This window comes from Streptomyces sp. NPDC058145, from assembly GCF_042884245.1.
GTDB lineage: Bacteria > Actinomycetota > Actinomycetes > Streptomycetales > Streptomycetaceae > Streptomyces.
The window spans coordinates 339,144-391,407 of record NZ_JBHVUH010000010.1; the positions used below are offsets into that span (position 1 = coordinate 339,144).

Annotated in this window: 49 protein-coding genes and 7 pseudogenes (1 of these 56 running past the window's edge); 17 read left to right on the plus strand and 39 right to left on the minus strand. The window is 69.6% G+C overall.

Annotated features, from left to right (window positions below):
• From ACFVVO_RS24335 to gap, 15 genes and pseudogenes are all read right to left on the minus strand, one after another.
• Positions 1-1,594: the 5' portion of an SCO7613 C-terminal domain-containing membrane protein gene (locus ACFVVO_RS24335; protein WP_390057691.1), read on the minus strand. 788 nt of this gene lie to the left of the window's left edge; 1,594 of the gene's 2,382 nt are visible here — the first part of the coding sequence; the start codon lies at positions 1,592-1,594; its stop codon lies beyond the left edge, outside the window.
• A 229-nt stretch (positions 1,595-1,823) separates the two neighbouring features.
• The gene (gene ispG, locus ACFVVO_RS24340; protein WP_390057692.1) at positions 1,824-2,981 is read right to left on the minus strand and encodes a flavodoxin-dependent (E)-4-hydroxy-3-methylbut-2-enyl-diphosphate synthase; all 1,158 of its coding nucleotides are present in this window, start codon (positions 2,979-2,981) and stop codon (positions 1,824-1,826) included.
• Positions 2,982-3,180: 199 nt separating this feature from the next.
• Positions 3,181-4,335 (minus strand): annotated as a pseudogene (locus ACFVVO_RS24345) (transketolase C-terminal domain-containing protein); the annotation flags it as partial.
• A pseudogene (locus ACFVVO_RS24350) lies at positions 4,336-4,506 on the minus strand (1-deoxy-D-xylulose-5-phosphate synthase N-terminal domain-containing protein); the annotation flags it as partial.
• On the minus strand, positions 4,503-5,501 hold the full coding sequence (gene ispH, locus ACFVVO_RS24355) for a 4-hydroxy-3-methylbut-2-enyl diphosphate reductase (protein ID WP_390057693.1): 999 nt from the start codon (positions 5,499-5,501) through the stop codon (positions 4,503-4,505). The pseudogene ACFVVO_RS24350 and the gene ispH, both read right to left, overlap by 4 nt.
• A complete protein-coding gene (gene ptlI, locus ACFVVO_RS24360) occupies positions 5,498-6,892 on the minus strand; it encodes a pentalenene oxygenase (protein WP_390057694.1) in 1,395 nt (464 codons plus the stop codon). Before ptlI ends, ispH begins: the two co-directional genes overlap by 4 nt.
• Before the next feature lie 112 nt (positions 6,893-7,004).
• Complete coding sequence (gene ptlA / locus ACFVVO_RS24365; protein WP_390057695.1) at positions 7,005-8,018, minus strand: pentalenene synthase; 1,014 nt, start codon at positions 8,016-8,018, stop codon at positions 7,005-7,007.
• 109 nt (positions 8,019-8,127) lie between these two features.
• A complete protein-coding gene (locus ACFVVO_RS24370) occupies positions 8,128-9,141 on the minus strand; it encodes a polyprenyl synthetase family protein (protein WP_390057696.1) in 1,014 nt (337 codons plus the stop codon).
• Positions 9,138-10,037 carry a neopentalenolactone/pentalenolactone F synthase gene (gene ptlD / locus ACFVVO_RS24375; protein ID WP_390057697.1) on the minus strand — a complete coding sequence of 300 codons (900 nt, stop codon included), beginning with the start codon at positions 10,035-10,037 and terminating at the stop codon, positions 9,138-9,140. The genes ACFVVO_RS24370 and ptlD overlap by 4 nt, the downstream gene beginning before the upstream one ends.
• Positions 10,038-10,072: 35 nt before the next feature.
• Positions 10,073-11,827 carry a neopentalenolactone/pentalenolactone D synthase gene (ptlE, locus tag ACFVVO_RS24380; protein ID WP_390057753.1) on the minus strand — a complete coding sequence of 585 codons (1,755 nt, stop codon included), beginning with the start codon at positions 11,825-11,827 and terminating at the stop codon, positions 10,073-10,075.
• A gap of 17 nt (positions 11,828-11,844) precedes the next feature.
• Positions 11,845-12,645: a 1-deoxy-11-beta-hydroxypentalenate dehydrogenase gene (gene ptlF / locus ACFVVO_RS24385; protein ID WP_390057698.1), complete on the minus strand. Its 801-nt coding sequence runs from the start codon at positions 12,643-12,645 to the stop codon at positions 11,845-11,847.
• Between the two features lie 131 nt (positions 12,646-12,776).
• Positions 12,777-14,231, minus strand: coding sequence for an MFS transporter (locus ACFVVO_RS24390; protein WP_390057699.1), 1,455 nt, complete (start codon positions 14,229-14,231; stop codon positions 12,777-12,779).
• Positions 14,232-14,290: 59 nt separating this feature from the next.
• Complete coding sequence (gene ptlH / locus ACFVVO_RS24395) at positions 14,291-15,142, minus strand: 1-deoxypentalenic acid 11-beta-hydroxylase (protein WP_390057700.1); 852 nt, start codon at positions 15,140-15,142, stop codon at positions 14,291-14,293.
• A 139-nt stretch (positions 15,143-15,281) separates the two neighbouring features.
• Positions 15,282-16,478, minus strand: a complete 1,197-nt coding sequence (gene penM / locus ACFVVO_RS24400; protein ID WP_390057701.1) for a pentalenolactone synthase — start codon at positions 16,476-16,478, stop codon at positions 15,282-15,284.
• 178 nt (positions 16,479-16,656) lie between these two features.
• A complete protein-coding gene (gap, locus tag ACFVVO_RS24405) occupies positions 16,657-17,661 on the minus strand; it encodes a type I glyceraldehyde-3-phosphate dehydrogenase (RefSeq protein ID WP_390057702.1) in 1,005 nt (334 codons plus the stop codon).
• A 138-nt stretch (positions 17,662-17,799) separates the two neighbouring features.
• On the opposite strand from gap, the gene ACFVVO_RS24410 reads away from it, so the two are divergent.
• Complete coding sequence (locus ACFVVO_RS24410) at positions 17,800-18,261, plus strand: MarR family transcriptional regulator (protein ID WP_390057703.1); 462 nt, start codon at positions 17,800-17,802, stop codon at positions 18,259-18,261.
• Positions 18,262-18,422: 161 nt separating this feature from the next.
• Here ACFVVO_RS24410 and ACFVVO_RS24415 read toward each other — a convergent pair.
• Positions 18,423-18,733: pseudogene (locus ACFVVO_RS24415) on the minus strand (hypothetical protein); the annotation flags it as partial.
• Between the two features lie 113 nt (positions 18,734-18,846).
• Positions 18,847-19,542: a type 1 glutamine amidotransferase domain-containing protein gene (locus tag ACFVVO_RS24420; protein ID WP_390057704.1), complete on the minus strand. Its 696-nt coding sequence runs from the start codon at positions 19,540-19,542 to the stop codon at positions 18,847-18,849.
• A 140-nt stretch (positions 19,543-19,682) separates the two neighbouring features.
• On the opposite strand from ACFVVO_RS24420, the gene ACFVVO_RS24425 reads away from it, so the two are divergent.
• A complete protein-coding gene (locus ACFVVO_RS24425; RefSeq protein WP_390057705.1) occupies positions 19,683-20,588 on the plus strand; it encodes a LysR family transcriptional regulator in 906 nt (301 codons plus the stop codon).
• Between the two features lie 229 nt (positions 20,589-20,817).
• Here ACFVVO_RS24425 and ACFVVO_RS24430 read toward each other — a convergent pair whose 3' ends face one another.
• Both ACFVVO_RS24430 and ACFVVO_RS24435 read right to left on the minus strand, forming a co-directional pair.
• A complete protein-coding gene (locus ACFVVO_RS24430; RefSeq protein ID WP_390057706.1) occupies positions 20,818-21,081 on the minus strand; it encodes a hypothetical protein in 264 nt (87 codons plus the stop codon).
• Positions 21,082-21,345: 264 nt separating this feature from the next.
• On the minus strand, positions 21,346-22,128 hold the full coding sequence (locus tag ACFVVO_RS24435) for a hypothetical protein (protein ID WP_390057707.1): 783 nt from the start codon (positions 22,126-22,128) through the stop codon (positions 21,346-21,348).
• A 201-nt stretch (positions 22,129-22,329) separates the two neighbouring features.
• Here ACFVVO_RS24435 and ACFVVO_RS24440 point away from each other — a divergent pair.
• Positions 22,330-22,497, plus strand: a pseudogene (locus tag ACFVVO_RS24440) (transposase); the annotation flags it as partial.
• A gap of 15 nt (positions 22,498-22,512) precedes the next feature.
• Here ACFVVO_RS24440 and ACFVVO_RS24445 read toward each other — a convergent pair.
• Positions 22,513-24,141 (minus strand): alkaline phosphatase D family protein, encoded by a 1,629-nt coding sequence (locus tag ACFVVO_RS24445; protein WP_390057708.1) that lies wholly within the window; start codon positions 24,139-24,141, stop codon positions 22,513-22,515.
• A gap of 130 nt (positions 24,142-24,271) precedes the next feature.
• Between ACFVVO_RS24445 and ACFVVO_RS24450 the strand changes: the two are divergent.
• Together ACFVVO_RS24450 and ACFVVO_RS24455 are read left to right on the plus strand one after the other, a co-directional pair.
• Positions 24,272-24,493: pseudogene (locus ACFVVO_RS24450) on the plus strand (IS5/IS1182 family transposase); the annotation flags it as partial.
• Between the two features lie 144 nt (positions 24,494-24,637).
• Positions 24,638-25,090, plus strand: a complete 453-nt coding sequence (locus ACFVVO_RS24455; protein ID WP_390057709.1) for a hypothetical protein — start codon at positions 24,638-24,640, stop codon at positions 25,088-25,090.
• Between the two features lie 208 nt (positions 25,091-25,298).
• Here ACFVVO_RS24455 and ACFVVO_RS24460 read toward each other — a convergent pair whose 3' ends face one another.
• Positions 25,299-25,562, minus strand: a complete 264-nt coding sequence (locus tag ACFVVO_RS24460) for a hypothetical protein (protein WP_390057710.1) — start codon at positions 25,560-25,562, stop codon at positions 25,299-25,301.
• A gap of 506 nt (positions 25,563-26,068) precedes the next feature.
• Here ACFVVO_RS24460 and ACFVVO_RS24465 point away from each other — a divergent pair.
• From ACFVVO_RS24465 to ACFVVO_RS24485, 5 genes are all read left to right on the plus strand, one after another.
• Complete coding sequence (locus tag ACFVVO_RS24465; protein WP_390057711.1) at positions 26,069-26,803, plus strand: alpha/beta hydrolase; 735 nt, start codon at positions 26,069-26,071, stop codon at positions 26,801-26,803.
• 148 nt (positions 26,804-26,951) lie between these two features.
• Positions 26,952-27,116: a 50S ribosomal protein L33 gene (rpmG, locus tag ACFVVO_RS24470; protein WP_390057712.1), complete on the plus strand. Its 165-nt coding sequence runs from the start codon at positions 26,952-26,954 to the stop codon at positions 27,114-27,116.
• Positions 27,117-27,165: 49 nt separating this feature from the next.
• Positions 27,166-27,426, plus strand: a complete 261-nt coding sequence (locus ACFVVO_RS24475) for a type B 50S ribosomal protein L31 (protein ID WP_390057713.1) — start codon at positions 27,166-27,168, stop codon at positions 27,424-27,426.
• 37 nt (positions 27,427-27,463) lie between these two features.
• On the plus strand, positions 27,464-27,586 hold the full coding sequence (gene ykgO, locus ACFVVO_RS24480; protein ID WP_390057714.1) for a type B 50S ribosomal protein L36: 123 nt from the start codon (positions 27,464-27,466) through the stop codon (positions 27,584-27,586).
• 296 nt (positions 27,587-27,882) lie between these two features.
• Positions 27,883-28,059 (plus strand): hypothetical protein, encoded by a 177-nt coding sequence (locus ACFVVO_RS24485; protein ID WP_390057715.1) that lies wholly within the window; start codon positions 27,883-27,885, stop codon positions 28,057-28,059.
• Between the two features lie 52 nt (positions 28,060-28,111).
• Here the strand turns inward: ACFVVO_RS24485 and ACFVVO_RS24490 are convergent, their stop codons facing one another.
• Positions 28,112-29,548, minus strand: a complete 1,437-nt coding sequence (locus ACFVVO_RS24490) for a serine hydrolase (RefSeq protein ID WP_390057716.1) — start codon at positions 29,546-29,548, stop codon at positions 28,112-28,114.
• A 524-nt stretch (positions 29,549-30,072) separates the two neighbouring features.
• Here ACFVVO_RS24490 and ACFVVO_RS24495 point away from each other — a divergent pair.
• The 4 genes and pseudogenes from ACFVVO_RS24495 (at position 30,073) to ACFVVO_RS24510 (ending at position 33,018) form a co-directional block, all read left to right on the plus strand.
• Positions 30,073-30,348 carry a hypothetical protein gene (locus ACFVVO_RS24495; protein WP_390057717.1) on the plus strand — a complete coding sequence of 92 codons (276 nt, stop codon included), beginning with the start codon at positions 30,073-30,075 and terminating at the stop codon, positions 30,346-30,348.
• A 513-nt stretch (positions 30,349-30,861) separates the two neighbouring features.
• A pseudogene (locus ACFVVO_RS24500) lies at positions 30,862-31,334 on the plus strand (ATP-binding protein).
• A 149-nt stretch (positions 31,335-31,483) separates the two neighbouring features.
• Complete coding sequence (locus ACFVVO_RS24505; protein WP_390057718.1) at positions 31,484-31,861, plus strand: SpoIIE family protein phosphatase; 378 nt, start codon at positions 31,484-31,486, stop codon at positions 31,859-31,861.
• A gap of 617 nt (positions 31,862-32,478) precedes the next feature.
• Positions 32,479-33,018: a manganese efflux pump MntP family protein gene (locus tag ACFVVO_RS24510; RefSeq protein ID WP_390057719.1), complete on the plus strand. Its 540-nt coding sequence runs from the start codon at positions 32,479-32,481 to the stop codon at positions 33,016-33,018.
• Positions 33,019-33,084: 66 nt separating this feature from the next.
• Here ACFVVO_RS24510 and pqqE read toward each other — a convergent pair whose 3' ends face one another.
• The 15 genes and pseudogenes from pqqE to ACFVVO_RS24585 all read right to left on the minus strand — a co-directional run bounded on the left by pqqE (position 33,085) and on the right by ACFVVO_RS24585 (position 47,057).
• On the minus strand, positions 33,085-34,227 hold the full coding sequence (gene pqqE, locus ACFVVO_RS24515; protein WP_390057720.1) for a pyrroloquinoline quinone biosynthesis protein PqqE: 1,143 nt from the start codon (positions 34,225-34,227) through the stop codon (positions 33,085-33,087).
• Complete coding sequence (gene pqqD / locus ACFVVO_RS24520; RefSeq protein ID WP_390057721.1) at positions 34,220-34,549, minus strand: pyrroloquinoline quinone biosynthesis peptide chaperone PqqD; 330 nt, start codon at positions 34,547-34,549, stop codon at positions 34,220-34,222. Before pqqD ends, pqqE begins: the two co-directional genes overlap by 8 nt.
• 5 nt (positions 34,550-34,554) lie before the next feature.
• On the minus strand, positions 34,555-35,253 hold the full coding sequence (gene pqqC / locus ACFVVO_RS24525; RefSeq protein ID WP_390057722.1) for a pyrroloquinoline-quinone synthase PqqC: 699 nt from the start codon (positions 35,251-35,253) through the stop codon (positions 34,555-34,557).
• Positions 35,254-35,257: 4 nt separating this feature from the next.
• Positions 35,258-36,145: a pyrroloquinoline quinone biosynthesis protein PqqB gene (pqqB, locus tag ACFVVO_RS24530; protein ID WP_390057723.1), complete on the minus strand. Its 888-nt coding sequence runs from the start codon at positions 36,143-36,145 to the stop codon at positions 35,258-35,260.
• A 109-nt stretch (positions 36,146-36,254) separates the two neighbouring features.
• Positions 36,255-36,350, minus strand: coding sequence for a pyrroloquinoline quinone precursor peptide PqqA (gene pqqA, locus ACFVVO_RS24535; protein ID WP_390057724.1), 96 nt, complete (start codon positions 36,348-36,350; stop codon positions 36,255-36,257).
• A 40-nt stretch (positions 36,351-36,390) separates the two neighbouring features.
• Positions 36,391-38,100 (minus strand): PQQ-dependent dehydrogenase, methanol/ethanol family, encoded by a 1,710-nt coding sequence (locus tag ACFVVO_RS24540; protein WP_390057725.1) that lies wholly within the window; start codon positions 38,098-38,100, stop codon positions 36,391-36,393.
• A 22-nt stretch (positions 38,101-38,122) separates the two neighbouring features.
• Positions 38,123-38,584, minus strand: a complete 462-nt coding sequence (locus ACFVVO_RS24545; RefSeq protein WP_390057726.1) for an MSMEG_3727 family PQQ-associated protein — start codon at positions 38,582-38,584, stop codon at positions 38,123-38,125.
• 277 nt (positions 38,585-38,861) lie between these two features.
• Positions 38,862-41,006, minus strand: a complete 2,145-nt coding sequence (gene katG, locus ACFVVO_RS24550; protein WP_390057754.1) for a catalase/peroxidase HPI — start codon at positions 41,004-41,006, stop codon at positions 38,862-38,864.
• 133 nt (positions 41,007-41,139) lie between these two features.
• Complete coding sequence (locus ACFVVO_RS24555; RefSeq protein WP_390057727.1) at positions 41,140-42,534, minus strand: LytTR family transcriptional regulator DNA-binding domain-containing protein; 1,395 nt, start codon at positions 42,532-42,534, stop codon at positions 41,140-41,142.
• A 732-nt stretch (positions 42,535-43,266) separates the two neighbouring features.
• Positions 43,267-43,542 carry a SpoIIE family protein phosphatase gene (locus ACFVVO_RS24560; protein WP_390057755.1) on the minus strand — a complete coding sequence of 92 codons (276 nt, stop codon included), beginning with the start codon at positions 43,540-43,542 and terminating at the stop codon, positions 43,267-43,269.
• Positions 43,434-44,096, minus strand: coding sequence for a hypothetical protein (locus ACFVVO_RS24565; protein ID WP_390057728.1), 663 nt, complete (start codon positions 44,094-44,096; stop codon positions 43,434-43,436). The genes ACFVVO_RS24560 and ACFVVO_RS24565 overlap by 109 nt, the downstream gene beginning before the upstream one ends.
• Positions 44,097-44,562: 466 nt before the next feature.
• Positions 44,563-44,897 (minus strand): annotated as a pseudogene (locus tag ACFVVO_RS24570) (IS5/IS1182 family transposase); the annotation flags it as partial.
• Between the two features lie 104 nt (positions 44,898-45,001).
• Positions 45,002-45,460 carry an SRPBCC family protein gene (locus ACFVVO_RS24575; RefSeq protein ID WP_390057729.1) on the minus strand — a complete coding sequence of 153 codons (459 nt, stop codon included), beginning with the start codon at positions 45,458-45,460 and terminating at the stop codon, positions 45,002-45,004.
• Between the two features lie 49 nt (positions 45,461-45,509).
• Entirely contained in the window at positions 45,510-46,571 is a 1,062-nt protein-coding gene (locus ACFVVO_RS24580; protein WP_390057730.1) for a hypothetical protein, read from the minus strand.
• A 216-nt stretch (positions 46,572-46,787) separates the two neighbouring features.
• Positions 46,788-47,057 carry a hypothetical protein gene (locus ACFVVO_RS24585; RefSeq protein WP_390057731.1) on the minus strand — a complete coding sequence of 90 codons (270 nt, stop codon included), beginning with the start codon at positions 47,055-47,057 and terminating at the stop codon, positions 46,788-46,790.
• Between the two features lie 66 nt (positions 47,058-47,123).
• On the opposite strand from ACFVVO_RS24585, the gene ACFVVO_RS24590 reads away from it, so the two are divergent.
• The gene (locus ACFVVO_RS24590; protein ID WP_390057732.1) at positions 47,124-47,624 is read left to right on the plus strand and encodes a hypothetical protein; all 501 of its coding nucleotides are present in this window, start codon (positions 47,124-47,126) and stop codon (positions 47,622-47,624) included.
• 1,212 nt (positions 47,625-48,836) lie between these two features.
• Here ACFVVO_RS24590 and ACFVVO_RS24595 read toward each other — a convergent pair.
• On the minus strand, positions 48,837-49,688 hold the full coding sequence (locus ACFVVO_RS24595) for a hypothetical protein (protein WP_390057733.1): 852 nt from the start codon (positions 49,686-49,688) through the stop codon (positions 48,837-48,839).
• Between the two features lie 67 nt (positions 49,689-49,755).
• Here ACFVVO_RS24595 and ACFVVO_RS24600 point away from each other — a divergent pair, with 67 nt between their 5' ends.
• Positions 49,756-49,929 carry a hypothetical protein gene (locus ACFVVO_RS24600; RefSeq protein WP_390057734.1) on the plus strand — a complete coding sequence of 58 codons (174 nt, stop codon included), beginning with the start codon at positions 49,756-49,758 and terminating at the stop codon, positions 49,927-49,929.
• Between the two features lie 411 nt (positions 49,930-50,340).
• Here the strand turns inward: ACFVVO_RS24600 and ACFVVO_RS24605 are convergent, their stop codons facing one another.
• On the minus strand, positions 50,341-51,435 hold the full coding sequence (locus ACFVVO_RS24605) for a M48 family metallopeptidase (protein WP_390057735.1): 1,095 nt from the start codon (positions 51,433-51,435) through the stop codon (positions 50,341-50,343).
• Positions 51,436-51,855: 420 nt separating this feature from the next.
• Here ACFVVO_RS24605 and ACFVVO_RS24610 point away from each other — a divergent pair, with 420 nt between their 5' ends.
• A complete protein-coding gene (locus ACFVVO_RS24610; RefSeq protein ID WP_390057736.1) occupies positions 51,856-52,170 on the plus strand; it encodes a hypothetical protein in 315 nt (104 codons plus the stop codon).
• The last annotated feature ends 94 nt before the right edge of the window (positions 52,171-52,264 follow it).

A 52,264-nucleotide genomic window follows, 5' to 3' on the forward strand; every position in this document is an offset into this window, starting at 1 on the left:
CCGGGGCCGTGACCGTGGTGAGGCGCTGCTTGAGGGACACGGCCGCGAAGAGCACCGTCAGAGCGGTGAGCACTCCCACGGTCGCGGACCGCGTCGGCAGTGAGAGAAACGCGAGCGAGACGGACGTGACGAGGGCGAGGACCAACGGCGGTAGCAGGCCGGTGCTCTCCGTCACCCCGGACCGTGTCGCCACCGCGAGCAGGGCCGCCGTCGCCAGCGCCTCCACCACGAGCGCCGCCGGGTACGGCACGTCCGTCACCACCGGGAGGACCATGAGCGCGGACCACCCGAGTACCAGCACGCCCGTCAGGGCCCTGGGCCGCCACGTCGCAGTGCGGACCGCGAGTGCGAGGACGGCGGCGACGGTGGCGAGGACCAGCGGCGCCGTCTGCAGCTGCGGCAGCCACGTCGCGCCCACCGACACGGCCTGACGGGCGCCGTCCGGTGCTCCCGACCACACCCGTGCTGCCCAGCCGGCCGGCCCCAGCACCGTCAGCGCGAGCAGGGGCAGCACCCACAGCACCGCCAGACCCTGCACGGCGGCGGAGGCGATGGCGAGGCCCCGCCGGACCGGCTCGGGGAGCCGCTTGGCCCGTACCGCCGCCAGCAGCGAGATCCCGAAGGCGAGATGAGCGGGAACAGCCCAGGTGGCCGGCACCGCCGGGCGGACGATACCGCCGAGCGCGGTGACGGCGAGCAGGCCGGCCGCGAGGGACAGCCCGACGGCGTGCCCCGCGGCACGATCCCGCCATGCCGCCACCAGCGCGACACCGGCCGCGAACAGCAGCAGCGCGGCCGCCTCGGCTCCGGCGCCCGGACCGCCGGCCGTCCACGAAAGCCAGGCCGCACCCAGCACGCCCCACACCCCCATGCCGTACGCGCCGACCGTGGCGGCGATCCTTACCAGCCCGGCCGGAGCGCGCAGCGCCACAAGCGTGTCGCACGCGGCCGTCACGAGCAGCGCGCCGGTGATCCCGTACCGCCCCGCGTCGGCCGCCACCGCCCCCAGGAGCAGCGGCAGCTGCGCCGCGGTCAGCGCGGCCGGAAGCGGCAGCCGCAGCGCCCCCGTGCGCGGCAGCAGCCCGTACCCCGTCCACACGGCCGCCAGCACCGCCGACGCCCCAGCCGCGTACGCCGTGGCGTCCACACCGGTGAGGGCGACCGCGTGCAGCGCGTAGGCGTCGAGCACCATGAGCGCCAACGCGAGCCCTGCCACCGCCTCGGCCGTCGAGCGCAGGCCACGACCCAGCAGTGGCAGCGGAGCGACCAGGGCGGCCACCGTGACCGCGCCCAGCACCAGCGAGCGTCCGGCGATCCCCAGGTGTCCCCAGCTGACCAGCGTGAACGCGATGGCCGCGATGGTCAGCAGCAGGCCGCCCAGGAGCAGCAGCACATTCTGCACGCGCGGCGCGGTGGCCTCGGGCCGGTGCAGCGCGGGCGTGGCAGCGGTCGGCACCCGACTGGGCGGCAGCGAAGGCAGATGGCTGACCAACCAGGCGCGGCGCGTCAGCAACTGGACGCGGCGAGCGTCCAGTTGCCACAGCTCGGCGTCGATGAGCCGCAGTTCCTCGGCCGGTGGTGGAACGTGTGTCATGGTACGGAGTGTGAGCCGCGCCACCTCGTACTGCATGAGCGCGCCTACTCAGAAAGTACTCAGGTCCCGTGAGTGAGCCCGCGGGGTGAGCAGACTCGGCGCATGGACGGGACGCATCGCACTACCGCTGCCTCGGTCAGACTCGAATCGTGTTGGGCAGCTCGATGCCGCCGCTGCGCGGCGATCACCGGTACCGGCTCCTCGGTGTTCCCGCCGGATACTTGGCGCTCTACTGCCCGGCGGAGGGGGCGGCCTCGGAGGAGTCGTCGTCTTCGTCCTGCCGCATCAGCTCGGCGAGCTTGAACGCCTCCTCGATGAGCGTCTCGACGATCTTGGACTCGGGTACGGTCCTGACGACCTCGCCCTGGACGAAGATCTGCCCCTTACCGTTGCCGGAGGCGACACCGAGGTCCGCTTCCCGGGCCTCGCCGGGGCCGTTCACGACGCAGCCCATGACGGCGACGCGGAGCGGGATGTCCATGCCCTTCAGTCCGGCGGTGACCTCTTCGGCGAGCTTGTAGACGTCGACCTGGGCGCGGCCGCAGGACGGGCAGGAGACGATCTCCAGGCCGCGCTGCTTGAGGTTCAGGGACTCCAGGATCTGGTTGCCGACCTTGACCTCCTCCACGGGAGGCGCGGACAGGGAGACGCGGATGGTGTCGCCGATGCCCTGGGACAGCAGCGCGCCGAACGCGACAGCCGACTTGATGGTGCCCTGGAAGGCGGGGCCGGCCTCGGTGACGCCGAGGTGCAGCGGGTAGTCGCACTGCTCCGCGAGCTGCTTGTACGCCTCGACCATGACGACGGGGTCGTTGTGCTTGACGGAGATCTTGATGTCCCGGAAGTCGTGCTCCTCGAACAGCGACGCCTCCCACAGCGCGCTCTCGACCAGCGCCTCCGGGGTGGCCCTGCCGTACTTCTTCAGCAGACGGCGGTCGAGCGAGCCCGCGTTGACCCCGATACGGACCGGAGTGCGGTGATCGTTGGCGGCCCGCGCGATCTCGCGGACCTTGTCGTCGAACTGCTTGATGTTGCCGGGGTTGACGCGGACGGCGGCGCAGCCGGCCTCGATGGCGGCGAAGACGTACTTGGGCTGGAAGTGGATGTCCGCGATCACCGGGATCTGCGACTTGCGCGCGATGGTCGCGAGGGCGTCGGCGTCGTCCTGGGTGGGGCAGGCGACGCGGACGATCTGGCAGCCGGACGCGGTGAGTTCGGCGATCTGCTGGAGGGTCGCGCCGATGTCGGATGTGCGGGTCGTGGTCATGGACTGGACCGAGACCGGGGCGTCGCCGCCCACGGGTACGGTCCCTACGTGGATCTGACGGCTGGTACGTCGTCGGGCCGGCCTCGGCGGCACCGTCGGCACTCCAAGAGCGACAGGCATGACAGTTCCTCAAGATGGTCGGCCGGTCCGGGCGGACCGGTTTGTGGCTGATGACTGTGTGCCGTTGAGGGCTGTGGAAGTGCTGGAGACAAGGCGCGGTGGCGAAGGCGGGCGCGCCTCGCGGGCGGCTGGGTCACGGGCGGTCCTCGGGGTCGTCACCGTGCGGGTGGGCGCCGACCGCCGGTCGGGGTGCCCGGAGTCAGCCGACGGTGAGGGAGGTGGTGACTCCCTTCCGGGCCTGCCATCCTGAGGGCAGGGCCTCCAGCAGCGCGTGGGTGAGATGGTGGGGGGTGAGGCCGCCGGCCTCCAGGACGTCGGCCCGTGAGCCGTGGTCGAGGAAGCGCTGCGGGAGACCGAAGACGTGCACCGGCAGGCCCGACTTGGTGTCGCTCAGCTCCTGGGCGACGCGCGCCCCGACGCCGCCGACCCGGCCGCTGTCCTCGACCGTGGCGACCAGCAGGTGATCGAGGGCGAGCCCGGTCAGCCCGGGCGGCACCGGCTTGATCCAGCGGGGGTCCACGACGGTGACGCCGACGCCCCGCTCGGCCAGCCGTTCGGCGACGTCGAGGCAGGTGGCGGCCATGGCGCCGACCGAGACCAGGAGAATGTCGGGACGCTCGCCGCGGTGCAGGACGTCCAGCTCGGCGTGGACGTCCACGGCCGGGATGTCCGCGCCGCTGGAGCCCTTGGGGAAGCGCAGGGCGGTGGGGCCGTCGTCGCAGGCCACGGCCTCCCGCAGGGCGCGGCGCAGGGTGGCGGCGTCGCGTGGGGCGGCCAGCCGCAGGCCGGGTACCAGGTTCAGCAGCGACAGGTCCCACATGCCGTTGTGCGAGGGGCCGTCATCGCCGGTCACGCCGGCCCGGTCCAGGACGAAGGTGACCGGGGCGCGGTGCAGGGCCACGTCCATCAGGAGCTGGTCGAAGGCCCGGTTGAGGAAGGTGGCGTACAGCGCGACGACCGGGTGCATCCCGCCGAGGGCCAGCCCCGCGGCGGCGGTCACGGCGTGCTGTTCGGCGATGCCGACGTCGATGACGCGCTCGGGGTGGCGGCGGGCGAACTCGCTGAGCCCGGTCGGGTCGAGCATGGCCGCGGTGATGGCGACCACGTCCGGCCGCTCGGCGGCGAGGTCGGCCAGCTCGCTGCCGAACACGGACGTCCAGCTGGGCGCGCCCCCCGGCTTTCGGGCGGAGGCGGCGCGCACGGCGTGGAAGCGGTCCGTGTCGTCCTGCTCGGCGGGGAGGTGGCCGCGGCCCTTCTCGGTGACGCAGTGCACCACCACGGGTCCCCGCAGGGCGACGGCCTCGCGCAGCGCCTTCTCCACGGCCTCGATGTCATGGCCGTCCACCGGGCCGAGGTTGGGGCCGAGGTGGCCGCCGTTGGCGGTGCAGGTGTCCACCAGCAGCCGCCGGATCCGCGGCGCCAGTTCCCGGGCTGCCTCCGGGGACAGGGCGCGCAGGTCCTCCGGCCTCCGGATCCCCTCCAGGCGTGGCACAGCGCAACCCTCTTTCTCCAGTGGCGGATTCATCGCACCCCACCGGGTGCGGGCGAGGCCTCGCCGGCCAGCGGTGTACGCGGGACGCGGCCGGTGACCGGGTCGGCCAGCCGGCCGGGCATGGAGAACACGACGTCCTCGGCGATGCCCCGCTGGAGCTCGACCTGGTCGAAGCCGAGTGCGGCGAGCCGGGTGACGAGCCCGTCGACGAGGATCTCCGGGGCACTGGCCCCGGCGCTGATGCCGACCGACGACACGTCCTTCAGCCAGGCCGCTTCGAGATGCTGTTCGTCGGGCACCAGATGGGCGGCGGCGCCGTGGTCGCGGGCCACCTCGACCATGCGCAGCGAGTTGCTCGAGTTGTGCGAGCCGACGATCAGGACCAGGTCGTTGTCGCGTGCGAGATCCTTGACGGCGTTCTGCCGGTTCTGGCTGGCGTAGCAGATGTCGTCGCCGGGGGTGATCAGGTCGGTGAAGCGGGCGCGCAGGGCCTCGACGACGCGCTCGGTCTCGTCGAACGAGAGGGTGGTCTGGGTGAGGACGGCGACCGGGGTGTCGTCGGGCAGGCCGAGGCGCCGTACGTCGTCCTCGGTCTCGATGACGACGATCCGGTCGGGGGCCTCGCCGAGGACGCCCTCGACCTCCTCATGGCCCTCGTGCCCGACGAGGAGGATGGTGCGGCCGTCGCGTGCGAAGCGCACCGCTTCGCTGTGGACCTTGGAGACCAGCGGGCAGGTGGCGTCGATGACTTCGAGCTGCCGGCCGCCGGCGGCGGAGCGCACCGCGGGGGAGACGCCGTGCGCGGAGAACACGCAGACCGCGCCCCGCGGGACCTCCTCCTCGCTGTCGACGAAGACCGCGCCGCGCCTTTGCAGCTCCGAGACGATGTAGTGGTTGTGCACGATCTCCTTGCGCACGTACACCGGCGCCCCGTGCAGGTCCAGCGCCCGCTCGACGATGCCGATGGCGCGCCGTACGCCCGCGCAGAAGCCGCGCGGCTGGGCCAGGACGACGTTCCCTTCGCTCACGCCGCGTCACCCCCGGCCGGTGCGGGGACGGCGGAGGTCATCCGGCGCGGGGTGCGTGCGTCCAGCCTCAGGCGCAGCCGGCGCGGGTGGTAGACGGTGGCCAGCGGGACCGGGCGGATGTCCATGCCGGGCTCGCAGGTGACCCGCCAGCGGCCGAGGATGGTGGCGAGTCCCAGGGTGGCCTCGGTGCGTGCGTAGAGGTCGCCGATGCACTTGCGGGCGCCGGTGCCGAACGGCACGTAGGCGTGGCGGGAGGCCGGCGCGACTCGGTCGGGGAGCCAGCGGTCGGGATCGAACTTCTTGGGGTTGTCGAAGGCGTCCTCGTACTGGGCGACCGCGGCGGGGCTGAAGACGACGGTGGAGCCGGCGGGCAGCTGACGGCCCGCGAGTTCGGTCGGGGAGGTGGTGAGGCGGGTGAACAGCCAGGCCGGCGGGTGCAGTCGCAGCGTCTCGGAGATGATGCGGTCGGTCAGCGACAGGTTCGGCAGGTCGTCCCACTGCGGGGCGCGGCCGTCGAGGACGGCGTCGATCTCGTCGTAGAGCGCGGCCTCGATCTCCGGGTGCTGGGAGAGGAGGTAGAAGACCCAGGTGAGGGTGCCGGCGACGGTCTCGGTGCCGGCCGCCATGACGGTGATGACCTGGTCGTGGATCTCCTTGTCGCCGAGCCGGCCGCCGTCGTCGTCGCGGGAGGCGATCAGGGCGGCGAGCAGGTCGTCACGTTCGGTGTCGGAGCTGCGGTAGTCGTCGATGAGTCGCTGGGTGGTCTCGTGCAGGAAGCCCAGGTTGCTCTTGTAGCGGCGCTGGGAGGGCAGGGGCAGCCGGCGGATCGAGGCCGGCAGGAACATCTGCCGGAACAGGCCGTTGAGCACGACGTCGAAGGAACGTTCCACCTTGGCCGCCAGCTCGGGGCTGACGGGTGTGGAGTACAGCGTGCGGCCGACCGTGCGCAGGGCCATGCCGTACATCTCCGGGAAGGCGTCGACGACCATGCCGTCCTGCCAGCGCGACGCCGTGTCCTCGATCTCGGCCTGCATGGCCTCGGCGTACCGCTTGAGCTGGCCGCGGGTGAACGCCGACTGCATCAGCCGGCGCTGGCGGCGGTGGTCGGCGAACGGGCAGGTGACCAGGCCGTTGCCGGCGATGTCACGGGCGCGGTCGTAGAAGATGCCGCCCTTGTCGAAGACGCGGTCGTTGGTCAGGACGTGCCGCAGCACTTCGGGGTGGGTCGGGACGTAGGCCGTGGTGGGGCCGATCCTGATCTCGACCAGGTCGCCGTGGGCCGACAGCGAGGTCATGAAGTTCACGGGGTGACGCATCATCTGGAGGGCGTGTCCCACGACGGGGAGCGCCCCGGGCGCCGCTCCCGCCGAGAAGGTGGTCTGCTCGCTCATTCGATTCTCAACTTCCCGTCTGTACTGAGCTGTTGACAGCCGTTCCGGTCTGTCGACAGCTGTGCCGCCGTGACGGCCGGGCGCGGGTGGATGGCGCTGGTGAGCGGTGCTGCTAGCGGGCGGTGCTGCCGAGCTCCTCCAGGTAGCCCTGGGCACCGGCGGCGAGCGCGAACTCGGCGTCGTAGCGGCCCGAGGAGCGGTGCCAGTCGTAGGAACCGCGGATCACGGTGCGCACTGCGTCGTTGCGGTAGCGCTCCAGGGCCTCGCGCTCGGCCTCGTCGAGCCGGTAGATGCCGCCGACCTGCGGCAGGCAGGACTCCAGCAGGAGGTACTGCTCCAGGCGGACGCGCACCTCGCTCTGGATGTGGGCGACGCTGCGGTCCTTGGACCAGCCGTGCTCCCGGCGCAGGATCATGACCATGTTGTTCTGCTCGCCGCGGGCCTCTTCCTTCTCCAGCGAGGCGATGTCGTTGAGCAGCAGATTGACGTCGACGGCGACCTGGAGCATCGCGGAGAGCACGGTGCTGTCGAAGACCCGGTGCGGCACCTCGAAGCGGCCCGCGCGCTCGGCGAGGTCGACCGTCGGCTGCACCCCGATGGTCTGCCGGCGCACGGCCAGGTACTGGGCGGCGGAGTTGTACGGCGTGTCCCAGAAGCGGCTCTCCGCCTCGTCGACGTAGCCGTCGAAGTAGCTGCGCCAGTGCCGGGCGCTGCGCGCGCACCAGGCGGGTGTCATGCCCTCGCTGGTGCGCCGCCAGATGTCGGCGAAGCCGTGGGCGATGGGGGGCGCGGTGTCGGGGAGGGGGCCGTCCAGCGCCGCCACGACCGCGTCGGTGAGCTGTTTGGTCTCCTCCGGGTTCTCGCCGCGCGGCCCGTCGAAGAGGTCGTCGAAGAGGAAGAACCACGACATCAGGTCGACGCCGAGGTCCAGGTCGGCACCGGTGGCGTGGGGGTAGAAGCGGGAGGCCAGGTCGGCGTAGCCGCCGCGCAGATGACGCTCGGCCGCCGCCTCGGACTTGATCAGCCCGAGCGAGCGCGGCCATATGAGCTGCTCGGCGTCGGCGCGGGCGTGATCCGGGCTCTGCCGGCCCGGCAGGGGTATGTGGAAGTCGACGTCCTGGGGCATGGGGGGAATCCTTAGGAGTGGGTTGCGGAGAAGCAGCGGAAACGGTGGTGCCCTGGCGGGAGTGCCGCAGGATCAGAAGGGGGGACAGGGGTACGGGGCCGGCCCGGTCTCAGACCTCGCGGTCGACGACGAACCGCCCGAGCGCGAGGAGTTCGTCCCGCGCGCCGGCGTCCAGCTCGACACCGCGCAGCGCGTCCTCGGCCAGCGCCATCCGGCGTGCGGCCTCGGCCTGCGCCCAGTCCCGGCCGCCGGCGCCCTCGATCAGGCCGGCCACGCGCCGCAGTTCCTCGTCGTCGGGTTCGCCGGGGGTGGTGAGCCAGGCGGCCAGCTCGTCGCTGAGCGGGCCGTCCTGGTTCAGTGCGTGGCTCACCGGCAGGGACTTCTTGCGGGAGCGCAGGTCGGAGTGGACCGACTTGCCGGTGACGGCCGGGTCGCCCCAGATGCCGAGAACGTCGTCGACGAGCTGGAAGGCGATGCCGACCTGGTCGCCGTAGAGCGCCAGCGCGTCCACCGCCGCCTCCGGCGCCCCGGCGAGGACGGCGCCGATCGCGGTGCTCGCCGACAGCAGCGCGCCGGTCTTGCCGGCGGCCATGTCGAGGCACTCCTCGACCGTGACGTGCGAGCGCTGTTCGAAGGCCAGGTCCTGGACCTGGCCGCGGATCAGATGACGGGTGGTGCGTGCCAGCAGCCGGGCGGCGGCCGCCGCCGTCGGCAGCCCGCTGTCCAGCAGCACCTCCTGGGCGAGCGCCAGCATCGCGTCACCGGTCAGGATGGCGCTGGAGGGACCCCACAGCTTCCACACCGTGCGCCGGTGGCGGCGCTCCTCGTCGCCGTCCATCAGATCGTCGTGCACCAGGGAGAAGTTGTGCACGAGCTCCACGGCGACGGCGCCGGACAGGGCGACCTCCGGCGGTGCGCCGACCGCCTCGGCCGACAGCAGCGCGAGCGCCGGCCGTACGGCCTTGCCGGCGTCGGCGCTGGTGGGCGCGCCGCCGGCGGTGGTCCAGCCGAAGTGGTAGGCCGCCTGGTGACGTGAGCGGTGGTCGAGCCGGTCGACGGCGGCGCGCAGCGCCGGGGTGATCGTGACCCGGCAGTGGCTGAGGCAGGCGGGAGCGGTGCTCATACGGCGACCTCCGCGCGCCAGGGGCCGGTCGGGTCGTCGAAGATGCTGACGACCTGGCGCATGATGCGCCGTTCGGCCGGGTCGAAGGCCTGCTTGGCGTGGACGGTGCCGAGCTGGTCCCACATGACGATGTCCCCGTGCTGCCAGCTGTGCGCGTAGGTGTACTGGGGCTTGCCCGCGTGCGCCAGCAGCTCGTCGAGCAGCTTGCGGCTGTCGTCGGGGGCGAGGTCCACGATCCGCTTGGTGTTCAGGGTGCTGATGTAGACCGACTGGCGGCCGGTGCGCGGATTGCGGGCGATGAGGGGGTGGATGGTGGAGGTGCCGTCCTCGGGCTGGATGTATTCGGGGCTCTCCCCTAGGGACACCTCGCCCTGGAGCTCCTCCTCGATGGTCTCCTCGTACCCGGTGCGCAGGGCGTGGCGGACCCGGTAGGAGTGCAGGCGCCGGCGTTCCTCAGGCGATAACGACTCGTACAGGGCGTACATGTCGGTGAAGAGGGTCTCCCCGCCGCCGGAGGGCGGCACTTCCACGGCCTCCAGGAAGCCGACCTGGGCGACGCGGGGGCGGAAGGAGTAGTCGGTGTGCCAGCCCATCCAGTCGGCGTCGCCGACGCCGATCTTGCGACCGTCCTCCACGAGGTTGGAGACGATCAGGATCTCGTTGTGGTCGGGGTGGGCGCCGCTGGTCAGACCGGTCTTGGGGATGTACCCGAAGCGGCGGCCGAAGGCCAGGAACTCCTCGTAGGAGGGGGTCTCGTGGCCGCGGAAGACGAGGACGAGATGCGCGTCGAGCGCCGCCCAGATCTCGTCCGACTGGGTCTTGTCCATGTCGCCGGTGACCTGGGCGCCGTGCACGACGGCGCCAAGGGCGGCGCCGGGTATCGGGGTTACGTCCATGGGCGTTGCCTCCTTTCGCAGAAGGGTGGGGGTGGTCAGCGCAGTTCGAGACCGGCGAGGTCGCCCGCCTCGCGCCAGCGCCTGAGGATGTTCACGAACTCCACCGAGCCGCCGCCGTAGCTGGAGTTGAGCAGGGGCAGTCCGCCCGGGTCGCCCTCGTTGTTGTAGAGGCCGGGCGTGCAGTTCTCCAGGAAGTCGATGTCGTTGGTGGCGAGTCGGAGGATCTCCTGGACCCATTCCTTCTCGCCGGCCTCGGAGGCCTCCACGACCTGGTGGCCGCGCTCCTCGACGCACTTGACGATGTGCGCGAGGTGCCGGGTCTGCTCGCCCAGCATGTAGGCGATGTTGACGTGCCGGCCGGCCTGGACCTTGGACAGGATGAAGCAGTTGGGGAAACCATTCACCTGGAGTCCGTGCAGGGTGTGCGCCCCGTCCGCCCACTTCTCCGACAGCCTCACGCCGTCCCGGCCGACGATGTCGTAGCCGGCGCGGTCGATGTACGGGACGGCGAACTCGTGCTCGTAGCCGGTGGCGAAGACCAGGCAGTCGACCGGGTACTCCCTGCCGTTCGCGACCACCCCGGCCGGGGTGAGCCGCTCCACGCCCTGCCCCTGGGTGTCGACCAGGGTCACGTTGGGCCGGTTGAAGGTCTGGAGGTACCCGTCGTGGAAGCAGGGCCGCTTGCAGTACACGCGGTAGTACGGCTTGAGGGCGGCCGCGGTCGCGGGGTCGATGACGACGTTGTCGATGCGGGCGCGCAGCTCCTCCATCTTGAGGAAGTCCGCCCGCTCGGCCGCCAGCGCCCGCTCCTTCGGGTCGCCCCCGGTGTCGCCGGTGGGCAGGATCGCGGCGGCCAGCTTGGCCGTGGTCTGGGTCCAGCGGTCCTGGACCAGGTCCTCGTCCTGCGGGACGCCGGAGGTCAGCGCGTGGAAGTTCTCCATCCGGCGCTGCTGCCAGCCCGCCTCGAGGCTGTCCGCCCAGTCGGACGGGGTGGGCCGGTTGCCGCGGACATCGACCGCGGCCGGGGTGCGCTGGAAGATGACGAGCTGCTCGGCCCACTCGGCGAGGTGCGGGGCGAGCTGGATGGTCGTCGAGCCGGTGCCGATGACGCCGACCTTCTTGTCCTTCAGCTTGGTCAGGCCGCCGGTGCTGTCGCCGCCGGTGTAGTCGAAGTCCCAGCGGCTGGTGTGGAAGGAGTGCCCGGCGAACGTCTCCAGGCCCGGCAGCCCGGGGAGTTTGGGGCGGTGCATCAGACCGATCGACATGGCCACGTACCGGGCCCGGATCAGATCGCCGCGGTCGGTGCTCACCAGCCACTTCCCGGTCCCCTCGTCCCAGCGCAGCTCGGTGACGGTGGTCTGGAAGAGGGCGTCGCGGTAGAGGTCGTACTTGCGGGCGATCTGTTGGAGGTGGGCGAAGATCTCGGGCCCGGTGGAGTACTTCTCGGTGGGTATCGTGCCGATCTCTTCGAGCAGCGGCATGTAGATGTAGCTCTCGACGTCGCACCGGACGCCGGGGAAGCGGTTCCAGTACCAGGTGCCGCCGACGTCGCCGGCCTCGTCGATCAGCCGGATGCGCTCCAGGCCGGTCTCCTTGCGCAGATGGGCGCCGGTCAGCAGGCCGCCGATGCCGGCGCCGACGACGGCTATGTCCACCTCGTCGGTGAGCGGCTCGCGCTCCTGCCGCTCGGTGTAGGGGTCCCGCGCATAGCGGCTGAAGTCACCGCGCGCGAACTGGTAGGTGCGACCGACGCTGCGCTTGTCGCGTTCCTGCCGGTATTTCTCCCTCACCGCTTCCAGGTCGATGCTCAGTGTTCCATCGCTACGGTCGTCGCTTTCGGCGCGGGCCACAGCTCCTCCTCGGGGGAAGGGGGCGGAAGGGAAACATGACGCCATACGTCGTCGAACTGATCGCGCAGCCGCAGCGGGGCGTCGGAGTTGCTGAAGAGATAGAAGCGGTCGGAGCCGAGGGCCTCCCACACGAGTGCGGCGACGTCCTCGGCGCTCACCGAGGTGTCACCGCCCGCGCCGCGCGGGGCCGTCAGGCCTTGGACCATGGGGGTGTCGACCCTGCCGGGGCACAGCACCGACACCCGGATTCCGGTGTCCCGCAGATCGGCGCGCAGACTGCGGGCGATGGCGAGGTCGGCGTGCTTGGAGGCGGCGTAGGCGGCGCTGCCCGCGCCGACGACGAAGGCGGACATCGAGGCGGTGTGGACCAGATGGGCGGGCCGGCCGCGCTCCAGCAGCCGGGGGACGAAGGCGCGGGCCACCAGGACGTGCGCCCAGTGGTTCACCTCGAAGACCTGCCGCATCCGCTCCAGCGGCACCTCCCACAGGGGCTGTCCCACGGGGCCGAGGACCCCGGCGTTGTTGCACACCACGTCGATGTCGCCGAGCACGTCGAACGCCGTGTCCGCGAGCCGTTCGACGGCGTCCGGGTCGGTCAGGTCCGCGGTCACGGCGGTGACCCGAGCGCCCTGTGCGGTGAGTTCGGCGGCCCGGCGGTGCAGTGCGTCACCTTCGACGTCCGCCATGACCACGCCGGCGCCGGCCCGTGCGAAGCGGGCGCTGAGAGCGAGGCCGATGCCGCTGGCCGCGCCGGTCACCACGGCTGTCCTTGTCTGTAGCTGCACTTGGCTGTCTCCGCTTCTGCGCGCGGGAACGCCGAACGACGGCGCGCGCGCCCTTGCCGACGAGAAGGTCTGGATCAGATCGCGCCGTTCGAGGGGCGCGGGTGTCACCTGGGGTCGGGGAGCTTCAGGCTGATCACGAGAACGGTCACCGAGAAACACACCAACAGGGCGACAACGAGCACGGCCGCCGACACCGTCGACAGCCAACCGGACAGGGAGACATAGAGAGTTCCGCCGACGGTCGCGCCCAGCGCCGTCGCCATCTGCTGGCTCGTCACCAGCACACCGCTGCCCATGCCGGCCTGCGCGGGGGGTACGTCGGCGAGGATCATCCGGAACAGCGTCGGGCCGGTCAGCGCCGCGCCCACCCCGAAGAGGCCGATCCCGACGAGCACGAGCGCCAGGGAGGGATGCGGCCAGCCCAGCCGGATCACCAGCGCCAGCAGCAGCAGGCCCGCGCACTGGACGACGGCGCCCAGGGTGACGATCCGGCCGCCCAGGGCCGCCGCGATCCTCGGGGTGAACAGCGTCACCACGAAGAACGCCGCGGCGAACGGCACCAGCACCCCGCCGGAGGCGAGCCCGTCCAGGCCGAAGTGACCCTGCGCGATCAGCGCGTAGACGAACAGGAAGGCGCCGAAGCCGGCCGAGAACGGGACCATCGCCGCCAGCCCTCTGCGCATCCCCGGACGGGACAGCACCGACGGAGACAGCAGCGGTGAGCCGCCCCGCGCCTCCAGCCCGCGTTCGACCCGCACCAGCGCGAGCGCCCCCACCGCGGCGACCACGAGCAGCGACCACAGCCACAGCGGCCAGCCGAGGTCGGGGCCCGCCACGACCACGACCAGGACACAGACCATGGTGACACCGAACAGCACGGTGCCCACCGGGTCGAAGCCCGGCTTCGCGTCGGCCCTGGTCGCGGGGACGCGCCGGACGGCCAGCAGCGCGGCCACTCCGATCGGCACATTGATCGCGAAGACCGACCGCCAGCCGATCCCTGCGACGTCCAGCGAAACCAGCAGCCCGCCAAGGATCTGCCCGACGACCATGCCGAGGGCCGCGGTCGCGCCGTACATGCCGATCGCACGGGCACGAGCCTGGCCCCCGGTGACCGCCTGGATCGTCGCCAGCACCTGCGGTACGAGCATGGCGGCTGCGGCGCCCTGCAGCAGCCGGGCCGTGACGAGGAACTCGATGGTCGGGGCGAGTCCGCACAGTGCGGAGGTGACGGTGAACGCGGCGAGTCCGTAGGCGTACAGGCGCCGTCTGCCGAAGGCGTCGCCCAGCCGTCCGCCCAGCACCAGGCCGACGGCGTAGGTGAGGCCGTAGCCGGACACCACCAGCTCCAGTGCGGCGGGGCCGCCGTGGAGGTCGTCACTGATCGAGGACAGCGCCACATTGACGATGGAGGCGTCCACGATGGACAGGGCGTATCCGGTGAGCACCACCACGAGGGCGATGCCACTGAGCCCCGCTGCGGCCGGTGCCGTGCCGGCCCGGGGCTCCTGTGTCGCGTTGGGTCCCGTCAGAGGGGGGAGACCCTCGCTTTTCGTCATGCGCTGCCTACCCGGGCGTTCGTGGGGGGACGGTTGAGGCGGGGGCGGGGGTGGCGACGTCACTCGGTGGTGGTGGGCGTGCCGGTGATCTTCGACATGATTCCCTTGGAGGCGTCCTTCGCGGACTCCGGCCACGGGGTCAGGGCGTTGAACCCGCGGTGCGAGGAAGCGGGCTGGATACGGGTGTCCATCGACATGCGCATGCCGGCCGGGTTCACCGAGACGTTCGGGATGGACTTGTGACACATGAAGGCGTGGAAGAGGATCACGTCGCCCGGTTCCATGGGCGAGAACAGCAACTGCTCGTCCGCGCCGAACTCCTCCGCCGGGATACCGCGCACGGCGTGGCCGAAGCGTCGGAAGTTCTCGGTGAGGACGTGCTCGCGCGGGCCCTTCCTGTGGCTGCCGTCGGCGACGGCGACGCCGCCTATGCCGCGGGTCGTCGGGAGCAGCGGTATCCAGGCGGTACGGAAGTCCTTGTTAGGGCCGATGTAGAAGCCGTCCTGGTGCAGCGGCGTCAGGAAGCTCGGCTCCGCGGAGTCCGGGGCGGAGGGGTAGTAGCGGATCGTCGTCGACTTGAAGACGAAGACGGGCTCGCCGAAGACCTTCTCCCAGACCTTGAGGGTCGAGGGGTGGTTCCACAGGTCGTCGTACTTGACGTAGTCGTGCATCGCCACCTCGTCGACCGCCTCGTAGGACTCGATGGTGAGGGTGTCGAGCGTGGTGCCGGGGGCGGCGTGGCCGAGTGCGATCAGGCCCTGGAGCATCTGCTCGGCGGCGGTCGCCACGACTTCACGGTCCAGAACTCCGCGCAGATAGAGGTAGCCGTGCTCGTCGTCGAACCGGTCGAGGGCCTCACGGTCGTCGAGAAGAGGCGTGCAGTCGACGTAGTCGCTGAAAGTGTCCGGCATGGTTCCTTGTCCTCGTGACGTCTGTGCGTGGGGGAGGGAGCGTCAAAGATCCGGGCGGGCCGACGGCTTCGAACTTGAGGTATGTGCCACCTGTGACCATGAACGGTGGACGGCTGTGTTGTCGCTCGCGCGACGCCACTCAGAAGGTGACGGGAATTTCGTCGAACCCGCCGGTGATCCGATGCTCCTGCCAGCGCACTGACTCCTCGGGCACTGCGAGCCGCAGGTTGGGCAGTCTGCGGAACAGCCGCTCGAACACCGCGGTCAGCTCGATCCGGGCCAGCGTACGGCCGATGCAGTGCCGGGCGCCGTGCCCGAATGCCAGGTGCGACTTGGGCTTGACCCGGGCCAGGTCGAACAGGTCACCGTCGGGGAACGCCCGGCCGTCGTAGTTGGCCGCGCCGATGGCCAGCATCACCGCGTCTCCGGTCCGGATCACTGTGTCGCCGACGGTGATGTCGCCGTGCGCGTAGCGGGGTATCAGCGCGTTGGATCCCTTGCCGCCGACGCCCAGGCGCAGGATCTCCTCGACCGCGGCCGGTGCGAGTTCGGGATTCTCGACCAGCAGGGCACGCTGGGCCGGATTGCGCAGCAGCAGCAGGGTGCCCAGGTCGATGCGCACGATGGTCGTCTCGTAGCCGAACAGCAGCACGGCGTTGCCCAATTGGGCGATGTCCGCGTCGGACAGTGCGCCGTCCTCCTCGGCGATCAGCTCGGACAGGATGTCGTCGCCCGGCTCGATTCGCTTGCGCGCCACCAGTTCCGTCATGTAGTCGACAACCTGTTGAAAGGTGTTCGCCGAGTGCTGGTTGTCGCTCTGGTCGAATGTGCCTCTCGCCCACTGTCCGAACCGCTCCCGGTCGGCCAACGGCACGCCGAGCAGATCGCAGACCACCATGGTCGGCAGCGGAAACGACAGCGCGCGGTGCAGGTCGACCGGTGGAGTACTGGCGGCCAACTGGTCGAGCAGGTCCTCCACGTGGTGCTCGATCCGGGTCTTCATCAGGCGCATCCGGCGCGTGGTGAACCGGGGCACGAGCAGCGCGCGCATCTGCGCATGCCTGGCGGGCTCGGTTTCGTGGTCGTCCCCGGCCATCAGCGCCACCATGAAGGCCCTGGCCGCGCTCTTGGCCGACTGCTCCGGGTTGGGATCGCTGAGACGGAGTCGGCGGTCGGCGAGTAGTGTCCTCACCTCGTCGTAGCGGGTGACCAGCCAGGCGTCTTCACCGGGGGTCCCCACCCTGGTGATCGGCCCCTCCTGCTGCAGTGCGAGCATCTGGGGCGCGATGCCGATTATGTCCGGGTTGTCGAACGGTAACCTCGGAAGTTCCTTCATTCAGTCCGTCCTTGTGGCGTCGTGCATGGGATTCGTCGGGCATCCGGGCACGCCGACAGCATCGGTGACGTCGGGTGCGCTGCACGCCGGTTCACGGGCGCGCCGAAGCGGCGGCCGCCGCTTCGGCGGACGACCGTTACTGACGTGCGGGTGGGGCAGACGCCGGGTCGGTGAGAAACTACAGAGACGACCCGATGAGCATTGCGAGGTCGATAAGGCGGTTCGAGTAGCCCCACTCGTTGTCGTACCAGCCGACGACCTTGACCTGCGGGCCGGACACCCGGGTGAGCCCCGCGTCGAAGACACAGGAGGCCGGGTCGCCCACGATGTCGGTGCTGACCAACGGGGCGTCCACGTAGGACAGCAGGCCCTTGTACGGTCCCGAGGCCGCCGCTGCGTACGCCTCCTTCACCTCCTCCACAGTGGTGCCGCGGCCGGTGGTGACCGTGAGGTCGGTGACCGAGCCGGTGGGAACGGGTACCCGCAGGGCGAAGGCGTCCAGCCGGCCGGCGAGTTCCGGCAGGACGAGGCCGATGGCCTTGGCGGCGCCGCTGGAGGTGGGCACGATGTTCATGGCCGCGGCCCGGGCCCGGCGCAGGTCCTTGTGCGGGGCGTCCTGGAGGTTCTGGTCCTGCGTGTAGGCGTGGACGGTGGTCATCATGCCGCTGTCGATGCCGACGGCGTCGTGCAGCACCTTGGCCAGTACGCCGAGACAGTTGGTGGTGCAGGAGGCGTTGGAAATGATGGTGTGGCGCTCGGGATCGTAGTCACCGTCGTTGACGCCCAGCACCACCGTGAAGTCCTCGCCGCTGGCCGGAGCGGCGATGATGACCTTCTTCGCTCCGCCTTCGACGTGTGAGCGCGCCTTCGCGGCGTCGGTGAAGATGCCGGTGGACTCGATCACGATGTCCACTCCCAGGTCGCCCCAGGGCAGGGCGCCGGGGTCGCGCTCGGCGAGGACCTTGATCGTCCGGTCACCCACGCGGATCGCGCCCGGCTCGGCGGTGATCTCCTCGGGGAAGCGCCCCAGAATCGAGTCATAAGCGAGCAGGTGGGCCATCGTGGGCACGTCGCCCAGGTCGTTGACGGCGACGATCTCCAGCTCCGAACTCCGCGCGGCCGCCGCCCGGAAGACGTTGCGACCGATGCGCCCGAAGCCGTTGATGCCGATTCGCACAGTCATTGGTGTGTTCCTCACCTAGCGCTCTACAGGTCCATTGACGCGCCGTTGCGCCGAGGTGCCATGCAAACCGTGCGCCTGGCCGAGGCGCCGGCACGCAATCGATCAGGAGCTTATATAAGTCTGCGATACATTTCCAGGGTGACTCCTACTCAGCGTGCCGACAGCAACACCGACTTGGATGTCGGTGACCTCACCAGGGCGATCGAGAACTTCAATCGCTACTACATCCGGCTGCCCGCGGTGCAGAAGCTGTCGTTCACGACGCTGTCCGTGCTGGACACACTGGCCGTCAGCGGTCCGAAGCGGCTGACCGAACTCGCGAAAACCGAGCAGATCAGCCAGCCGGGGCTCACTCAGCTGGTCACCCGGCTCGAGCGCGACGGTCTCGTGGAACGCCGCCCCGACCCGACGGATGGACGCGCCGTCCTCGTCCACATGACCGACAGCGGCCGAAAGATCGGCCAGTCCCGGCAGGAGGACCGGGGCCGTCACCTGACCCCGCTGATCGCCCGGCTCACGTCCGCGGAACGACAGGCGATCGCCGCGGCCCTGCCCGCCCTGACCCGTCTGGCGGAACTCGGGGCCGAAGCGGGCCGGTAGGGCCCCATCCCTTCCTCGAACGTGTCGGCCGCGCCCACGGACCGATGTGGAGGGACCGGCCCCTGGCGTCGGACGCCATGCCGCCGCCACGTCTTCTTCGTCACCGGAGCCGCTGAGGAGGACCTTCTGGCGGTGGCGTCCCCCGTGGCCACGCCGCGCGGGGTCCCACTGGCGGGGGTCCAACCTGTCTGAGGATGGACCGGTACGAGGAGGATGTCGACGCCCGCGTCCGGGGCGGGCCGCCCCGACCGGCCAGGACGGCGCGCCGCTTCGGGGGTCCTGCCGGCAGCAGGGCGTCGAGCGCGCGTTGGAACACGTTCGTGGTCAGACCGCCCGGGACCTTCACCGGCTGCCCTTGCGAGGCAACCAGCAGGTGGGCGAACGCCTGGCCAGCTGCCGCCTCCCACTGCGGGCACCACTACCAGGAGTGGTTCGACCCCGACCGTCCTCCCTACGTGGCAATCGGCTCGAAGTAGAGCCCTCCACCCCCACAGACGTCCGGCCCAGGCGAGGTTGCCGGTGACGGCCGATTAATTTTTCGGCGCGCGGCGCGCGGCCGTTACCCGCTCCCAGGGTGCCCCGGGATCAGCCCAGCCGCTTCAGCAGCTCCTCCGCCACCGACGCCGAGGAGGCCGGGTTCTGGCCGGTGATCAGGTTGCGGTCGACGACCACGTGCGGTGCCCACGGCGCGGCCGTCCGGACGTCGACACCCGCCTCGGTCAGCCGGTCCTCGAGCAGCCACCGGACGCGGGGGGCGAGGCCGCCCTGCGTCTCCTCCTCGTTGGTGAAGGCGGCCACCGGGCGCCCGGCGAAGGCGTTCGCCCCGTCGGCGCGCACCGCCGCGAGCAGCGCGGCCGGACCGTGGCAGACCACGGCGAGCGGCTTGCCGGAGTCGAGGGCCGCGACCAGCAGCCGACCCGAGTCCTCGTTCACGGCCAGGTCCTCCATCGGCCCGTGCCCGCCGGGGTAGAACACCGCGGCGAAGTCGTCGAGGTCGACCTCCGCCAGCTTCACCGGCTCCCGTAGCTCGGTCATCTCCTCCAGGCCGCGCGCGATCTCGTCGGCCCGGTCCTGGCCGCCGTTGACCTCGGCGGCGAGGCTCGCCCGGTCGACCGGGGGCAGCGTGCCGCCCGGCGTGGCCACGACGACCTCGTGGCCGGCGGCCTTCAGGGCGCGGTAGGGGACCACGGCCTCCTCCGCCCAGAAGCCGGTGGGGTGCTGGGTGCCGTCGGCGAGGGTCAGGCGGTCGGCGCCGGTCAACACAAAAAGGATCTTCGACATGGGTCTTCTTCTCCCGGAACGTGCGGCTTACGGGAAAAGCGTAGGCGAGCCGACCCATAGGCAACCAATGAAGTCATGGATGACAGACATTGGATCCCCTATGGGTCCCACAGGCACCGGCGCGCGGAATACTCGGCCGTGTGGACACCCCCTCGCTCGACCTGAACCTGCTGCGCACCTTCCTCGCGGTCTACCGCTCCGGTTCCTTCACCGGCGCCGCCCGCCTGCTGGGCCTGTCGCAGCCGACGGTGACGACACAGATGCGCACGCTGGAGCGGCTGAGCGGGCGGGAGCTGTTCGAACGGCTGCCGCGGGGGGTCACTCCGACGCCGGTGGCCGACGAACTGGCCGCCCGGATCGCCGCGCCCCTGGACGAGCTGGCCGCCGTAGCCGGCCCCGACCCCCTGGAGGGCGGCCGCCCGGAGCCCGTCCACCTCGCGGGGCCCGCCGAGTTCCTGTGCACGCAGGTGCTGCCCGCCCTCGCGCCGCTGGTCGCGGAGGGCGTACGGCTGCGGGTGGCCACGGGCCTGACCGAGCCGCTGCTGGACGAGCTGCGGGCGGGCCGCCACGACCTGGTGATCGCCACCGCCCGCCCACGCGGCCGCGCGCTCCACGCCGTGCCGCTCGGGGACGAGGAGTTCGTGCTGGTCGCCGCCCCGGTCTGGGCCGAACGGCTGGCCGGACGGCTGTCCGCCGAGGGCCCGGCCGCCCTGCAGTCGGTCCCGCTGATCACCTACGCCGAGGACCTGCCCATCGCCCGCCGCTACTGGCGGCACGTCTTCGGCCGGCGGCTGTCCCGCACAGCCGCCGTCACCGTGCCCGACCTGCGCGGGGTGCTGGCGGCGGTGGTCGCGGGCGCGGGGTTCTCCGTCCTGCCCCGCTATCTGTGCGCGGAGCCGCTGCGGTCCGGTGCGCTGGTGGAGCTGCTGGAGCCCGAGGACGCGCCGATCAACACCGGCTTCCTGGTCCAGCGCCCCGGCGCCTCCGACAACCCGGACGTGGTCCGCGTCCGCGAACTGCTGGTGCGGGAGGGGCGGACCTGGTAAGTCCGGCCGGGGTGGGTCGTCGTCTCGGGCGGCACCGGGAACCGGGCCAGGGCGGCCGCCCACGAGGAGTCCCACGGCTACACCAGCCTCCCGCGCCTGCGGTCATTGCGGAGGCATAGGTCAACCCCGCCGCGGGCTATTACGCCAGGCCCGCCGAAGCGCATGAGCCATGCAGTGGCGGCCCCAGTCCAGGAACGGGGCCGCCGGCTGCGGTGATCGTCGTGGGGTGTCAGGGCTGGTTGCTCTTGGGGGTAGCTTCGGCTGTGAGCGAGGCGCCGTCGTCGATGGGCGGGAGTTTCATTCTCTCGTCCTCGGCCTTCTCCTTGCCAAACAGGTAAAGATCCATCCAGGTGCTTGCTGCCATCTGGCCTCGGCACTTCTCGGGTGTTTCTTCTTCGCCTGGGCTCCAGTCGTGAGGGTGGGCGAGGATGACCTCGGCCCACGCGTCTATGCATGCCTTGCGCCAGGCTGCGTCGTACAGCTCGGGCGCCATCCAGATGCTCTCGGTGGGTTGCGCGGCCTCTCCGTCGGCAGCACTGCTGCATCCGGCCGTTGCGACAGCGACAGCGAGTAGGGCCGTACAGGCGGCACTTCGGGCGTACATGGTCCCCCCCGGGTTACTTGATCATTCGGGAACAGTATGTGTGCGCCTGCACACCTTCATGATGTGTCCTTGCGGCTGTGGTGCCTTGTCGCTGCTCTCCAGCGCCGGTTGGGCGACCCAACGTCGGCCGACAGGCGCCGGGCGCGGCTGATGTCACCTCTGCGGCCGAGTCCCATCTATGGCGTTTGCGATGGGCGGCGGCCCCAGGGTCACAGACTTGTTGAATCCCGAGTACTCGAACCTTTGCGGTAGTTCACCGCCCTTGATGGACGTCCGCAGGTAGTAGGGCTCTCCTTCGGCCGCCACCACGAGGGTGCGTGCCGTGGCACCGTCTCTCCCCGTGAGTGTCACGCCGCGGGTGCTGTTGACCTCGGTATCAGCGCCTCTTGTGAGGCGGCTGTCCGACGTGTCCTTCGGGAACATCGCGGCAGTGTCGCAGAAGAGGAACGCCTTGTTCGCGCCCGTGCCTCCGGCCGGCTTTCTGAGCCAGCGCCCATCCAACCAATCGACGAAAGTGTCCACCTGCTGAGGGGTCGCGCCTTCTTCTTCACCGACGAGTGCATGCCAGAATTTGCGGTCACCCGTCATGTAGGTGTAGCCGCCGTACCAGCGGACTTGGCCGGTTCCGCCTTTGACGCCGATGGTGCCCAGGCAGTTGCCCTTCCCGGCGACTGCCATATCGAGGGTCATCTTCTTGCCCCCGACGGCTGCGGTGCCTTTGACCCGGAAGGACCTCAGCTTCGTCATCGCCAGCCGGGACTCCGCGGCGATCTCTACCGGAGCCAAGTCCTCGAGCGGCGTCGTGGGTGAAGCCGATGCGGAGACGGAGCCGCGCACTACCTTGGCGTCAGCCTTCGTGTCCTCGCCACAGGCAGTGAGCGTGACCGCCGCCGTCACAGACAGGGCCACCACCCCCAGAAGGCTGCGAATAGCCACTTTGACTCCCCTCGGGATCGATCGAATCGATCAACTGACTCAAGAGCCACACAGAGGGATGCGCCGACCAGCATGTGATCCGCGTCACTCTCGACGCGGCAGGCATGCTGTGAGACGGCCCTCGTGCCAGCGTTGGTACTCGTAGTCAGAGCCAGCCGGTCGTGAGGGTGACTAGCCCGTGTCCGGGGCGTTGCTATGGACATGGGGCGACGGGATCCGACGGATGCCGAGTGGGAACGGCTACGGCTGTTTCCGCCGGTCAGCAGTGGCCGTTGGGGCCGGTGGCGGGATCATCGGCAGGTGATCGACGGGATTCCGCACCGGGTACGGACCGGCGTGCGGTGGCGTGACCTGCCCAAACGATTCGGCCCCGGCGGACAAGTCTTAGTCGGTGGTCAGGACGGACTCGTGCAGGGTGCGCAGCGTCGCGTTCGAGGTGGTGCACTCCAGGCGGAGGTGGGCCGAACGGTCGCGCAGAGTCAGAGTCATCAGCTGGTTGCCGAACCAGGGGCCGCCCTGCTTGCGCCAGCTGACCGGCGGCCGGGGACAGCGGCCGTGCCGGGCGAGGAGGCGTCCCAGCAGACGGGCCGGTGTGCCCCAGCCGAGGTGGAAGCCGATCCGCATCATCCGGGACACGGAGTTGTGCACGGGTGAGCAGGTGAGCTGGACGACGGGGAGGTGGGGGCCGCCGGACGGCCAGGACGCCTTGGCGAGGTAGCCGTGGTGGACATCGCCCGACAGGACGCACACGGTCGCGGGGGCGGCAGGAGCGGTCCCGGCCTCGGCGATGAGGTCGGCGAGGCCGGCGAAGGAGCGGGGGAAGGCCGCCCAGTGCTCCAGGTCGGCTCCGCGGCGCAGCCATTCGCCGAAGCGGGCCCAGCGCTTGCCGCGTTCCCCGGCACACAGGGCGGCGTCCCAGGCCTCGGTGTCGTGGATCAGGTGTGGCAGGAGCCAGGGCAGAGAGGTGCCGATCAGGAGGTGGTCGTAGGTCTGCTCGTCGGTCAATACCTGCTCGCGCAGCCAGGCGGCCTCGCCTGGGTCGAGCATGGCGCGGCGGTCCTCGGCGAGGACTCTCGCGGCCCGGGAGTCCACCATCACGATCCGGACCCGGCCGAAGTCGCGACGGTAGCTGAAGCGCACCGAGGCTGAATCGGCGTCAGCCCGCTCGGCCAGCGCCCGCAGTGCTGGCGTGCCGTCCGGCGTGGCGTGGACGGCGGCCCAGGTGGGGTCCTCGGCCAGTTCGGCGGGGGAGAGGTTGCCGAGGTGCTGGTGGACCCAGTAGGACATCAGGCCGCTCCGCAGCCGTTCCTGCCACCAGTCGGTGGTGCGCATGTCGGCGAGCCAGGCGGCGGAAGTGTTCCAGTCGTCGACGATGTCGTGGTCGTCGAAGATCATGAAGCTGGGCACGGTGGACAGCAGCCAGCGGACCTCGGGGTCGAGCCAGGATTCGTAGTAGAGGTGGCAGTACTCCTCGTAGTCGGTGACCTGGCCCCCGGGCGGCTGGTCGAGGTCCCGGCGGTCGGCGAGCCAGCGCCGGGTCTGCTCGGAGGTCTCGTCCGCGTAGATCTGGTCGCCCAGCAGGAGCAGGACGTCGGGGCGCTCGGCGTCGGGGTCGGCTGCCAGACGGGTCGCGAGGGTGTCGAGGGCGTCCGGGCCGACCGCATCCTTGCCGTCGGCCGGGGGTGCGGCCCAGCGGCACGAGCCGAAGGTGATGCGGACGGCGTCGCCGGTGGCGGGCGAACGGATGACGGAGGGCGGGAAGGGGGAGTCGGCAAGGGGCCACACCGGGGTGCCGTCCAGGAGCACCTCGTAGGAGGGGGACGCGCCGGGCCGCAGGCCGGTCACCGTGACGAGCGCGTAGTGGTGCCCGGCTATCTGGAAGGTGGGGGCCGTGCCCCCCGCGCCGTCGGAGCAGCGCACCTGTACCCTGCAGGGCTCGCTGGTCTCGACCCACACCGTCGCACACGAGCCGTCGGTGCACCTCAGCAGTGGTCCCAGGCACAGTTCGGCCACGCCATCGCCTTCCTGTCTCGCGCATAGGGAAAGGAACGACCGTAGCGACGGTACAGGGCCCGGCAGCGGAGTGTCCGGGGTTCGGTCTGCGGGGCATGCGGGCCGGGACCAGACCATGAGTAAGCCGACCCAGGTCCTCGCCGCCGTCCCGGCAGCGGCGGACGACGACCTCGACTGGACGGTGTTGGTGGACTCCACGGTCGTCCGGGACCACCAACATGCCGCCGAAGCACGCAAAAGAGACGGCAGCCGCCTGCGGTGAGCCCGCCGATCACGCACTCGGGCGCGCTCGCGGCGGCCTGAGCACCAAGGTTCACCTGGCGTCGACGGCGGTGCACGACCTCCGGCCCTCGCCGGGGCCCCTGCACGGTGCAGTTCTCCGGTGCATGGGCCACCGTTCGCTTCCGTTGGAGTGAAGAACTCGCTGAGCCGCTGCCCTCTACGTCTCAGCACGCAATGGTTTCTGTGAGGTAGTCAGACCGAAGGGAGCAGGGCTGTGCGTGCCAGGTGTATCGGAGCGATCCTGAGCGTTGCCGCGCTCACCACGCTGGCCATTCCGGCGAACGCGCACGCCGCAGCAGTCGCCTGCGGCGGCGGTGTGTCGACCGGCCGGGTGGCCATCAACGGCTGCATCAGTGCCCAACGCGGAAAGGAAGGCCGGGTCTACGTTCGGGAGATCACGGCGTACGTCAAGGCACGCAACACGGGGCCGAGGGCGGTGAACATCTCCTACGAGGCGTTCTTTCGTGTCGTCAGCGGTGGTTACTGGGTGAAGCTGGGCAGCGGTCGAACCTATGTCCCGGCGGGTGGGACCCTCGGGCCCACGGAGGTGGGAAGCTCGACCCGGCCGTGCGGGCCCGTGAAGGTCGAGATTCGCGTACACGCTCGTGCCGCGGGGGCCGCCTGGAGCGGCTGGTCCACCGCAGGCACGGCGCAGTGCCAGACCTGAGCGGTGCAAACATGCGCCCCGCGGACCTTCACGGCCTAACGGTGAGAAGGTCCGCAGGGCGTACGAGCGTCAGGCCACCCGGGGATCGAAGGTTCCGGCACAGGCACTAAGCAGCCCGCTTGCCGTCCCGACCACCGCACTTACCGCCCGATCGGGTCGAGCCACTGCTGCTTCCCGGGCACGTCACTTTCCGGGGCCGCTACGTAGATCACGACCAGTCGACGATCTGCGCGAGGACTCCGTCGTGCGCTTCACTCGAACCGCCGCCGTCATCGCCACGCTCGCGGCCCTGCTCATTCCCGCCACCGCCCACGCTGCCCCCGGCCGCCGACGTCGTCGAGCGCGACCCGGGCCAGAGCATCAACCTGCCGGTGCGCGACGCGCTCGCCGGCCGGCCATCCTCGATGAGGACCGCACCGGCTACCAGCGCAGCGCGTTCAAGCACCGGCCCCGCAACAGGCTTCGTACTCACCGCTGCGCCCGTCCTCGGCGCCTACGCCCTTCCCCGCCTCATCCGAGTCGCCCTGCGCCGCGCCGTGCGCAGGACTGCCGCGCTGATGCGCCCGGAACAGTCCCCGGCTCGGGGCCGGGCGATACCGCAGTGGCGAGACGCTGGAGGCGACACAGGCGCGTAGCCCGACTGCGCCGCCCCGCCATCGGCCTCCACACCCACCGCGGCCGCGCAATTGCTGGATTGAACTCCGCGCTTCGATCCGGGCCGGCGGTGTGTGCCCGTGAACTGGCTGCGAGATCAAGGCCCGTGTCCTATGTGGTGCGGCGGCAGCCGGCCACGGAGCCGCTGAAAAAACCCGTTGGCGGACCACGGCGACGTTGCTAGCCTCCCGGAAGGCCGTGCGAGAGAACGAGGAGGTGGTACCCGTGAACGCAGTATCGACATGGGTGCTCCCCTCCGGGGTCACGGTCGGGCGATAGGTCGTCCGGGAGCGCCGTTCCAGAGCCCTCCCGAAAGGCACGACCATGCACTTCACTTCTGAACAGCGCCTCGACGACGGCGTCCTCGAACGCGAATTCACCCTCGGTGAGATCCCTGGCATCCTGTGGACGCCCGCATCCGCATCCACACCGGCGCCGCTGATCCTGCTGGGCCACCCTCCGCTCGGACTGCGCAAGATGTACCCCCGGCTGGCGGGGCGGGCCCGGCACGCCGCGGCGGACGGCTTCGCCGCGGCCACCATCGAGCTCCCCGGGAGCGGTGACCGGCCCCGTTGGGCCGCCGCCGAGCAGGCCCGCGCCGACCTGCGCCGGGCCATGGAGGCCGGCGAGGCGGTCGGCGACGAGATCATCGACGCCCTCGTCCTCCCGCTCGTCGAAAAGTCGGTCCCGGAATGGCAGGCCGCCCTGGACGCCCTCCTGTCGCTGCCCGAGATCGGCGGCCCGGTCGGGTACTCGGGGGGAGTGATTTCCATCGGCGTCCGGCTTGCGGTGGTCGAGCCGCGCATCTCGGCCGCCGTTCTCTTCGCCGGGAGTCTCGTGCCCGCCGCCATGTTCGAGGAGGCCCGCCGGGTCACCATCCCGCTGCACGTCCTGCTGCAGTGGGACGACGAAGGGAACGACCGGCAGGCGGCCCTGGACCTGTTTGACGCCTTCGGCTCCAAGGAGAAGACGCTGCACGCCAACATGGGCGGGCACATCGGCGTCCCGCAGTTCGCGGGGGACGCGGCCGCCCGGTTCTTCGCCCGGCATCTGCGCTAGCCGCGGGCCGGCGCCGCCAGGCCGAGGCGATCGGCTGGGTCTGGGGCGTCCTCGGCGGGAATGCGCTGGCGGGTGGTGTGGTTGACAGGGCTGTCTGACATGGCCGAGTCAATCGATTCGGGGTGTGAGGCAAGGGAAGGAGCCTCTCATGGCACGCAGCACCGCGCGGCCCGTTGTCACGCTGAGGTCGACGGCCGGTACCGGAGCCGTCCACGTGACCCGCAAGAACCGTACTAACGATCCCGACCGGCTGGTCCTGCGCAAGTACGACCACGTGATCGGCAAGCACGTCCCGTTCCGCGAGGAGCGCTGACGCCCGCCTTCGCCGCCCTGCGACGGAGGTTCCCAAGGAGGGACATTCCATGAGGCCCGGCATCCACCCCGTCTCCCGCCCCGTCGTATTCCGCGACCGGGCGTCGGGGTTCCACCTGCTCACCCGCTCGACCATCGACACCCGGCAGACGGTCCAGGGGGAGGACGGCATCACCTACCCGGTCGTCGACGTCGAGACCTCGTCGGCGAGCCACCCGTTCTACACCGGCAACGCGCGCGTCGTGGACATCGCGGGCCGCGTGCAGCGCTTCGAGAGGCGCTACGGCCGTACCACGTCGGCCCGCCACTGACCGCGGGCCCGTTCGATCTCCCCAGGAGGAGCCCCTCATGAAGGTGCGCACGTCCTTGCGCTCACTGAAGACCAGGCCCGGCGCCCAACTGGTCCGCCGACGGGGCGTGACCTTCGTCATCAACAAGAAGGACCCCCGCTTCAAGGCCCGGCAGGGCTGACGTTCCGCGCTGCCGCGCGTCCAGTGAGCGCCGCCACGTAGAACGTCGCGGGCCCGCGCCGGCGGCCCCGGGCCGCCGGCGCGGGCACGGCGAACCGGTGGACGCGCTCGCCTTCGCCCCGGCCGGTCGCGCTGTTCCGGGAGACCGACATGGCCCGGGTGATCGCCCGGATCTGCCGGACGGCCGGCACCGCAGGGGTTTGACGCCCGCCGACCGGCACCACTGCCTGGCCGGCCTCCCCTTGCCGGCGGCCCGCGCGGCTCAGTGCTGTGTGGGGGTGTGGGCCCGCGGTGTCCGTGGGCTACGAGATCTTCCTGCTGCCCCGAATCGCCGAGGCCTGGCACCGCACCGGCGACCACCGGCTCGCTGCGGGGGAGGGGCTGTCCGCGACGGCGCGCGTGATCTTTGCTGCGGCATTCCTCATGACCGCGGTATTCCTGTCCTTCACCACACCTCACCGACCGTGGTCGTGAGGACGCTCGCCCTGGGCCTGGCGATCAGCGTCGGGGCTTCGGCCGGAGGCCGTCAGCGGCTGAAGGTGCCCAGTTTGTTGGCGTCGAGATGCTCGAGGGTGACGCTCGTGGCCTTGCCGGAACGGGTGTGGAACGTGACGCCGGACAGGCCGACAGCGTTCTCGCCCCGTGTCCGGTAGCTGAAGGTGTCACCGGTGTAATGCCTCAGGGAAAACGACATCTTCAGCGGGCCCAGCGTCATGCTCAGCTTGCCTTTGTTGTCACGGGTGACGGTGACCGGCCCGTAGTACTCGTTCGCATAGGTGCCCGTGTAGACGTCGTCGGCCTGGGCCGGGGCGGCTTTGGCGGGCGGCTTGGCGTAGTTCGTCGGGGAGACGCCCGTGTAGGCGGCGGCCTGCACCACTTTTCGGTAGAAGGCCAGCCAGTCGACTGTCTGCTTGCCGTTCTGGGCGATGTCGAAGAACGCGGCGGCCACCGCCTCGGGCACGCCGATGGGCTGCCCGTTCGTCAGCACCACGATGCCGAGCCGTTCGCTGGGCAGCAGGGTGACCTCGGTCGCGGCGCCCAGGTCGAAGGCGCCGGAATGGTTCAGGCGCAGCCGTCCGCGCTCGTCGTATCCGACGTTCCAACCGAGCCCGTAGAAGCCCGGCTCACCTGCCGGGGCGAGTGGGTCCATCGCGACGGCGTGCGGGATGCGGGTCTGGTCCAGGGCTGCCGGGTCGACCAGCTGCTTCCCGTCGAACGCGCCGTTGGCCAGTTGCAGGCGCATCCACTTGGAGAGGTCGTCGACGTTCGAACTGGCACCGCCCGCGGGCGCCTGGCTGTCGGCGTTCTCGGTGGTGGAGGGCCTCCAGCGTCCGTCGACCTCGACGTGGGCGGACGCCTTGTCCGCGGCCTTGTCATAGTCGGATCGTCGGTAGCTGGAGTGACCCATACCCAGGGGCTTGAACACCGTGTCCGCCGCCAGCCGCGGCCAACTGGTCTTCGCCGCGTCGGCCACCGCCACGCCCGCCTCGGTGAGGCCGTAGTTGGTATAGGCGTAGGTCGCGCGGAACGCGGTCAGCGGCTCGAGGCGCAGGTGCCGCAGGATGTAGTCGCGCTGGTAGCCAAGGTCCTCCAGCAGGTCACCGGCGTGGTCGGGCAGTCCGCTGCGGTGTGAGAACAGGTCCGCGACCGTCACGTTCGTCGTCACGTACGGGTCCTTGAGTGCGAAGCCCGGATCATGGACGACTATCCGGTCGTTCCAGCCGACCACCTTGCGCCCTACGGCCCCGGAGACGACGGTGGACGACAGCGGCTTGGACAAGGACGCCAGCTGGAACACCGTTCCGGGATCGACCTTGCCGCTCTTCCCCAGCTCACGGACGCCGAAGCCCTTCGCGTACACGACCTTGCCCTGGTGGACGACGCCCACGGCGACCCCCGGCACCCCCGTCTTGCGCATCGCGTCCCCCACCAGGCCGTCGAGCCGGCCCACGGCGGTTCCCACCTGCGCCCGCGTCAACTGAGGTGGCGGTTGCTTCGGTGGCGTGGGGGCGAGCGACGCCTCGGCGGACGGACTGCTGGTGGCGGCGCCCGTGCCGGCGCACCCAGGCAACACGGCCCCGAGCACACCCAGGTACACCACCGCGGAACCCACCTGGGCCCGCTGGCACAGCGTTCTCCCGCGACTCCGATTCGCCATCGTCCAGATACCTCGCGCTCGAATGCCCTCAGGGGCACGCACGGCACCCGTTCCATACTCGCCTCAGCGGCGGACCATGGCACTCGGGAATCGCCTTCCCCTGTGCGGAGGGGCACCGCCGCCCCGGACGTGTCACCAGCGCAATCTCTGCGGACGCCTGATACGTACACGAGACGGCATATGTGGCAAACCGTATTAGGAGGTCACGTACTGTGCGTCTCTCAACAGCCACGATCATCCCCCTCGTGGCAGCCGGAGTGGCCTTCACGGGGGCGGCACCCGCTATGGCAGACCCGCAACCCAGCCCGGCTCCGCCCACTACCAGCACCATGCCGCAGCCCGGAACGGCTTCTGGATCCGACAACGGGGGGCGGGTCGGCCACGGCGATGACAACGCGGTCGGGTTCGGCGACGGCCGGCCAGGCCACGGGTCCGGTGACCGAAACCACAGCCATATCTTCCGGCTGCACCAGCACCACCGGTTCTGCTTCTTCGTGCACCGCCACGTGGTGATCCGGATTTTCCGGTTTGACGACCGTGTGGTGATCGTCAAGACGATCGTCCCCGGCCACCTTGTGTGCCTCAGCCCGTTCAGGGACTTCTGAGGAAGACTTCAGTGTGGGACTAAGGACCTGAGAGAGGTGCCGACTCGGTGACCGCGAACGCGAGACGGCTACCGAGTCGGCGTTGCGGCCAGGGCTGAAGGGTGGAACGCCGACCACGACGAATCGATGCCCTTGCGCTGGAGCTTATCGATTTGCGGCAAGCGGATCCTGATCAACCACGGACACAGCCACTCTCCGAAGACAGGGCCCCGTACAGCCGAGCCAGCCAACCCGTACCGCGCCCCGGCCACCGAACGAGATGGCCTTCGAGGGCGGCGCGGAGCCTCTCACCAGACCAGGCTGGTAGTCGGGTGAGCGTCGCACGGCCAGGACGACCCTTACCAGCCCGCTTTCGCTGAGCGGACGCGGAACGGGAGAGGAGATCACTCGTCCTCGACGTGGAGGGATCGTGGTTCGCGGGGATTCGCCGGACGGGTCGGTCAGCGGCACGCCGGGCGCGTGACGCGCGGGGTGAACCGCATAGTGAAGGCGGCTGTGAGGGAACCGGCGCCCATAGGAGAGGACCGCGCCACGTCGGGCGGACAGGCCATCCAGACCACGGCGGCGCTGGACGGCGACGGCACCGTCATCGCCCAGGCCCGCCACCTGGCCGCCGATTTCCTCACCCGCGTCCAGGCAGACTGCCCGTCTCGCAGCGCGCCGTGGACCCCACCCAGCTGGTCGTCAGCGAGCTGGTTACCAACGCCCGCAAGTACGCCCCGCGGCCGGTGCTGCTGGACCTGCGGATCGCCGGCGACGTGGTCGAGGTCGCGGTGTGGGACTCCGACCCGGTACTGCCCATCGCCCGGGCCGCGGACGCCGGCCGGGTGGGCCGGCACGGCCTGGAGATCGTCATGGCCGTCTGCCAGAGCTTCGAAGCGCAACGCGAGCCGGTCGGCAAACGCATCGCCGCCCGCATCGCGCTGGCCGACGACCCCGGTGGTGCCGTCTTTGGACGTGGGCCCCTTGTAAAACGCCCCGGCTGAACACGCTCAGCCGGGGCGTACGGCGACGGCGGGGCGGGCCAGGGGGGTGGCACCATGCCGGGACCCCACCGGGGCAGGGTCCCCGAACTGCTGCCTGCCGGGACGCTTGCGCGCCTGCGGCGCCCCACCACGTGAGGAGGGCACCATTCATGTCACTCGCGAAGGTCAGACGCTCCGGTGGTAGGTCTTCAGACGGCCCCGCTCCTGCCGCCTCTGCTGCCCGCCCCCGACGGCACCACGGCGTACGTCCCGAGCACGGCCCCCTGATCGGGCTCGGCCTGCCCCACCCGCCGGCGCACCGGGTCACCGCGCCGCCCGGGACACTCCTGCTGCTGGTCACGGACGGCTTCATCGAGCGTCGCCGCGAGGACCTCCAGACGTCCCTTGAGTCCCTGGCCGAAGCGGCCGGCGAGGGCTCCGCCGATCCCGAGGAGACCTGCGCGCGCCTGTTCGACCGGCTGTCCCCCGACGGAAACGACGACGTGGCTCTCATGGCCGTACGCCTCAACCCCATCCCCACCGACTGACGGCGGCCCCCGCCACGGCCGACGAAAACAACCCGGACCGGTCGTCTCCGGCGTGAGCCCTTGCTGCGCCGACCGAGCCTGCGCCAGCAGATCTGCCCCGAGCCGAATCCCAGCTCCGGCGGCAGCAGTTTGCCAGCTGACATCGTTGCGGCAGGTACAAGATGCCCTGCAAGCACAGCCGGTCATCCACCGGCTTCGGGCACGGGAGCCTCTGCGGCCAGGGCGGCAGCAACGGCTCGATCCGCCCACAGTTCGTCATCCACGATCCACGGCCGATTCCTCATACCTCACGAACGGCGAAATCATCGTACTGGTCACGCTCGACCTGCACACCTCAACAAGATCGTGTTACGAGCTCTAAGGAGCTTGCGAGCGTCAGCGGGGGCCCCACATAACACCACCTACAAGATGTTCAAAATTAGGCGCGCAGGTTCAATCAGCGAGCCTTTTGTAAGCGCTGGCCACCGTCGGGCGAGTGGTGTCGAAGCTCCTCCGGAAATCGGCTTGCCATGTTTGTCACCAGAACCATCTGAGATATGATGTAGAATTATGGTGAATGCTAGCCGAGGCAGAGTCGTCTTCGCCGACACTGGTCGTCATCGGGTAGCGGCGTCGTCATGATCTGGGAAATATTGGTCCTGGGTTTTGTACTCAGTCTCGACAATTTCCGAGTATCGATCGCACTCGGCACGGTCCCATTCGGTTTGAAGCGCGCGGTGCAGGTCGCGCTGACCTTCGGACTGTGGGACGCGATTATGCCGCTGGTCGGACTGTTGATCGGTCACCAGATCGGGGAGTCCGTCGGGGACGTCGCCGATGTGGTGGGCGCGGCCGCGCTCGGCGGGTACGGTCTCTACCTCGTCATCTCGTCCCTCCGGAAACCCGAGCCGGACGAGTTGGATCAGCCGTGGGCGTTGTTCGGCATCCCGTTGACGCTGAGCCTGGACAACTTGCTCGCCGGGGCGAGCCTGGGGGTTCTTGGGCTCTCGCCGTGGTTCTCGGCCGCCGCCTTCGGCGTCATAACGGCGGTGTTGTCGCTGGTCGGGCTGCGGCTCGGGCGGGCCGCGGCGCGCCTCATCCGGATCCGCTCGGACCTGCTGAGCGGGGTCACCTTGATCATCGCCGCTGCGGCGCTGCCGTTGTGGTTCGGCGGCTGACCCGCTTCACCGTGAGGCAGGCCGGCCTGCAGGCAGGGGATCAGCGGAAGATCGCCGACCCACGAGTCAGGATGGCCGGCCTCCACCGACCGGGCGATCAGGTCGCGGCCGGGCGACAGGTGGCAGACCGGGTCGGTGCGGGCGGGGGACCAGCGGAAGACCGTCGTCCCGCGAGTCGGCGTTGGCGGCCTCTACCGCCCGGGCGATCAGGTCGTGGTCGCGCGAAAGGTAGCAGACCGGGTCGGTGCGGGCGGCGTCGCCGGTGAGCAGGAACGCCTGGCAGCGGCACCCGCCGAAGTCCACCTCCCGCCGGGGGCAGCTCCGGCAGGGCTCCGGCATCCAGTCGGTCCCGCGGAACGCCGTCATCACGGGGGCCTCGGCCCAGATCCGCTTCAGCTGGTCCTCCCGCACGCTGGCCCGCGGCAACGGCAGGGACTGGGCGGCCGGGCAGGGCAGGACGTCGCCGTTCGGCGTCACGGTCAGCTGCCGGGAGGCCCAGCCACCCATGCAGGGCTTCGGGTAGCGGCTGTAGTAGTCGGGGATGACGTAGATGATGTCCATGCGGTCCCGCAGCCGCTCGCCGGTGGCCCGTACGACGGCCTCAGCCGCCTCGAGCTGGGCCCGGCTCGGCAGCAGCGCGGCACGGTTTCGCCAGGCCCAGCCGTAGTACTGGGTGTTGGCCAGCTCCACCCGGTCCGCGCCCACCTCCTCGGCCAGAGCGAGCACGTCGGCGATGCGGTCGATGTTGTGCCGGTGCAGGACCACGTTCATGGTGAGCGGCCAGCCCAGCTCCTTGACCACAGCCATCGCCTCGATCTTGCGTCGGAAGGACGGGATCCCGGCGATCCGGTCGGACACGGTCGGTTCGTCGGCCTGGATGCTGATCTGCACGTGATCCAGGCCGGCGGCCCGCAGCCGCTCGGCCCTCGGACGCGAGAACCCGAGGGCGCTGGTAATGAGGTTGGTGTAGAGACCCAGGGCATGGGCGTGCGTCACGAGCTCCGCCAGGTCGCGCCGCAGCAGCGGTTCCCCGCCGGACAGGTGGCACTGCAGAACTCCCATGTCCTCGGCCTCGGTCAGCACCCGCAGCCACTCGTCGGTGGTCAGCTCGTCCTGGTAGTCGGCCAGGTTCAGCGGGTTGGAGCAGTACGGGCAGGCCAGCGGGCAGCGATAGGTGAGCTCGGCGAGCAGCCCGAGCGGGCTATCCATCGCTGAGCTCCACCCAGCGCCGGACAATGAGCCGGGTCAAGAACTGCCGCACCTCGTCCTCAGGGACGGTCTGGTAGCGGGCGCCCAGTTCGGTCATGATCTCGGCCACGGTGTGCCGCCCGTCGCACAGCTCGAGGATGGCCGCGCCGCTGCCGTTCAGAACCACTACCGTCTCGGGGTGCAGCAGGACCTTACGCTGCCTGGTCCGGCAGAAGGTCAGCCGGACATGGCCCGCCAACCGGGGCCGCTCCGAGCCGGACACCCCGACGCCGGGCCGGGTCCTGGTAGGGGTCTGAGTCGTTCCGGTAGGGGTCGGGTCCATGGTGATCACTCCGGGTAGGCCTGGTCGATGGCGTCCATCAGGCTCCACAGGACGTCGCACTTGAATGACAGCGCGTCGACGGCGCGCGCCTGGGACTCGGCGGAGAGGCAGTGCGCGGTGACCACCTCGAGGGCGTGTTCGCAGTCGCGGGGGGCCTGCTCCAGGCGGGTGCGGAAGTAGGCAAGGCCCTCGGGGTCGATCCACGGGTACCACCGCTCGAACGCGGCAAGCCTCGCCGCCATCAGGTCGGGTGCGAACAGCTCGGTGAGCGAGGACGCCACCGCCTCCACCCACGGGCGGGTCCGGGCGAAGTTCACGTAGGCGTCGACGGCGAACCGCACCCCGGGTACCAGGTGCCGGTGGTCGCGGACCTCCTCACGGGTCAGCCCCGCTGCCTCGCCGAGGCACAGCCATGCTTCGATGCCGCCCTCGCCGACGGCGGTGCCGTCGTGGTCGACGATCCGTCGGATCCAGCGGCGGCGGACCTCGAGGTCGAGGCAATTCGAAAGGATCGCGGCGTCCTTGCGGGGGATGTTCTCCTGGTAGTAGAAGCGGTTGGCCACCCAGCCTCGGATCTGTCGGCGGCTCAGCCGGCCGGCGTTCATCCTGACGTGGAACGGGTGCTGGTCGTGGTACCGCTGCGAGTGGGCCCGCAACGTCTCGACGAAGCCGTCGGCGTCGGTTCGCGTGGTTGTTGTCGTCACGGCTCTACACCTGGACCTCGAGGCCGTCCATGGCCACCTCTGTGCCGCTCTCCTCCAAGGTACGCCGCTCGGGCGCGTCCTCCAGGAGGATCGGGTTGGTGTTGTTCATGTGCACGAAGATTGTCCGCCTCACGCCCAGCGACGGGAGCTGCGCGAGACTGCCGTCCGGGCCATCGATGGGCAGGTGGCCCATCTCCCGGGACGTCTTCCGGGCCAGGCCGAGCCGTACGAGCTCGTCGTCGCGCCAGCAGGTCCCGTCGATCAGCAGGCATTCGCAGCCCTCGATCTCCACGCGCAGCGCCGGCGTCAGCGATTGCACTCCTGGCAGGTACACGAGCGTTCCCCTGCTGCGCTCGTCGGTCAGCCGGTAACCCACGACGCGGCCGTGGTCCACTCCGGCTCCGAATCGATCGCGTTTCGTGGTGGGCACGTCGAACGCCCGGCACGACAGCCCGTCCGCCAGGGCGAGATCGGTGCCGGGATGTACTGCCCGCCACTCGACTGGGCAGTAGCGCTCGAGCGTGCGCAGAATCCCCGAGCCGTCAGACAGGGTCTTGCGCACCGTCGCCGTGGCGTAAAGCCGCAGGGCGCGGGCCTCGCGCAACAGGAGCAGGCCCAGCGTGTGGTCAAGCTCGGCGTCGGTGAGCAGCACCGCCTCCAGCGGCGTAGTCCGGTCGTCGTGCGGGTGCAGGCCGGGGAAGGCCTCGATCTGGGTGCGGAGGTCGGGCGAGGCGTTGATGAGGAACCACCGGCGGCGGTCGGCGCTGACGGCGACCGACGACTGGGTGCGCGCGAGGCCGGCCCGGGAGCGCACCGCGGCGCACACCGGGCAGCCGCAGTTCCACTGCGGAGAGCCGCCCCCCGCAGCCGACCCGAGCACTCGCAGCAACACGCCGGCACTCCGTTCATCGAGGATCCGGGTCCGTCGTCGGCCCGGCCGTCCGTCGTTGTCCCGAGCCGTCGGGCGGCGCCGGACCAGGTCCGGCGCCGCCCCACATCCGCTAGTCCTCCAACTGAGCGAGGTACATGGTCACCTCGGCCGCCACTGAGATCTCGTCGAACTCGGGCGTCTCCCACACAGCGAGCTGAGACTCCATGGATTCACCTCCTCTCAATGCGGCAGGCTCCGATCACGCGCTACGACGGTTCCGGGAGGGCGAAGACGATCAGGGCGCTTCCGTGCCCCGCGCCTAGCATGCCGGGGAGGAACCCCTCGGCCCATCCGCCCCAACCGACCGGCACGGCCACGTACTGCCTGCCGTCGACCACGTAGGTGGTCGGGCTGCTGTGGTGGCCGCTTCCACACTGGAACTGCCACAGCAGCTCCCCGGTGCGGGCGTCGAGCGCGTTGAACTCCCCGGAGGCCTCACCGGCGAACACCAGGTCACCGCCGGTGGCCAGCACCGAGGCGCACATCGGGAGTTCGTTGCGCCAGCGCCACTTCTCCTCGCCGCCTGCGTCGAACGCGCTGATGGAACCGGCCATGTCCTCGATGTCCACCTGAACGCCCGCGCCCCAGTACGGGATGCTCTCCTTGAACTCTCGGCGCCGCCGGGTGGCCGTGGCGCCGGTGTCCTGGACCGGGACGTAGAAGAGTTCGGTCTTCGGGCTGTATGCCGCATGGGTCCATTCCTTGGCGCCGGCCGGACCCGGGTAGAAGTGGACCGGTTCTCCTTCCTTCTCCGGGTACACCTTGGCCGTCACCTTGCCGTCCCTCGTGATCGCGCCCCACGTGATCCGGTCCACGAAGGGGGTGATCTGGACCCTCGCGCCGTCCGTGCGATCAAGAACGAAGAAGTAGCCGTTCTTGTCGAAGTGCCCGAGCAGTTTGCGCCCGTCCTGCTCGAACAGGATGCACTCGGCGATGCTGTCGTAGTCCCACAAGTCGTGCGGTGTGCACTGGTAGTGCCAGCGAATCTGACCACTGTCCACGTCGACGGCGATGATGCTGTCGGTGAAGAGGTTGTCGCCCTCGCGGACGCCTCCGTCGAAGTCGGGCGCCGGGTTGCCGGTGCCGACGTACAGCAGGTTCGTCTCCGGGTCGAAGGTGCCGGTGACCCAGCAGTTCGCCCCACCCCGTGCCCAGGCCTCGCCTTCGGCGGGCCAGGTGTCCGAGCCGGGCTCCCCGGGCTTGGGCACCGTGTAGCAGCGCCACTGGTGCTCGCCGGTTTCGAGGTCGAACGCGTCGAGGTGGCCGCGTACGCCGAACTCGCCGCCGGAACTCCCGACGATGACCATATTCTTCACGACCAGCGGGGCGACCGTGGCGCTCTCTCCGGCCCGGACGTCTCCGTAGGTTTTGTCCCAGACCCGCTTGCCGGTGGTGGCGTCGAGCGCGAGCACGCGAGCATTCGCCGTGACGAAGAAGATCTTCCCCTGTGCCACGGCGACTCCACGGTTCACGTTCCCGCAGCACAAGGACACGTCGAAGGGGACCGCATGCTTGTACCGCCAGATCTCCACACCCGTCTTCGCGTCAAGTGCCCAGACCCAGCCGTCCCAGCCGGAGAGGAACATGACCCCGTCGACGACGATCGGGGCGGCCTCGAACGAGTAGGTCGACGCGCCCGCGATCAGGCCGGTCGTGCCGGCCTGGAAGACCCATGCGGGGACCATGCGCTTGATGTTCTCCGTGTTGATCTGATCCAGCGGGCTGTACCTCTGCCCGTTGTAGGCGCCGTAGTAGGTGAGCCAGTTCTGGGGTTCCTCGCGGGCATTGAGGAGGCGCTCGTAGTCGACGCCGGCCACGACCGGCGGAGCGACCTCACCGCCCGCGACCTTGCCGCTCAGGGCTCCCTGATCGACAGCCTCACCCGCGTCGACGTAGTCGGCGTAGTCGACGGTCATTTCCTCCACCTCCTACTTCTTCCTACGGCCGCGGCTGTTCGGGACGGTCGAGGCGAGCCTCCGGCGGAGCGTCCCCTAGAACCACGATGCACCCGGTCAGCCCCCGGCCCTCGTCATTGCCCGTGGGCGAGCTGAACCAGTAGTAGCCCGGACCGTCCAGGTTGAGGTGCGCGTGTCCGTGTGAATGGTTCACCAACCAGATGAACTTCCTGTCGCCATTGCTCGGCAGGAGCGCGCAGTGTGTGTTCCCGTCGTCATTGACGAGCTCGAGCTCGATATCGCCTCCGCGGGGCATGACCAGAATAGAGGGATCCCAGGTCAGCTCATCCGGGTTGATGCGAATCGTGGCCTCCATGTGGCCATCCGATGCCTCGGTGGCCTGCCCAATGCTTCCGGTTCCCAGCACTTGACCCAGTGCTGCTTTGTTCTGTCCGGCCAACCCGATCTTGTCCAGCAGGTCGGCACGCTCCTGCGCGGTCGTCATCGGGGCCTCACCGTCCTCATCCCGAATCTCCGAATTAGCTTCGGAATTACTTTCATTACGTCGCCCGATGCCCGGTTGCAATCCGCAGCCAACGAGCGCGCTACGCCGGATGAATTACGTCGAAAAGGGTGAGAAAAATCTGTGGTTAAGAACCACGCTACGCCGGATGAATCACACCGACAAGGCTCAGAGCTGGCTCGGACCGGCTCACGCCATTCATCCGCGACCAGCTACCGTTCGTACCCGGTTTACCACCGTTGGGAGGACCCCGAGAGGATCAAGTGAGGTCGTACCGATCGAGGTTCATAACCTTGGCCCATGCGGCGACGAAGTCCCGCACGAACTTCTCCTGTGCGTCGTCGCTCGCGTGGACCTCCGCGACGGCACGCAGCTCGGAGTTCGAGCCGAAGACGAGGTCGACGCGGCTACCGATCCACTTGATCTCGCCGGTGGCGCGGTCGCGCCCCTCGAAGGTTTCCGCGGTCGCGGATGTCGGCTTCCATTCCGTGCCCATGTCGAGCAGATTCACGAAGAAGTCGTTGGTCAGCGAACCGGGCGCCGAGGTGAAGACGCCCAGCGCCGACTGCCGGTAGTTGGCGCCCAGCACTCGCAGGCCACCCACGAGGACGGTCATCTCGGGCGCACTCAGGTTCAGCAGGTTCGCGCGGTCGACCAGCAGGTGCTCCGACGGCAGCCGGTTTCCCTTGCCGCGGTAATTGCGGAACCCGTCCGCGGTCGGCTCGAGCGCGGCGAAGGACTCCGCATCGGTCCACTCCTGCGTGGCGTCCGTGCGTCCCGGACTGAAGGGGACCTGGACGTCGTGGCCGGCGGTCTTGGCGGCCTGCTCCACGGCGGCGGCTCCGCCGAGCACGATGAGGTCGGCCAGCGAGATCCTCTTGTCGCCGCTCCCGGAGCTGTTGAAGCACTCCTGGATCCCCTCCAGGGTGCGCAGCACCCGTGCCAGCGTGTCGGGCTCGTTGACGTCCCAGCCCCGCTGCGGCTCGAGGCGGATGCGCGCGCCGTTCGCCCCGCCACGCTTGTCGCTGACGCGGAACGTTGAAGCCGACGCCCACGCGGTCGAGACGAGCTGGGAGACGGACAGCCCGGAGGCGAGGACCTGGCTCTTGAGCGCGGCGATGTCGGCCGTCCCGACGAGCTCGTGGTCCACGGCGGGGACCGGGTCCTGCCAGTGCAGCATCTCCCGGGGGACCAGCGGTCCGAGGTAGCGCTGGATCGGGCCCATGTCGAGGTGCGTCAGCTTGAACCAGACCCGGGCGAACGCATCCCCGAGCTGGTCAGGGTTCTCCAGGAATCGTCGCGAGATCGACTCGTAGACCGGGTCCAACCGCAGCGCGAGGTCCGTCGTCAGAATCGTCGGGGCGTGTGTCGCAGATGGGTCGTGGGCGTCCGGCACGGTACCGGCCCCGCCGTCGTCGCTCGGGGTCCACTGCCACAGGCCGGCGGGGCTCAGCTCCAGGTCCCATTCATAGCCGAACAGGGTCTCGAAGAAGCTGTTGTCCCATCTCGTCGGAGTGGGTGTCCACGTACCCTCGAGCCCGCTGGTGATGGCGTCCGTGCGCTTTCCGGTGCCGTAGCTGCTCTTCCAGCCCAGGCCCTGCTCCTCGAGGGGGGCGCCCTCGGGTTCGGGGCCGAGGTGGGCCTCCGGGTCGGCCGCGCCGTGGGTCTTGCCGAACGTGTGGCCGCCCGCGATCAGCGCGACGGTCTCCTCGTCGTTCATCCCCATGCGCCGGAACGTCTCGCGGATGTCCCGGGCCGCGGTGAGCGGGTCCGGGACGGTGTTCGGTCCCTCCGGGTTGACGTAGATGAGGCCCATCTGGACAGCGGCCAGAGGGGTCTGTAGTTCTCGGACGCCGCCGTGGCGTTCGTCGCCGAGCCAGGCATGTTCGGGACCCCAGTAGATGTCCTCGTCGGACTCCCAGACGTCCGCCCGGCCACCGGCGAATCCGAAGGTCGTGAAGCCCATCGTCTCCAGGGCGCGGTTGCCTGCGAAGATCATCAGGTCGGCCCAGGAAATCTTGCGGCCGTACTTCTTCTTCACCGGCCAGAGCAGCCGGCGCGCCTTGTCGAGGTTGCGATTGTCCGGCCAGCTGTTTAGCGGCGCGAAACGCTGCATGCCAGCGCCCGCGCCGCCGCGGCCGTCGTCGATGCGGTACGTACCCGCGCTGTGCCACACCATCCGGATCATGAGCGGCCCGTAGTGGCCGAAGTCGGCCGGCCACCATTCCTGCGAAGTCGTCAGCACCTCGTCGACGTCCCGCGCCAGGGCGTCCAGGTCTAGCGTCCGGAACTCCGCGGCGTAGTCGAAGTCCTCGCCCATGGGGTCGGCCATGGCGGGATGTTTCCGAAGAATCGCCAGGTTGAGCTGGTTCGGCCACCAGTCGCGGTTGCTCGCGCCCGCGATCGAGTGACTGCGGTACCCGGCCGAGGCAGAGAGGCCGAGGCCGCCCGCACTTCCAGCGTTCGTCTCGCCGACAACGGCGTCCGGACTGTCAGACACGGAATATCCTTCCTGGCACCGAGGTCGTGCCGGGAACTCAGATGTCCAGCGCGCGACGCACGGCCGGCGCGTTCCGCCGGGAAACCGGCACCATCTCGTCCGCCCGGTCATCCATGATCAGAGACAGCTCACCCTTGAGCCCGCGCTCTATCTCCCGGATGCGGCTGAGGTTGACCACGTACCGGCGGTGCACCCGCATGAAGCCGAGATCCGCCAGCTCGCTGTCGAGCTTGTCCAGGCTCAAAGAGGCGGCTCGCAATCGCCCCTGATCGGTGGAGAGCCACACGTCGTTACCCTGCGATTCAGCGAAGAAGACCTCCGGCAGCCGCAGCAGCACCATCCGGTTGTCGCGCATCGCGACCAGCCGGCGCGGCTGCACCCGAGCGTGCGCGGCCGCTTCCGCCTGGGGCAACTGCGCCCCGTCGGAGACACCGAACAAGACCAGGTTGCCGATCAGGTGTCCGGATGAGAAGACGGGTCGGATACTGATCGATGTCGGCTCGTCGGCGAGGTGGGCGAAGATCTGCGTCGAGCCGACCCAGTCAGGATTGTGGGCTGCCTGCCTGGTGGCATACCGGGCGGCTGTGATCAATTCTGGTAGCCCGGGGTTCCATCGCAGCGTGGGGTCGACCGCCGGGGTGCATGCCGGGACGCCCAGGAGCACGCTTGCCATGTCGTCGGCGATCACCACCTTACCCGCGGCGTCCACGGCGGCGAGTGCCGCACCTGAGCGTGCCCTGGCCTGGGTGTAGGCCGCGACCAACTCGGCACCACTGTCCCGGGCGCGCCTCTTCAGCGGGTGCTGGGTCCTGGTGACCACGTTCGCCAGCCAGCTTTCCGTGGACGCGGGAAGCCGGCTGCGCCAGCAGCAGATATTCAGGACCGCGATCGGTTCCCTGGTCACCACGTCGCGCACCGCCACGCCCGCGCAGACCCAGTTGTGGAACGCCTGGCACCAGTGCTCCGCGCCCCTGATCGGTACCGGGCCGTGTGCCTCGAGCGCCGTGCCCATGCCGTTCGTGCCGACCGCGCACTCCGACCAGCAGAACCAGGGCACCAGATTGGAGTCGCCGGCTCTGGCGAGCGTGGCCTGATCACCCCACTCGGCCAGGATCCGGCCAGTGGCATCGGTGACGGTGACGGCGCCACCGAGGTTGCCCACTTCATGTGCCACGGAGGCAGCACAAAAACCCAGCTCAGCGAATACGACATCGTGCTCGGGCGTATGGTCGAGCTCCGCGACAGCTACCGGAGCCTCTGTGAGGTGAGGATCGACCCGGTATTGCTCTCGGCAGCGATGCCAGGAGATCGCCACCAAGGGCCGGACACCCGGGACCTGATCCTCGCCCTGCACGAATCGTTCCCACGCCGCGAGCACGGTGCCGCCGTCCAGGTTCGCCGAGCTGGGCTCAAGCCGATGTACATCCCTCATGGTTCAGAACCACCCTTGGTCCCTCCCCAACGCCCGACGGCGTGCGCACTGTCCGCGCCGGTCGCCGCTCGTCGCGGCCGGGCCTGCAGCGGACTGGGCCCTGCCTCGCGCGTATTCATGCTCCGTCACTCGTTCCAGGCTGTGTCATAGCCCTGCACTCCCCACCCTAGGTACCGTCGTCGGTCTGCGCACGTCCCTGTCCCGGCCCGCGTGCGCGAAACGTCGCTTCCGGACCGGCCGTGGACAACGCAGCCGCGGGCGAGGTGCGCGGCTCACGGCAGTCGGTCCACCCGGTAGATCGGTCCTGGGAGCCATTCCGCGGGCCCGCTGTCGGGGCATCGCACGAACTTCTCGCGGTAGGTCCGGGAGCATGCCTGACCGCTCCCGCGTGCGTGCGGTGTGCAGGGCCAGTGGGCCGGTCATGGTGGCCATGGGCAGCTGACCGGCTTCCTCGTTCAAGTCGACGTGGAGATCCGCGCTCAGGACAGGGCGCTCCCGCCCTGGACGCTGTGGTCATGAGGGCCGCCGGACGACACTCCAGTGACGTCGGCTGTCTTGTCGGCCGGTTCCAGGGCCGGCCCGAGCCATTCGCAGGCAGGACGGTGGCGTCGTTCTGAAGCCGGCCGTCGTGGTGATCGAGGACAGCTGGATGAGCCGGCGCAGAGTCTCGGCACCAGCAGACCGTCGGCGTGGTGGCGGATGAGGAAGTCGGTGAAGCGGGCCAGACCGAATTCAGGGCCGCCGGAGCGGCGGGCCTCTGGTGGTGCCGTCGGTGTACGGGACGATGCGGTCGCAGGGCTGCAGATGCTCCGTGCACACCCTGGTGGGCAGGCCGAGGTCGGTGCCCATGGGATGGGCCGGAGGGCAGGCCGGCTGCGTGGTCCAGCGGCTGTCGCGGATCACGATCGGCGGATGGTGGCCCCGGTTGACGCATTGCAGGATGCCGGTGCGGGTGTCGAGGGTGGCCAGAATGCTGGTGACGAAGCGCCTGTGGCCGTACTGCTCGATGACGGCGGTTTCCACAGCTTCGCCTTGCCGACGAGGTCGACGCCCTCGCTGCGGGCCTTGCGGCATGCGCCCATTGCCAGCCCACAGGACAGGCCTGCGGCGGTGCCGTGGCCCATCGCGTCGAAGATCGACAGATGGACGAGGGGCCCCTCGATGGCGTACTCGAAGACGTCGCCGCTGATCTGGTACGCCGGTTCCAGGGACGCGTAGATCACGACGCGCCCGTCCGCGTAGGTACGTGGGGGCAGCAGGTTCCACTGCATCTCCGCGGTGATGCTCATCGGCTGCGCCCGTACCAGCTTGGCCAGCGTGTCGCTGGTGCCCCGCTTGCTGACGACGATCAACGCGATGAGCCCGGCCAGTGCCTCTATGTCCCGGGCAGCGACGTCGTCCCGCTCGGCGGTCACCCGCAGCAGCCCCATGCGCTCGGTGCCGTCCAGCAGCGGCACCCACCACTCGGAGGCGGCCTCGCCCACCGGCGCCGCAGGCAGGATGTCGCTGTACTGCCGCCAGTAAGCAGCACCTCGGTGAGCCGTGCCGTGGCAGTCAGCCAAGCCCCGGGCTGTGGTGTCAGCCTTGGGCTGGGGGGACGCGCAGGAAGGAAGAACGCTTGGTGGTCGGGTTGAGGAGTGCGACTTTCAGGGGAGTGCGGGCGGCGGCCTGAATGCGGGCGAGCCAGGTCTGGCTGTGCACCAGGATCGTTAGCTCTGCCGACTCCACCACCTCCACTACGCCCCGCTCCAGCCCGCGATCTCCGCCCTCAGCGCCGACGCGCCCGAACCGACCGGCCAACTCGTCGGCGGACTCGTCCAAGCCGCCATGACCGCCGTCGAACACGGCGCCGACCCCCACACCGTCGCCGACCGCGTCCTCAGCCTCACCCACCGGGGCCTGACCCCCGCGGTCTCCGACTGAATCGCCCCCGGGCACATCGGCCGACACATTGCCCGCCTTCTGGAACCCCATCGACCCAGGACGCCTTGACGAACCCGGGGCGGCTACCGCGCGAACCACCCACCACCTTCCCGACATGATCGCCCAGCCGGGCTCGCGGAGCCAGAGGATCAGGGTTGCCAGGACGACTCCGGCGCGGTAACGGTCGGCGAGTTCGCCGAAGCGGGTGGCGATCGCTCGGAACTGCTTGAGGCGGGCGAAGCACCGTTCGACCACGTTGCGATCGCGGTAGATCCCCTTGTCGAAAGCGGGCGGTCGGCCGCCGAGGCCCCCCGGCGTCGGCGGTTGGCCGCTTGGTCGCGGCGTTCGGAGATCGTGGTGGCGAAACCCCGGCGCCGGGGCAGGTGGCGGATCGCCCCGCTCGAGTGGGCCATGTCGCCCAGCACGCGCTCCTCGGCACGGTCATCGCTTACGGAGTTTGCTGCGCCCGCCAGGCACAGAACCGAGACGGCACGTCCCCTCACAAGTAGGCAAACGCTGCCTGACATGGCATCAGCGATGGCTACTACTCGATATAGGCGGCCAGGTTGGAAAGGGAAGAGGCGAGCCCTGCGGCGTGGTCCTCGGCGGAAATGCCGTCCGGGACGTTCTCGGCGACCATGTCGACGCGCGTCCCGGCTCCGACAGCGGTGACCTCCCAGGTCATGGTCATTGTGCCGGCGTAGGCAGGATCATCGGAGACGAAATCCACCGCCTGCTGGACCCGCACGCCGGGGACGATGTCGACGAAGCGAGCTTCAACGATGTCGGAATCCACGGTCGCCTTGCCGGGTGCGCCTGACGCGTCGGAATAGGTCAGCACCAATCGGTACGACCCATCCGGCCGGGCATCGAATCGCTCGAACCTGCCAGTCATCCCGGCTGGCGGCAGCCATGCCATGAGCGCCTCGCGATCGACGAGGGCTGCCCAGACGCGATCTGGTGGCGCAGCGATCACCCTCGACGCACTGTCCATACGTGGCATGGCGCGACCTTAGCGCCCTCACGTGTCCGTACAAGAGGCTTCGCCGTGATCAGCCAGTTTGATAGTGGATCAAATCCGGCAGGATCGCAGAACTCACCGGAGCCGTCAGCCGGAACTCGATCAGCCGGGCTGGACAGCCCTTGGCGACCAGCTGCGCGAGAGCGGTCAATCGGTGGTTGCCGTCGAGCACCAGGGAACGGTCCGGATCCAGCGCATATGTCGCGAGGATCAGCGAGACGCCCCGGCCGTCGAGTTGGGTCGCGTACTGGTCCCTCAATGCCCCGATCCGCGACCGCCGATCGCCCTGCAGGAAGGACAGGTCCGTCACAAGTTCTGTGTGCCGGATGGGTACCGCGTCCCGATGGTCGTATTCGACCTCCCCGGACCTGGATGCGTCTCGATACCAGGGGGCGTGATATCCCTCCAGAGCCGCCAGCCCGTAAGGCGCGAGGTCGGTGGAAATCATGGACAGCCGGACGGTTCCATTGTCCCGACGGGCCATCTCCGACAACGCTTGCCAGTCGAGGGTGGTGCGGATACGGTCCGCTCCCTCGGTGAAATGGGCGTGAAACACCTCGAATGGCACCGGAGCGGTCCCGATCCGCAAGAGCCTCTGTGTCGTCGTGTCGATTCCGTCGGCCCAGTGAGCAGCCACGATCTTCGATCTCCTTGCATGGAACATGGCAGTCTCCCGCAGTGTCCCGACCACCGTGGCGAAATTGGACCAGTCGTCGTGCGTCCACTGCGCATGGGAACGAAGGGAGGAGCCAAGTCCGTCAGTGATCGTCTCCAGCACCCGCGATACCGTCCGCAGATACTCTTCCTGCATCGGTCGCCGGGCGAGAGGCACCAGTGACAGGCCTGCTCTGCAGTCGTACAACGCCCTATAGGTGAGCTCTGGGGCGCCGGCTTCGCGCAACTGCGACACCGAGAAGGTCAGGTATGCGACCTTCTCCGTCAGTTCGAGATCGGCGAGTGCCTCTTGGATGTTCCCCTGCCGCCGGGCAAGCAGCATGCCGACGATCATCGTGGTGACAGCTCCCAAGCCGAAGCTGGATGCCCAGTCCGACCAGTTCCAGGGCTCGCCGCGCCACCACAGGAACAGATCCATGGCCCCGGCAGCGACGGGGAGTACAGCCAGGGGCCAATAGTCCGTCCATAAAGACCGTGCTCTCGGCATCCTCGCTCCTCTCCGGCCGCAAGACCGCGGCCTCATACGAGGAAGACAGGCTGCGCCGTCGGGCGGTTGCACCACCTTTCCGTGTGCCCCTCCCGACTGGTCCACGTCCGTTCGCCGGTGACGGGCCGTCGGCAGACGATGTGGGCGTCACAGCGGGGTGGACCATTCGGTGAGCCGGGCCATCGCCTGGACGTATTCGTTCAGGCGACGCTCCGGGTTGGCTGCCATGGCCCGCCGGTACAGGCCGCCGGCCTCCAGGGCGCACGCCTGACCGGACTCGCCCTCAAGGCCGAGGACCTCATCGACGCCGACCGCTTCCCACAGCAGATCACCCTGGATGAGGCACGCAGCCGGTGCCGAGAAGCTACGTCGGGCGACCGTCCCGCCTCCAGATGCATGGGCATATGCCCTTGTCACTTGAAATGGTGCTTTAGGGGACTAATCACTCGATATATGGCATTGAGCTGGTAAAACTCGACTTGGATGAAGCAATTGCTGCCTCTCGAAGGGAAACGCTCGATGGCTCCTCTGTCGGCTCGTCGTGCACGGCACCTGGCTTGCGTCGGGGCGGCCCTCGCGGCTGCCGTCCTGCCTGTGGCGTCGGCTGCTCCCGCCAGCGCTACGACCCGGGAGGCACACGTCTCGTACATCCAGCGGGATGGTTGGGGGAACATCAAATACGACGTGCGCTTCAATGGCACCGTCCGGTCCGACGGCCCGACCCGGTACGTGATTCAGGGGGAGCTGGACGCCTACTGCCACGACAGCACGATCACCGGTCAGTCCATCACGCTGGGCTACGGGCCCTCGAAGAACGGCTGGCAGTACAAGAGCTACTGGTGCACCGACGCGCCTGTCAAGATCAACATTGAGGGCAACCGCTCCTCCGGCGACAGTGTCGATCTGATCGTCGGTGCTACCAGCGGCGTGTTCAACTCCTACAACTACGGCAGCAAGCAAACCTTCGACATCGGAACCGACTGACCCCCTGGCCATGCGGCGCGCCGGCAGCAGCCTACCGGCCATCTCATGAACCCGCAGAGGAGATTGGGACCGGTGACCGGTGCCCGGTGAATCAAGATTTAGGGTCGCCGGATGGCCGTGCACGCGCTGTGTCCTCGCAGGCGCCGGTGGTTGCGTAATCGGTGCACGGTCTCTGCCGGTGCCGTCAAGGACGGTGAAGACGGTGCCCGTCCTCAGCCGCAGACAAGCACGCACTCTGGACCCTCCACCGGCCGCTGGGGGAGCGGGGACCCGGCTCGGGCAGGATGGGTTCCCATGACGGGTGGGACAGACAAGCACGTAGAGCTGCTTCAGCGTGCCGGGCTGGAGGTCGTGGGGGACCGGCGGATCGAGCAGGTATTGCCGCCCCGATCCGCGTGGCGCCCGGTCATCTCGGGCGAAGCCAAGCCGACTGTGACGGTACGGGGAGAACTGCCCGGCCTGATCACCGCGTTGAACGAACAGTGGCACCGGCTCGCGGTCGGCAGCGGGATCATCGGCGAGGACGGCGTGTTCCTCATCGACGTCGCCGGCAACTGGACGGGTTGCGCGCCCCGGCGCTGGACGCGGGTGAAGCTCACCGATCGGTGGGACCTCGCCGGAGTCCTCGGGAAACGGCCCGGGCGTCCGGAATTCGTCACGGTCTCGACGGACGGCCGTGCCTTGCTCGGGGTCACCGCCGAAGAGGACGAGGTTTGGCTCGTCGCACTGGACCGCATCCCGGATTGGCAGGAGGTGACCGCGCGGGCGGCGGCCCGAGAGACTCCTGAGGAACGGGCAGCTGCCTGGGCCACGCTGCTTCACGGGCCGGCGCCTTCGGAAAGGCTGCGCGAGCTGTGGGCCCATGGACTGGCGCGCAACCCGGCCGTCCCCGAAGCCCTGCGCGCCGGCCTCCTGGGCCTGTCGCATTTCCTCCTGTGGCGCCCCCTGTCGGCAGAGGTGGTCGAGGCGGCCATGGCCCACCCCGACTGGAAGGTGCGGCAGCTGCTGGCCGAGGCCCAGCCGAACATCACACCCGAGCAGTGGTCCCGCCTGATCCTGGGCGAGCGGAACGAGCGGTACCGGTGGATCCTCACCCTGCTCGCGGCGGACCGGCGTGAGCAGCTCACCGGCACCGCCTGTACACAGCTCGCCGCGGACCCGTCCGCACGGATCCGCGAAGAGACCGCCCGCCTGCAGGGCCTGCCCGCGGACCTACTCATCGCCCTGGCCGGTGACGCCGATCCGTCCGTACGCGCCTCGGCCTGCCGAAGAGCCTGGCCCCATCTGGAGGGCCTGGCCCGGACGGCGCTTCTCGACGACCCCGACGGCAAGGTCCGCGTCAAGGCGCTGCTCCGTCACCACCAGGACCACCCGATGCCCCGCCCGGTCTTCGACTCGGGAGGACTCGGGAACGACGCGAACGACGCGGTGCGGACCTGCCGCCTGGAGCGCGACCTCGCCCAACACCTGGCCGAGCACGGCGATCCCGCACAGCGCCGTTTCCTCGCGGGCAACCCGCACCTGGACCCGGACCTGGTGGGCCTCCTCGCCCTGGACCCTGACGTATCCGTGCGCTTCGAGGTGTCCAATCGCCCCGATCTCACCGAGGATCAGCGGGCGGGCATCGACATCGACTTCGACCCCCACGTCCACTATCACCCGCTCGACTGGGTCATGGCACTGCACGAGGATCGTGATGCCATGCGCCGCCTGGCCGCTTCCTCCCATCCCCTCGTGCGCAGAAGCGTCGCCCGGGCCAGGCGCCTTCCACCGGACGTCGTGGAACGCCTGGCCCGCGACGAGGACCGTGTCGTCCAGCTCTTCCTCGCCGAATCCTGCGACGACGCCCCCGCCGACATGCTGCTGCGGGTGTGGCAGTGGTGGACCGGCAGCCTCAGCACCCCCGATCGCCCCCACGGCCATCCGAACTTCCCCCGCCGCGACCTGCTCCGCCACGCCGACGATCCGAACCCGAGAATGCGCCAACTGGCCTTGGACGACCCGGAATCGACAGCCGAACTCGTCGAACGATTCAGCCGGGACACCGACGAAGAAGTACGGCACCGGGCCGCGACCGACCCGCGGCTGACACCCGCGTCGGCCGTGCGGCTGCTCGACGACCCGCGCGCGCGTGCGCCATGCGGCCGCCAGACACTCCCGGCTGCCCGCACGGGTGGTGGTCCGGCTGCTGCGCGATCCCGACACCGCGGAAACCGCGGCCCAGCATTCGTCGCTGCCCGTCCCGGTCATGGAGCAGATGCTCCAGCGGATCCAGTCTCCCGCCGACACCGTCCCAGAGCCATGAGCCGGTCCGCCGATGGCATCCCCGCACGTTCACAAGGCGGGAGCCGCCGGCCCAGCGGACACGAGGGTTGTCGGCGAACCCGGCGAGAAGGCACCAGGAGCCTGCGCCGCCTCCCTCACCCTCCCGAACCGCAATGGCCACACTGCGGGCGTCAACACGCGAACCAAGCCGATCACGAGGCAGATGCACGGTCGAGCCAGGGGCCGTCCAGGGGCGTTTGCGGTGTGGGCGATCAGGCCCGTGCTGATGTGGGCGCCGTCGCCGATACCGTCGCGCCCTGGCAGCGCGCGGTCAGGCCGGAGTCCCGCCAGTACTTCGCGCAGGTGGACCACCTACGGCATCATCAGCGGCTGGGCTGTGGCGCGCCTTCGCCAGGATCCATGATTGGTGGAAGCACTACGCCGCACTCGTTCAGTGCGTCAGTGGGACGCAGTCACGCATGACTTTGCGCGCCAGTGCCTGTTTGGGAAGGCGGAGTGCGTCCTCGATGCGGTTCCGGTCGGGCTCGTCGAGCGTGATCGCCGCGCTGCGTCTCGGGGCATGGGCCAGTCGTGCCATGCGTGAACTGTCGGACGGGAAGCCGGCAGTGTCGACCAGGGTCCCGATGCCCACGGGTTCGGTGGCCTCTTCACGGCCCCGCTGTTCGCGCAGACTCTCGGCGTAGCGGGCGGCCTTGTCCCAGAGTTCCTCAGGTGCAGCTGTCGCGGAACGGCTTCCTACTAGCGTCCGGGTCTCGATGGTCAGGCGGTGTATTTCCATGCCGACCGCGCCCGCCAGGTGCCGGTCCTGCAAGGAGGCGATGGCTGCCTCGGTGGAAGCCGTACGAGCGGCCACGTCGTCCGCATCGAACGCGGCACGGCGTGTGACCGGCCGGGTGAGCCACATCAGCAGGCGGGCGGTCGTGGTGGCCGCCGCCCTCGGAATCCACATCAGATACTCACCCGTCCGGGTCCGGGCGTTGAAGCGCGCTGCGCCCCCTTCCACTTCGCCCGCGTGCCAGGCGTGAGCAGGGACACTCGACGTGATGTATGCGTTGTTTCTGGCGCGCATCGTCCGGGTCGCGGTGTTGAGAGATTCGAGTGCGGTACCGACGACCGCGCCGACTCGAGGATCGTGACCAGCGAGGTGCCCCAGCGCGTGGGCAACGGCGGCAATCGGCTGCTGGGTGGGGTGGGCGGCCCAGAGCGGGAGGCCGAGGACGAGGCACCGCTTGCGGCGTACACCGTAGTGGGTGACGGTCATGGAAAATTCCGGACCGAGCTGGACCGCGTCGAAGCGTCGCACCCCGGCTGCGTCCGCTATCCGGTCCAACAGATCGAACAGGATCGGTGCGTCCGCGTGCCGCAACGTGGGCAGTTCGGCATCCAGCCTGCCGGGACGCGGGCACAGCGGAAAAGCCAGGCCCAGCAATACCAAGCCCACCATTGGCTGAATGACCGTGCGGAACCCGAGCACGATCAACAGCACGCCGCCGATGAACAGTCCAGCCGTCACGAGATGGACCATGGCGGCGACGGTGTACGCGGCGAGAGTCGCACACCTGACCACGGCAGGGCTTTCGGGTGGAGTCTGTCGGACACGTTCCATGGAGCCCCCTTCGGCGATGAGCGCTCGGTGTCGCTCAGGCGTGTGTCGAGCTGACCAGTACGGTGGCCGACCAGCAAGCCGTCTGAGCAACATCTGAGCTCTGTCCCGAGCGATCGCGTGCCGCTCCCCGAGAGGGGACTCGAACAGGCCGCGTCAGCCGGCCAGTGAGGGGGAGGCGGGGACAGGCGACGCGCCCAGCAGCACCCGGCCGTACCGCCCCAGCTGGGCCCGCGATCGTGGCGACCAACCGACACTGCCTCTGCAGTCGAGGGGTGTGCTTTTGGACAGTACTGGCTGGTAGGGGCTGTGCGGTGGGTGGTTCCGGGCATGATCGCAGGTATGTCTCGTGAGAGTGATGCCAGCTGCCTGCTGTGGGAGGTTCAGCTGTACGAGCCGTTCAGCCGTGTGTGGATCTGCAAGGGCTACGGCCGTGCCGTCACCGACGTGGAACCGGCCGAGGTGGGCCGTGCGGTCCTGGCCTGCCAGCTCGCCCGCGGTCCGGCCCGTGGTGGGGAAACGTTTAGGGTCGTGGTCCGCACCGGCAGCGACAACCTTCTGATCGTCTCGGCGGACGAACTCCCCGCGCGGGGCTGGATGGCTGATCCTGCAATCTGCCGGCTGCTGCCCGCCTACCTCCGCGACGCCCTCGCCTGAGAGGTCGTTTTATCCCGGTGTTTTATCCCGTGATGCGGGCTTGTTCCGGTGATGTCGGGTCGCGCCAGGAGATGGTGTTCTCACCGGTGAGGCG

Excerpts from the sequence above, each read along its gene's own strand:
- ispG (WP_390057692.1), bottom strand. The coding sequence starts at position 2,981 with ATGCCTGTCGCTCTTGGAGTGCCGACGGTGCCGCCGAGGCCGGCCCGA.
- ptlI (WP_390057694.1), bottom strand. The coding sequence starts at position 6,892 with ATGAGCGAGCAGACCACCTTCTCGGCGGGAGCGGCGCCCGGGGCGCTC.
- ptlA (WP_390057695.1), bottom strand. The coding sequence starts at position 8,018 with ATGCCCCAGGACGTCGACTTCCACATACCCCTGCCGGGCCGGCAGAGC.
- ACFVVO_RS24370 (WP_390057696.1), bottom strand. The coding sequence starts at position 9,141 with ATGAGCACCGCTCCCGCCTGCCTCAGCCACTGCCGGGTCACGATCACC.
- ptlD (WP_390057697.1), bottom strand. The coding sequence starts at position 10,037 with ATGGACGTAACCCCGATACCCGGCGCCGCCCTTGGCGCCGTCGTGCAC.
- ACFVVO_RS24390 (WP_390057699.1), bottom strand. The coding sequence starts at position 14,231 with ATGACGAAAAGCGAGGGTCTCCCCCCTCTGACGGGACCCAACGCGACA.
- ptlH (WP_390057700.1), bottom strand. The coding sequence starts at position 15,142 with ATGCCGGACACTTTCAGCGACTACGTCGACTGCACGCCTCTTCTCGAC.
- penM (WP_390057701.1), bottom strand. The coding sequence starts at position 16,478 with ATGAAGGAACTTCCGAGGTTACCGTTCGACAACCCGGACATAATCGGC.
- gap (WP_390057702.1), bottom strand. The coding sequence starts at position 17,661 with ATGACTGTGCGAATCGGCATCAACGGCTTCGGGCGCATCGGTCGCAAC.
- ACFVVO_RS24420 (WP_390057704.1), bottom strand. The coding sequence starts at position 19,542 with ATGTCGAAGATCCTTTTTGTGTTGACCGGCGCCGACCGCCTGACCCTC.
- ACFVVO_RS24430 (WP_390057706.1), bottom strand. The coding sequence starts at position 21,081 with ATGGCGCCCGAGCTGTACGACGCAGCCTGGCGCAAGGCATGCATAGAC.
- ACFVVO_RS24465 (WP_390057711.1), top strand. The coding sequence starts at position 26,069 with ATGCACTTCACTTCTGAACAGCGCCTCGACGACGGCGTCCTCGAACGC.
- rpmG (WP_390057712.1), top strand. The coding sequence starts at position 26,952 with ATGGCACGCAGCACCGCGCGGCCCGTTGTCACGCTGAGGTCGACGGCC.
- ACFVVO_RS24475 (WP_390057713.1), top strand. The coding sequence starts at position 27,166 with ATGAGGCCCGGCATCCACCCCGTCTCCCGCCCCGTCGTATTCCGCGAC.
- ykgO (WP_390057714.1), top strand. The coding sequence starts at position 27,464 with ATGAAGGTGCGCACGTCCTTGCGCTCACTGAAGACCAGGCCCGGCGCC.
- ACFVVO_RS24495 (WP_390057717.1), top strand. The coding sequence starts at position 30,073 with ATGCCGCAGCCCGGAACGGCTTCTGGATCCGACAACGGGGGGCGGGTC.
- ACFVVO_RS24505 (WP_390057718.1), top strand. The coding sequence starts at position 31,484 with ATGTCACTCGCGAAGGTCAGACGCTCCGGTGGTAGGTCTTCAGACGGC.
- ACFVVO_RS24510 (WP_390057719.1), top strand. The coding sequence starts at position 32,479 with ATGATCTGGGAAATATTGGTCCTGGGTTTTGTACTCAGTCTCGACAAT.
- pqqE (WP_390057720.1), bottom strand. The coding sequence starts at position 34,227 with ATGGATAGCCCGCTCGGGCTGCTCGCCGAGCTCACCTATCGCTGCCCG.
- pqqD (WP_390057721.1), bottom strand. The coding sequence starts at position 34,549 with ATGGACCCGACCCCTACCGGAACGACTCAGACCCCTACCAGGACCCGG.
- pqqA (WP_390057724.1), bottom strand. The coding sequence starts at position 36,350 with ATGGAGTCTCAGCTCGCTGTGTGGGAGACGCCCGAGTTCGACGAGATC.
- ACFVVO_RS24540 (WP_390057725.1), bottom strand. The coding sequence starts at position 38,100 with ATGACCGTCGACTACGCCGACTACGTCGACGCGGGTGAGGCTGTCGAT.
- ACFVVO_RS24545 (WP_390057726.1), bottom strand. The coding sequence starts at position 38,584 with ATGACGACCGCGCAGGAGCGTGCCGACCTGCTGGACAAGATCGGGTTG.
- ACFVVO_RS24555 (WP_390057727.1), bottom strand. The coding sequence starts at position 42,534 with ATGAGGGATGTACATCGGCTTGAGCCCAGCTCGGCGAACCTGGACGGC.
- ACFVVO_RS24575 (WP_390057729.1), bottom strand. The coding sequence starts at position 45,460 with ATGCCACGTATGGACAGTGCGTCGAGGGTGATCGCTGCGCCACCAGAT.
- ACFVVO_RS24580 (WP_390057730.1), bottom strand. The coding sequence starts at position 46,571 with ATGGATCTGTTCCTGTGGTGGCGCGGCGAGCCCTGGAACTGGTCGGAC.
- ACFVVO_RS24590 (WP_390057732.1), top strand. The coding sequence starts at position 47,124 with ATGAAGCAATTGCTGCCTCTCGAAGGGAAACGCTCGATGGCTCCTCTG.
- ACFVVO_RS24605 (WP_390057735.1), bottom strand. The coding sequence starts at position 51,435 with ATGGTCCATCTCGTGACGGCTGGACTGTTCATCGGCGGCGTGCTGTTG.
- ACFVVO_RS24610 (WP_390057736.1), top strand. The coding sequence starts at position 51,856 with ATGTCTCGTGAGAGTGATGCCAGCTGCCTGCTGTGGGAGGTTCAGCTG.